This window comes from Persicimonas caeni (assembly GCF_006517175.1).
Lineage (GTDB): Bacteria > Myxococcota_A > Bradymonadia > Bradymonadales > Bradymonadaceae > Persicimonas > Persicimonas caeni.
In genome coordinates, this window is sequence record NZ_CP041186.1 from 7,985,515 (window position 1) to 8,043,185 (window position 57,671).

Annotated in this window: 42 protein-coding genes (2 of these 42 only partly in view); 15 read left to right on the plus strand and 27 right to left on the minus strand. The window is 63.6% G+C overall.

Annotated features, from left to right (window positions below; genetic code table 11):
- The 17 genes from ftsZ to FIV42_RS29760 all read right to left on the minus strand — a co-directional run.
- Window positions 1-839 carry the 5' portion of a cell division protein FtsZ gene (gene ftsZ, locus FIV42_RS29680; RefSeq protein ID WP_141201210.1) on the minus strand. 460 nt of this gene lie to the left of the window's left edge, so the window shows 839 of its 1,299 coding nt (coding positions 1-839); it begins with the start codon at window positions 837-839; its stop codon lies off the left edge, out of view.
- Between the two features lie 138 nt (window positions 840-977).
- Window positions 978-2,204, minus strand: a complete 1,227-nt coding sequence (gene ftsA / locus FIV42_RS29685) for a cell division protein FtsA (RefSeq protein WP_141201211.1) — start codon at window positions 2,202-2,204, stop codon at window positions 978-980.
- 72 nt (window positions 2,205-2,276) lie between these two features.
- On the minus strand, window positions 2,277-3,149 hold the full coding sequence (locus tag FIV42_RS29690; protein WP_168211034.1) for a cell division protein FtsQ/DivIB: 873 nt from the start codon (window positions 3,147-3,149) through the stop codon (window positions 2,277-2,279).
- 92 nt (window positions 3,150-3,241) lie between these two features.
- Window positions 3,242-4,237, minus strand: coding sequence for a D-alanine--D-alanine ligase (locus FIV42_RS29695; protein ID WP_141201213.1), 996 nt, complete (start codon window positions 4,235-4,237; stop codon window positions 3,242-3,244).
- Window positions 4,231-5,244, minus strand: a complete 1,014-nt coding sequence (murB, locus tag FIV42_RS29700) for a UDP-N-acetylmuramate dehydrogenase (protein WP_168211035.1) — start codon at window positions 5,242-5,244, stop codon at window positions 4,231-4,233. Before murB ends, FIV42_RS29695 begins: the two co-directional genes overlap by 7 nt.
- A gap of 325 nt (window positions 5,245-5,569) precedes the next feature.
- The gene (gene murG, locus FIV42_RS29705; RefSeq protein ID WP_141201215.1) at window positions 5,570-6,691 is read right to left on the minus strand and encodes an undecaprenyldiphospho-muramoylpentapeptide beta-N-acetylglucosaminyltransferase; all 1,122 of its coding nucleotides are present in this window, start codon (window positions 6,689-6,691) and stop codon (window positions 5,570-5,572) included.
- Window positions 6,691-7,959: a putative lipid II flippase FtsW gene (gene ftsW / locus FIV42_RS29710; protein ID WP_141201216.1), complete on the minus strand. Its 1,269-nt coding sequence runs from the start codon at window positions 7,957-7,959 to the stop codon at window positions 6,691-6,693. The genes murG and ftsW overlap by 1 nt, the downstream gene beginning before the upstream one ends.
- A gap of 39 nt (window positions 7,960-7,998) precedes the next feature.
- Window positions 7,999-9,138 carry a phospho-N-acetylmuramoyl-pentapeptide-transferase gene (gene mraY, locus FIV42_RS29715; protein ID WP_141201217.1) on the minus strand — a complete coding sequence of 380 codons (1,140 nt, stop codon included), beginning with the start codon at window positions 9,136-9,138 and terminating at the stop codon, window positions 7,999-8,001.
- A 75-nt stretch (window positions 9,139-9,213) separates the two neighbouring features.
- Window positions 9,214-10,683: a UDP-N-acetylmuramoyl-tripeptide--D-alanyl-D-alanine ligase gene (locus FIV42_RS29720; RefSeq protein WP_141201218.1), complete on the minus strand. Its 1,470-nt coding sequence runs from the start codon at window positions 10,681-10,683 to the stop codon at window positions 9,214-9,216.
- On the minus strand, window positions 10,683-12,221 hold the full coding sequence (locus FIV42_RS29725) for a UDP-N-acetylmuramoyl-L-alanyl-D-glutamate--2,6-diaminopimelate ligase (protein WP_168211036.1): 1,539 nt from the start codon (window positions 12,219-12,221) through the stop codon (window positions 10,683-10,685). Before FIV42_RS29725 ends, FIV42_RS29720 begins: the two co-directional genes overlap by 1 nt.
- A 102-nt stretch (window positions 12,222-12,323) precedes the next feature.
- Window positions 12,324-14,396, minus strand: a complete 2,073-nt coding sequence (locus FIV42_RS29730; RefSeq protein WP_141201220.1) for a penicillin-binding protein — start codon at window positions 14,394-14,396, stop codon at window positions 12,324-12,326.
- A 103-nt stretch (window positions 14,397-14,499) separates the two neighbouring features.
- Entirely contained in the window at window positions 14,500-14,856 is a 357-nt protein-coding gene (locus tag FIV42_RS29735) for a cell division protein FtsL (protein WP_141201221.1), read from the minus strand.
- Window positions 14,857-14,992: 136 nt separating this feature from the next.
- Window positions 14,993-15,970: a 16S rRNA (cytosine(1402)-N(4))-methyltransferase RsmH gene (rsmH, locus tag FIV42_RS29740; protein ID WP_222615344.1), complete on the minus strand. Its 978-nt coding sequence runs from the start codon at window positions 15,968-15,970 to the stop codon at window positions 14,993-14,995.
- Between the two features lie 380 nt (window positions 15,971-16,350).
- The gene (gene mraZ, locus FIV42_RS29745; RefSeq protein ID WP_141201222.1) at window positions 16,351-16,857 is read right to left on the minus strand and encodes a division/cell wall cluster transcriptional repressor MraZ; all 507 of its coding nucleotides are present in this window, start codon (window positions 16,855-16,857) and stop codon (window positions 16,351-16,353) included.
- A gap of 688 nt (window positions 16,858-17,545) precedes the next feature.
- The gene (locus tag FIV42_RS29750; RefSeq protein ID WP_141201223.1) at window positions 17,546-17,749 is read right to left on the minus strand and encodes a hypothetical protein; all 204 of its coding nucleotides are present in this window, start codon (window positions 17,747-17,749) and stop codon (window positions 17,546-17,548) included.
- Between the two features lie 156 nt (window positions 17,750-17,905).
- The gene (locus FIV42_RS29755) at window positions 17,906-19,630 is read right to left on the minus strand and encodes a Kelch repeat-containing protein (protein ID WP_168211037.1); all 1,725 of its coding nucleotides are present in this window, start codon (window positions 19,628-19,630) and stop codon (window positions 17,906-17,908) included.
- 32 nt (window positions 19,631-19,662) lie between these two features.
- Complete coding sequence (locus tag FIV42_RS29760; protein ID WP_141201225.1) at window positions 19,663-21,237, minus strand: PEGA domain-containing protein; 1,575 nt, start codon at window positions 21,235-21,237, stop codon at window positions 19,663-19,665.
- Window positions 21,238-21,594: 357 nt separating this feature from the next.
- On the opposite strand from FIV42_RS29760, the gene FIV42_RS29765 reads away from it, so the two are divergent.
- Together FIV42_RS29765 and FIV42_RS29770 are read left to right on the plus strand one after the other, a co-directional pair.
- Window positions 21,595-23,202 (plus strand): sensor histidine kinase, encoded by a 1,608-nt coding sequence (locus FIV42_RS29765; protein WP_141201226.1) that lies wholly within the window; start codon window positions 21,595-21,597, stop codon window positions 23,200-23,202.
- Between the two features lie 5 nt (window positions 23,203-23,207).
- Window positions 23,208-23,891, plus strand: a complete 684-nt coding sequence (locus FIV42_RS29770; RefSeq protein WP_246099117.1) for an endonuclease/exonuclease/phosphatase family protein — start codon at window positions 23,208-23,210, stop codon at window positions 23,889-23,891.
- Here the strand turns inward: FIV42_RS29770 and FIV42_RS29775 are convergent.
- Window positions 23,872-26,652: an FHA domain-containing protein gene (locus FIV42_RS29775; protein WP_168211038.1), complete on the minus strand. Its 2,781-nt coding sequence runs from the start codon at window positions 26,650-26,652 to the stop codon at window positions 23,872-23,874. The genes FIV42_RS29770 and FIV42_RS29775 overlap by 20 nt on opposite strands.
- 286 nt (window positions 26,653-26,938) lie before the next feature.
- On the opposite strand from FIV42_RS29775, the gene FIV42_RS29780 reads away from it, so the two are divergent.
- The 4 genes from FIV42_RS29780 to FIV42_RS29795 all read left to right on the plus strand — a co-directional run bounded on the left by FIV42_RS29780 (window position 26,939) and on the right by FIV42_RS29795 (window position 30,320).
- A complete protein-coding gene (locus tag FIV42_RS29780; protein ID WP_141201229.1) occupies window positions 26,939-28,537 on the plus strand; it encodes a helix-turn-helix domain-containing protein in 1,599 nt (532 codons plus the stop codon).
- Window positions 28,538-28,621: 84 nt separating this feature from the next.
- Complete coding sequence (locus tag FIV42_RS29785; protein WP_141201230.1) at window positions 28,622-28,894, plus strand: hypothetical protein; 273 nt, start codon at window positions 28,622-28,624, stop codon at window positions 28,892-28,894.
- Window positions 28,888-29,835 carry an RluA family pseudouridine synthase gene (locus FIV42_RS29790; RefSeq protein WP_222615345.1) on the plus strand — a complete coding sequence of 316 codons (948 nt, stop codon included), beginning with the start codon at window positions 28,888-28,890 and terminating at the stop codon, window positions 29,833-29,835. Before FIV42_RS29785 ends, FIV42_RS29790 begins: the two co-directional genes overlap by 7 nt.
- On the plus strand, window positions 29,832-30,320 hold the full coding sequence (locus tag FIV42_RS29795; protein ID WP_141201231.1) for a hypothetical protein: 489 nt from the start codon (window positions 29,832-29,834) through the stop codon (window positions 30,318-30,320). The genes FIV42_RS29790 and FIV42_RS29795 overlap by 4 nt, the downstream gene beginning before the upstream one ends.
- Window positions 30,321-30,447: 127 nt before the next feature.
- Here the strand turns inward: FIV42_RS29795 and FIV42_RS29800 are convergent, their stop codons facing one another.
- Together FIV42_RS29800 and FIV42_RS29805 are read right to left on the minus strand one after the other, a co-directional pair.
- Window positions 30,448-34,881, minus strand: a complete 4,434-nt coding sequence (locus tag FIV42_RS29800; RefSeq protein ID WP_141201232.1) for a serine/threonine-protein kinase — start codon at window positions 34,879-34,881, stop codon at window positions 30,448-30,450.
- 38 nt (window positions 34,882-34,919) lie between these two features.
- Window positions 34,920-35,447 (minus strand): tRNA (cytidine(34)-2'-O)-methyltransferase, encoded by a 528-nt coding sequence (locus FIV42_RS29805; protein ID WP_141201233.1) that lies wholly within the window; start codon window positions 35,445-35,447, stop codon window positions 34,920-34,922.
- A 237-nt stretch (window positions 35,448-35,684) separates the two neighbouring features.
- On the opposite strand from FIV42_RS29805, the gene FIV42_RS29810 reads away from it, so the two are divergent.
- The 4 genes from FIV42_RS29810 (at window position 35,685) to FIV42_RS29825 (ending at window position 38,490) form a co-directional block, all read left to right on the plus strand.
- The gene (locus FIV42_RS29810; protein WP_141201234.1) at window positions 35,685-36,437 is read left to right on the plus strand and encodes a M90 family metallopeptidase; all 753 of its coding nucleotides are present in this window, start codon (window positions 35,685-35,687) and stop codon (window positions 36,435-36,437) included.
- A gap of 445 nt (window positions 36,438-36,882) precedes the next feature.
- Window positions 36,883-37,407, plus strand: a complete 525-nt coding sequence (locus FIV42_RS29815) for a helix-turn-helix domain-containing protein (RefSeq protein WP_168210306.1) — start codon at window positions 36,883-36,885, stop codon at window positions 37,405-37,407.
- Window positions 37,408-37,418: 11 nt separating this feature from the next.
- Window positions 37,419-37,952 carry an IS630 family transposase gene (locus FIV42_RS29820; RefSeq protein WP_246099065.1) on the plus strand — a complete coding sequence of 178 codons (534 nt, stop codon included), beginning with the start codon at window positions 37,419-37,421 and terminating at the stop codon, window positions 37,950-37,952.
- 193 nt (window positions 37,953-38,145) lie between these two features.
- On the plus strand, window positions 38,146-38,490 hold the full coding sequence (locus tag FIV42_RS29825; protein ID WP_141201235.1) for a hypothetical protein: 345 nt from the start codon (window positions 38,146-38,148) through the stop codon (window positions 38,488-38,490).
- Window positions 38,491-38,986: 496 nt separating this feature from the next.
- Here FIV42_RS29825 and FIV42_RS29830 read toward each other — a convergent pair whose 3' ends face one another.
- Both FIV42_RS29830 and FIV42_RS29835 read right to left on the minus strand, forming a co-directional pair.
- Window positions 38,987-39,571 carry an endonuclease dU gene (locus FIV42_RS29830; protein WP_141201236.1) on the minus strand — a complete coding sequence of 195 codons (585 nt, stop codon included), beginning with the start codon at window positions 39,569-39,571 and terminating at the stop codon, window positions 38,987-38,989.
- A gap of 45 nt (window positions 39,572-39,616) precedes the next feature.
- On the minus strand, window positions 39,617-44,446 hold the full coding sequence (locus tag FIV42_RS29835; RefSeq protein WP_141201237.1) for a tetratricopeptide repeat protein: 4,830 nt from the start codon (window positions 44,444-44,446) through the stop codon (window positions 39,617-39,619).
- 204 nt (window positions 44,447-44,650) lie between these two features.
- Between FIV42_RS29835 and FIV42_RS29840 the strand changes: the two genes are divergently transcribed.
- Entirely contained in the window at window positions 44,651-46,255 is a 1,605-nt protein-coding gene (locus FIV42_RS29840; protein WP_168211039.1) for a HEAT repeat domain-containing protein, read from the plus strand.
- Window positions 46,256-46,346: 91 nt separating this feature from the next.
- On the opposite strand, the gene FIV42_RS29845 is transcribed toward FIV42_RS29840, so the two are convergent.
- The 3 genes from FIV42_RS29845 to FIV42_RS29855 all read right to left on the minus strand — a co-directional run bounded on the left by FIV42_RS29845 (window position 46,347) and on the right by FIV42_RS29855 (window position 49,814).
- Window positions 46,347-47,594, minus strand: coding sequence for a flotillin family protein (locus FIV42_RS29845; protein ID WP_141201239.1), 1,248 nt, complete (start codon window positions 47,592-47,594; stop codon window positions 46,347-46,349).
- Between the two features lie 87 nt (window positions 47,595-47,681).
- A complete protein-coding gene (locus FIV42_RS29850) occupies window positions 47,682-49,103 on the minus strand; it encodes a flotillin family protein (protein ID WP_141201240.1) in 1,422 nt (473 codons plus the stop codon).
- A 24-nt stretch (window positions 49,104-49,127) separates the two neighbouring features.
- A complete protein-coding gene (locus FIV42_RS29855) occupies window positions 49,128-49,814 on the minus strand; it encodes a hypothetical protein (RefSeq protein ID WP_141201241.1) in 687 nt (228 codons plus the stop codon).
- Window positions 49,815-50,873: 1,059 nt separating this feature from the next.
- On the opposite strand from FIV42_RS29855, the gene FIV42_RS29860 reads away from it, so the two are divergent.
- On the plus strand, window positions 50,874-51,323 hold the full coding sequence (locus FIV42_RS29860) for a hypothetical protein (RefSeq protein WP_141201242.1): 450 nt from the start codon (window positions 50,874-50,876) through the stop codon (window positions 51,321-51,323).
- Window positions 51,324-51,387: 64 nt separating this feature from the next.
- On the opposite strand, the gene FIV42_RS29865 is transcribed toward FIV42_RS29860, so the two are convergent.
- Window positions 51,388-52,107, minus strand: a complete 720-nt coding sequence (locus FIV42_RS29865) for a leucine-rich repeat domain-containing protein (RefSeq protein ID WP_141201243.1) — start codon at window positions 52,105-52,107, stop codon at window positions 51,388-51,390.
- Between the two features lie 131 nt (window positions 52,108-52,238).
- Window positions 52,239-52,577 carry a hypothetical protein gene (locus FIV42_RS29870; protein WP_141201244.1) on the minus strand — a complete coding sequence of 113 codons (339 nt, stop codon included), beginning with the start codon at window positions 52,575-52,577 and terminating at the stop codon, window positions 52,239-52,241.
- 232 nt (window positions 52,578-52,809) lie between these two features.
- Here FIV42_RS29870 and FIV42_RS29875 point away from each other — a divergent pair, with 232 nt between their 5' ends.
- From FIV42_RS29875 to FIV42_RS29885, 3 genes are all read left to right on the plus strand, one after another.
- Window positions 52,810-53,115, plus strand: coding sequence for a hypothetical protein (locus tag FIV42_RS29875; RefSeq protein WP_141201245.1), 306 nt, complete (start codon window positions 52,810-52,812; stop codon window positions 53,113-53,115).
- A 165-nt stretch (window positions 53,116-53,280) separates the two neighbouring features.
- Complete coding sequence (locus tag FIV42_RS29880) at window positions 53,281-54,996, plus strand: ribonuclease J (RefSeq protein ID WP_141201246.1); 1,716 nt, start codon at window positions 53,281-53,283, stop codon at window positions 54,994-54,996.
- 147 nt (window positions 54,997-55,143) lie between these two features.
- A protein-coding gene (locus tag FIV42_RS29885) for a peptidoglycan DD-metalloendopeptidase family protein (RefSeq protein ID WP_168211040.1) crosses the window boundary here: on the plus strand, window positions 55,144-57,671 show its 5' portion. It continues 586 nt past the right edge of the window; the window shows 2,528 of its 3,114 coding nt (coding positions 1-2,528); its start codon is at window positions 55,144-55,146; its stop codon lies beyond the right edge, outside the window.

Genomic DNA, 57,671 nt, shown 5'->3' on the forward strand with positions numbered 1-57,671 from the left:
GCGTCGTTGATCTCTTTGAGGGTCAGATCGTAGCCGCCGGTGATATTGATGAGAATACCGGTGGCGCCCTCGATGGAGACGTCTTCGAGAAGCGGCGAGGAGACGGCCATCTCGGCGGCCTCCAGGGCGCGGTCGGGTCCGCTGGCGCGGCCGGTGCCCATAAGCGCGAGGCCCTTGCTGTTCATGATCGTGCGCACGTCGGCGAAGTCGACGTTGACCAAGCCGCGCACGGTGATCAAATCGCTGATCCCTTGGACGGCATGCAGCAACACCTCGTCGGCCTTCTTGAACGCCTCCAAGATGGTGGTGTCCTCGCCGGAGATGGCCAGCAGACGCTGGTTGGGGATCGTGATCAGGGTGTCGACCGCCGAGGCCAGGTTCTGGATGCCCAGCTCGGCCTGCCGGCGGCGCCGCCGCCCTTCGAAGTGGAAGGGTTTGGTGACCACACCGACGGTCAACGCGCCGATCTCGCGACCGATATTCGCGATCACAGGCGCAGCGCCCGTGCCGGTTCCGCCGCCCATACCCGCCGTAACAAACACCATGTCTGCGCCGTGGAGCGCTTCCTCGATGCGCCCCTGATCCTCGAGCGCGGAGTTGCGTCCGATCTCGGGATCGGCTCCCGCGCCAAGCCCCTTGGTCAGGTTGCCTCCCAGCTGGACCTTGACCGGAGCGAGGTTGTTTTCGAGCGCCTGGAGATCGGTGTTGGCGGCGATAAACTCGACGCTGTCGATCCCCTCGGTGATCATGGTGTTGATGGCGTTACCCCCACCGCCGCCGACGCCGATCACTTTGATCTTGGCCGACTCTGGTAGCTGGTCGTCATCGAATTCGAGCATGGTGAGGTACCCCGATGTATCTACAACTCAAGACGTGCAACGGCTGATTTCGCGCCCATTTCGTGGCGTGGTGGGGAAGATAACACTGCCCCTCAAAGCCTTCAAGACTGCGCCGAAGTTTTGAGCCGATATCGGCCCTTAAAACATCTCGGCAAACCATTGACCTACGCGCGAGGCGAACCGGCGATAGAACCCGGGCTCCTCGGCGCTGAAGACGGCGCGCTCGGGCTGACACGAACCGTGCAGCACCAGACCCACGCCGGTGGCGAATTTCGGATTGCGCACCACGTCGACCAAGCCGCCCACGCCCTTGGGCACACCGCGGCGCACCGGCAGGCCGAGCACTTCTTCGGCCAGCTCGGGCATATTCTCTAAAATGGTCGTGCCGCCGGTGATCACCACGCCGCTGGCGATCAGATCTTCGTAGCCCGAGTTTTTGAGCTCGCGACCCACGTACGCAAAGATCTCTTCGACGCGCGGCTCGATGATCTCGCTCAAGATCTGCCGGCTCAACACGCGCGGCGGACGCCCGCCCACCGAGGGCACCTCGATGGTCTCTTCGGGGGAGATCTTGTCGGTCATCGCGCAGCCATATTTCTGCTTGATGCGCTCGGCCTCGGCCATCGGCGTGCGCAATCCCACGGCGATGTCGTTCGTCAGGTGGTTGCCCCCGATCGACAGCACGGCGGTGTGCACCAGGCTTCCCTGGCTGTAGATGGCGATGTCGGTGGTGCCGCCACCCACGTCGACCACGGCCACGCCCAGCTCCTTTTCGTCCTCGCTCAAGACCGCCTCCGAGCTTGCAAGCTGCTCGAGGACGATGTCGGCGACCTCCAGGCCGCAGGCGTTGGCGCACTTGACGATATTCTGCGCGCTGGTGACCGAGGCGGTCACGATGTGCACGTTGGCCTCCAAGCGCACGCCGGTCATGCCCAGCGGCTCTTTGATGCCGTCCTGATCGTCGATGATATATTCTTGGGGGATGACGTGGATGACCTTGCGATCCATCGGCATGGCCACCGCACGCGCCGCGTCGACCACGCGCGCCAGATCTTGGCGGCGCACCTCTTTGTCTTTGACCGCGACGATCCCGCGCGAGTTAAACCCTTTGACGTGCCCGCCGGCGATGCCGGCGTAGACTCGGTTGACCTCGCAGCCGGCCATCAACTCGGCCTCTTCGACCGCCTTGGCGATCGAGTTGATCGTGGCGTCGATATTGATGACCACACCTTTGCGCAGGCCCGTCGACGGATGACTGCCGATCCCGATGATGTCGAGGCCCTCATCGGTGACCTCACCGATGATGCACGCAATTTTGGTGGTCCCGATATCGAGGCCAACGATGATTTCGTCTCTGCGTCCCATTTAGCTCCCTTCCGTGGTTGCGACCTTCTGCAGCGGCTCCGTGCTGCAGGTGCCTATCTCTGGTTTAGGGGTTCAGTCGACCCGCGCGCCCTCACCAGGGCCCGTCCGTGGCCGGTGACGACGTCCGACTGCCACCCGACTCAAATCCGACTCCTGATCGATCAGAATATAATCGACCTCCATTGCCCGCTGGACAATGGACCGTTGAACGACCGCCAGTCGTTCGAGGCGCTCCCGGTAGCGCCCACGACCCAGCCGTATCTCGACGCCCGTATCGGCCGTGACCAAGGTCAGGCCGAGCACCGAGTCGACGTGGATCTCGCTGAGGGGTTCCCAATTGGTCAGCCCCAGCTCACCGTACATCTGCACCACATCCATCGCCTCGAGAAACAGCGCCCTTCCCTCGGGCTCCTCGAGTGAGGCGACCTCCATGCCGGTCACCAGCGGCAAAGCCATCAACTCGTCGACCGGGTCGCTGCTCTCGAGCGCCTTGAACGCCACCGCGTCGGTGTCGACCAGGTGATAACGCTCGTCGATGAGCAAAGCGATCGGCTCCTCTTCAGAGACTCGGACCGAGACCTGGTCGGGCAGACGACGCTCGACCTCGGCGCTCTTGATCCACGGATGGGCCTCGATGGCCCTATCCGCGCGCTCGAGATCGACGTCGAAGATATTTAACCCGATCAGAAGCCCCGCACTTTCGAGCAGAGCATCCTCGTCGACGTTATGCAGCCCTTCGACCTCCACCTCTTGGAGTTGGAAGTACGAGCCGCTGACGGTGCGAATGTAAGCGTGAAAAATGCCGTAGGGCAAGCCGATGGCCACCGCCACCAAAAACGCCACGGGCAGGGCCTTTCGACCCAGGGACCCGATCTTGGTGCCCAGCGATTTGAGTCGCTGGCCCAGGGCCCGACGTCTGCGGTTTTTGCGGCGATTACCAAACATCAACTTCATCCGTGAATCTACGGCCGGCTCTCATCCTTGAGAGCTCTTTTGTCAAACATGGGAGCGCCAGTGTGTGGCGCTGCTGCCCGGCGCTACCGCTGCATCTCGCAGCTGGCCGAGGCGAGCATGTACTCAGTGAAATCTTCGAAGCTAATCCCGTGGCTTCCTGCCAACTTAGGGACCAAGCTCGTGGCTGTCATGCCAGGAATCGTGTTGACCTCGAGCACGTACAGCTCGAGCTCATCCGGACCCCGATTGGCCTTGATATCGACCCGGGCAACACCTCGACAGCCGAGGGCGTTGTAGGCATCTCGGCCGATGCTTTCAAGCCTCGATTTTAGCCCCCCTTCCTCGACCGTTTCGTAGCGGGTTTCGGAGGACTCGTACTTGGCTTTGAAATCGTAAAACTGCTCGCCGGGGGTCACTTCGATCGACCCGAGACAGATCTCATCGAAAAAGCCGACGGTGTACTCGGCGCCGTCCAAGAATTGCTCGATCAAAATCGCCTGGGTGCCTTCGCCGACTTCGCGATTCCACAGCGACTCGATCGCCTCGGCCAACTCGGTCTCCTCGCGGCACAGATGCACGCCTACCGAACTGCCTTCGTCGTTGGGTTTGACTACCAGCGGAAGCTCCAACCCTTCGAGCTCGAGCTCCGCCTCGATCGCTTCGAAGTCGAGTTCGCCATGACCCGCCAGACGAAGTCCGGCCGGGGTGGGAACGTCCACGTCGCGAAGCACCGCCTTGGCCCGGCCTTTGTCCATCGCCAGCGCAGAGGCGAGCACGCCGCTGCCGGTATACGGAATCCCCAGCGCTTCCAGATAGCCCTGGAGCACGCCGTTTTCCCCGGCACCGCCGTGCAACCCCAAGATGACCGCCGCCGGCTTCTCCTGGGCCAGGCGAGCGAAGTCCCCCGGGACATCGTAAACTTCGGTGTCGTAACCGAGCGCGCGGAGCGCCTCGGCGAAACCGCGGCCGGTCTTCAGGCTGATCTCGCGCTCCGAAGATTGCCCTCCGGTCACGACTCCAACCTTCTGGCCACGAAACCGCGTCTTGTCGACATGTGTAAGGTCGATATCTGTCAGCATCCTTGCTCTTCCAATCGACGCTCGTACTCGAGCATACGCTTAAAACCGTCGAATCCGACGAACCTCACCTCCGGGCGAAGCTCCAGGCCAAACCTATGCCGAACTCGGCTGCGGGCCAGCGCCATCAACTCCAAAAAGTCGGCAGCGGTGGCCCCATTTTCATTGATGAAGAAGTTTGCGTGAAGCTCGCTGATCCGTGCGCCGCCGATGGCGTGTCCCTTCAGGCCTACTTCTTCGATGACCCGTCCAGCATAATCGCCTTTGGGGTTGGCGAACGTACTCCCGACACTGGCCAGCTTATACGGCTGGGTGCGGTTGCGCCGCGCCTTGTCTCGTCGGACTGCCTGCCGGGCCTCGTCGACATCACCGCGACGTATGCGAATGCGCCCGCCGAGCACCAACACGTCATCGGACACTTCCGAATGACGGTACGAGAGCCCTAACTTCGCGGGCTCCCAGGTGCTGCGTCGATATCCGCCGGCGCCGTCAGGCTCGAGCACGTCGACATCGAGCAAGACCTCGGAGAGCTCGGCCTCTTTGGTCCCGGCGTTCATCACCACGGCCCCGCCGAACGTGCCTGGAATCAGCGCCAAAAACTCGGCGCCGACCCAACCACCCTTGTGCAGGGCGCGAACGACGTGGGCGTTGACCGCGCCAGCTCCAATTCGCATCACCGCCGTATCATCGTCGGCCTCAGCCGCGATTTCGAAGGCGGCGAGCTCGCCGGTCAGTCGGGCGACAATGCCCCGAATCCCTTCGTCCGGAAACAACGTGTTGCTTCCCAGGCCTGCGATGGTGAGTTCGAGCCCTTCAGCCTCTCCTGCCCGAGCGAGCTCGACGAGCTCTTCGGCAGTTTCGACCTCGGCCCAGACCGCCGCCGGTCCTCCGATGCGCAGCGAGCAATGCTTCGCCAGCGGCTCGTTGAATACGACCCGCGCACCGAATCGGCTCTCCGCAGCAAGCGCGAGCAGGCCTTCGCCTGGCTCGAAATTGACAGTGTCTGTCATTTGCTGCGACGTCCGCTGGATTCCCGATAAACAACGCTTCTGTTCCGGCATATGTCCTCTAAGACAGGTGTCAGCATACAACAAAGCTATATGCCTGCAAGCGCCACCGAGGCCCTCCAAACGAAACCTCAAGCACCGCAATTTCAGGCATTTAACCGAACACACCTAAAGCTCCACTCGAACTCTCGTCCGTTTATTCATGTGGATTCTTGATATATTTTTTTGATCGTGAAGTGCCACGTCAAAAAGTAATCGGCGGGCCCAAACTTCTACTTAAAGGATGTGTCGACAGGGCTGGCGAATTCCAGCCCCCTGAAGTGGATGTTCAAGCGTCCATCATTGCCATGCAACGCTCGGCAACTTGCTCGGCAGCATGGGGCCGCCCGAGCTTGCGAGCTTGTTCGGCGATATTAGCCAACGAGATCGGATTGTGGATCAAGCCGCTGATCAGGCGGGTCGCCCGGCCCTGCCCGACATCGGCGTCGGCAATGGCGATACCCGCGCCCGATTCGGCGATCGCCTGGGCGTTTTTGGTCTGGTGGTCGTCCGCGGCGTGTGCGAAAGGCACATACAAGGCAGGGATGCCGAGGACGAGAACTTCGGCGATGGTCGAGGCGCCGGCGCGGCAGATCAACAGGTCGCACCAATCGTAGGCAGCGGCCATGTCGTCGATGAATTCGACGACTTCGGCCTGTCCGGCGAACTCGTCGTAGCCACCGTCGACCTCGCTCAGTCGGCCCTTTCCACATTGATGGCGAACCACCACGCGCTCGGCGAGATCGCCCAGAGCACAGAGGTCGGCGGGCAGATGGCTGTTGAAGCTGGCGGCCCCGCCGCTTCCACCGATGATCAGAATACGAAATTCGTCACGGTTGGTCGGCGGCTCGTACTCGAAGTCTTCGGCGAGTTCGAGCAGACTGGAGCGCACCGGGTTGCCAACGACTTCGCAGTCGACGTCGGGGAAATGGCGCTCGCTGGCATCGAAGGTCAGGAATGCGCGGTCGACGACTTTGCCCAGCAGCCGGTTCGTCATGCCCGGCACCGAGTTTTGCTCCATGAGCGCCGTGGGCACGCCGCGTACCGCCGCTAGCATCGTAAAGGGCCCGGCCGCATAACCACCGACGCTGACGACCAGCCCCGGGTTGAGTTTGGAGAAGACGCCCATCGATTGCATACCGCTGAACGGCAGCTTCGACAGGCCCTTCGCCCACCCCAGCGCCCCGCCCCCTTTGAGCATGGGCACGTCGACCAACTCGAGGCGATAGCCGAGCTCGGGAATCACACGCGCCTCGATGCCGCGCTCCGTACCGACAAAGGCGATATCGACCGTGGGATCGAGCTTTTGAATCGCCTCGGCGACGGCGACCCCCGGAAACAGATGGCCTCCAGTGCCCCCTCCAGCGATGACTACACGGCGGTCACGTTTTTTACTTCCAAACAGCGGCATTAGAGGTCCAGGTCGTTACGCAAGTCGTCTCGACGATCGAGAATCCGTCGCTTCTTTTTCTTCCAGCGCCGCTCGGCCTTCCTGGCTTCCCGCTCCTCGCGGTTGAGCTCCCAGTAATCGGGCTGGTTCTTCGAGATATTGAGCAGCACACCCACCGAGAAGAGCGCCACGATCATGGAGCTGCCGCCGAAGCTGACGAACGGAAGCGTCAGCCCTTTGTTGGGGAGCAGTCCGGTGACGACGCACAGGTTGGCGACCGCCTGCATACCAATGAGGGCGGTCAGACCAAAGGCGAGATAGCGTCCGAATTCATCGTTCGCCTCGAAGGCGATTTTGGTGCCGCGCCACAAGAAGGTCATGAAGAGCCCGACGAGGAGCACCACGCCCAGCAAGCCGAGCTCTTCGGCCACGATCGTGCCGATGAAGTCGTTCCAAAGCTCGGGCACGTAGCCCAGCTTGCCGGTGCCGTTCCCGAGGCCCACGCCGGTCAACCCGCCCGAGCCAATGGAGATGAGCGACTCGCTGATTTGGTAGCCGATTCCGGTGCGGTAGCTGAACGGGTCCAGATAGGCTTGGACACGCTCCATGCGGTACTCGCGGGCGGTGATGGCAAAGTAAGCGAGCACGCCACCGGCGACGACAAAGCCGCTCAGATAGCGGATCTTGGCGCCGCTCACGAACAGCAAGATCCCCATGATGGTCAACAGGATCACCGACGAACCGAAGTCGGGCTGCTGCATGAGCAGGCCGACAAACAGCCCCACCATGGCCACGTGCGGGACGAAAGCGACGCTGAATTTGTCCATCTTGTCGCCCTTTTTGCTCACGGAGTACGCCATGAACATCACCGTGGCGATCTTGGCGACCTCGGCAGGCTGGAAGCTCATCCCTCCGATACTAAACCAACGCTGCGCGCCGTTTTGGACCGCGCCGATGCCCGGGATCAGGACCAGAATGAGCATGATGAAGGTCCCCCCGAGGATGGGATAGACCAGCCGCTGGTACCAGCGATAGTCGAGGCGAAGCGCCCCGAAGAGCACCACCACGCCGAGCACGATCTTTTGGAGCTGATTTTTGACCAAGTAGAGGTGGTCGCCAAACTTGTCGGCCGCCATCACGGCGCTGGCCGAGTACAGCATCACCACACCAAAGCCGACGAGCAAGAACACCGAGGCCAGAAGCCACATGTCCCAGCTCGAGTCGGACTCGGCGTCGGCCGTCTTGACCGGCCGCTGATTGGCAAGGGTAGAGAGAAGGTCGGTACTCATCGTCGGCCCTCCGTGGCCTACGTCGTACTACTTCCTCACTCAGCGCAGTTTGAGCGAGGCTAATGCAATCAGACTCAACAATATCGCGATAATCCAAAAGCGCACGATAATCTTCGGCTCCGGCCACCCCTTCATCTCGAAGTGGTGGTGGATCGGCGCCATGCGAAACACCCGCTTGCCGGTCAGCTTATAGCTGGTGGTCTGGGTGATGACGCTGATCGCCTCGACCAAGAAGATACCGAAGATGATCGTCGACAACAGCTCGTGTTTGGTGACCACGGCCAGCGTGCCCAGCGCGCCGCCGAGCGACAAACTGCCCACATCACCCATGAAGACCTGTGCCGGAAACGCGTTGTACCACAAAAAGCCGACGCCCGCGCCAATGATCGAGGCGCAGAAGATGGCGAGTTCTTGGGCGCCCTCGACCTTGGGAATCATCAGGTATGCCGCCAGGTCGAATTTGCGAATTTCGGTGACGCCATCGACGACGACCTCGTAGCCGAGGACTGTGGCGGAGCTGTAGGCGAGGATCAAGAATGTCCCGGCCGCGACAATGACCGGCCCGATGGCGAGTCCGTCGAGGCCGTCGGTCAGGTTGACCGCGTTCGCCGTGCCGACGATGACGAGCAACGCAAAGGGCACGTACACCGCCAGCGGCAGCTGCAGCGAGAATTTCTCGGTACTCACGAACGGCAGATACAGCGTCGTCGAGTAGTCGAAGACCTCGAAGTTGAACATGATCATCATGGCGCCGGCAGCGACGCCGAATTCGATCAGAAGTCGCCACTTGCCCGACAATCCCGCCGAGGACTGACCGCTGAGTTTCATGTAATCGTCGAAGAACCCCACCACCCCGAAGAGCACGGTGATACCGAGCACCACGCCGACATAGGGGTTTTTGAGGTCGGCCCACATCAGCGTCGAAAAGACGACGGCAAACAAAATGAGCACCCCGCCCATCGTGGGCGTGCCCGCTTTGCTGAAGTGGCTCTCCGGCCCGTCCTCGCGGATCACTTGGCCGATCTGGCGCATCTGCAACTTGCGGATGAACCAGGGGTACAAAAACATGCTCAAGAGCAGCGACGTCATCATCGCCGCCACGGTCCGGAAGCTGACGTAGCGAAATACGTTCAGCGGTCCGAACTCATCTTTGAGCCAGAAGAACAGTTCAAAAAGCATGATCTCGTCCTGCCAGTCGACTAAAACGGGGCCAGAAACCGCCAAAACCCGAATCTTTTTCGGGCTTTGGACAAGTCAGGTTTGTTCGACGGGTCGTTTTTCGCCTTTTGCTTCGATCAGGTCAACCACTCTTTCGAGTCTTGCGCCTCGGCTCGCCTTCAAGAAGACGAACGCTGGCCCCTTGGACGCCAGCCAGCGGGCGGCGTGAGCGACCTCGGCAAATCCTTTGGCCTCGAGAGGTCCGGCAGCATTGGCGCGGGCAGCCTCGGCCATTTTGTCGGCGAACTCGCCGACGGCGATAAACGCATCGAGGCGCTTGTGCCCGGCGATCGCCGCGGCCACCTCGAGGTGCCACTCCTCGGCGTCGGCGCCCAACTCGAGCATCTCGCCGATGATCGCCACGCGCGGCCGTTCGTCGGGGTCGTTCGTCCCCATGAAGGCATCAAAAGAGGCTTTCATGCTCGACGGATTGGCGTTGTAGGCATCGTCGACAAAACACTTCTCGTCCACCTCGACCACCCGCCAACGGCCCTGCGGCAGCGCCAACTCGGCGAGTTGGGCGTTGCACATATCTTCGCGCAGGCTCAGTCCGCGGGCCAGAAGCGTCGCGATCGATGTGCCGACGTTGAGCGCGTGGTGCTCGCCGGGAATCGGCAAACAAATGGTCCACTCGTCGTCGCCGAAGCTGACCGAAACTCGAAGCGCCTCTCGCCCTGCCTCGTCCGGCTCGAGCAGTCTCACGGTCAGATCGGCCTCTTCTTCGAAGCCGACGGTGATGACGCGGCCGGGGAAATCGGCACCAATGAGGTTATCGACCTCGGTATACGGCACGATGGCCGTCGTCTCTTCGTCAGCCCCCTCGAAAATCTCGGACTTGCCGCGCCGAATGCCGTCGACCGAGCCGAACCCCTCGATATGGGCCACGCCGATCGAGGTGATAATCCGCTCGGTGCCCGGAGCGAGCGCCACCAGGTGAGAAATCTCGTCGGGACCGTTCGCTCCCATCTCGAGGACCAAATGGTCGCAATCGGCCGGAATGTCGCACAAGACGAGCGGCACGCCGATGTGGTTGTTCAGGTTGCCGGGGGTGGCGAAGACCGCGCCGCGCACGCCCCAGAGCAAGGCGAGCATCTCTTTGACGGTGGTCTTGCCGTTCGAACCGGTCACGTCGATGGTGTGCAACCCGGCCTCGCTCGCCTCCTGCCACACTGCCGTTCCAAGCGCCGTCAGCCCGTCGAGGGTATCGTCGACGATTACCAGCGGGAGGTCGGTGTCGAGGCCTTCGGTGCGATCGACCATCGCGGCGACCGCCCCGGCCTCCTCTGCCCGAGCCAAGAAGTCATGAGCGTCGAAGTTCTCGCCGCGAAGGGCCACGAACAGTTCGCCGCCTTTGAGGGAACGAGTATCCGAGGAGACTCGGCTAGGCCGGATATTCGCGGCGTCGGCGCCCTGCAGGTGCCCGCCAACCGCATCGGCAATCTTGGCGAGTGTCCAGCTGGCGATACGCCGCGGCTCTAGGGAGTTGTCGGGTAGGATTCCTGCCATCAGACTCTTTCCTTGGAGGTGTTCACGGAGGAGCGGACGTGCTCGACGTCATCGAACGCCACCCGCTCCCGTCCAATCTCTTGGTACGTCTCGTGGCCTTTGCCCGCGATCAGCACCACGTCGTCGCGGCCGGTGGCCGGCAGAATTCTGCGAATCGCCTCGGCGCGGTCGGGCTCGACCCAGACCCCAGTCGTTGCTCGGGCGAGGTCGCCAAGCTCGATCCTGGGGGCGTCGCCCACCCCTTCGAGGATCTGCGAAATGATCGTCTCGGGCTCTTCGGTACGCGGGTTGTCGGAGGTCACGACCACCAGGTCGGCGCCATCGACGGCATTTCGGCCCATGGGCGCACGCTTGTCGCGGTCACGATCGCCGCCGCAGCCAAAGACGACCATCAGCCGCCCGCGGCAAAGGGGTCGCAGAGTTGCCAAGGCACGCTCGAGGGCGTCGGGAGTGTGCGCATAGTCGACAAAGACCGTCGGTTGCCCGTCGTGCTCGACGCGCTGCATACGGCCGGGCACATGGCCGAGCGCCCCGAAGCCGGCTGTAATCTCGTCGGGAGTCAAGCCCACAGTACGCGCTGCAACCGCGGCGGCCAGCGCATTCGATACGTTGAAATCACCCAGCAGCGGGATTTCTACCGCAAACTGCTCGTGGGGCCCGCAGATTAAAAAACGCGAACCTTCCAAGCGCTGCTCGACCTCCCGAGCCTGCCAATCGACGCCATCCGAAAGTCCAAAGGTGACTGTCTGCACGCCCTGCTCACGCGACCTGTCGGCGAACCATTTCCCGTGCTCGTCGTCCATATTGACGATGGCCGTCGGGCTCTTGCCCGAGCGCGCGGAAGCCGGAAGAAGTTCGTCGAATAGGCGGACTTTCGCTCGCCGGTAGGCGTCCATGTCGCCGTGAAAGTCGAGGTGGTCTTGGGTCAGATTCGTAAAGATCGCGGCGTCGAAGCGCGTCCCGCGAAGCCGATGCGTCGACAGGCCGTGGCTCGACACCTCCATGGCCACGTGGGTGACGCGGGCCTCGCGCATGCGCGCCAGGAGCTTCTGGACGACCAAGCTTTCGGGAGTGGTGTTGACCGCCGGCTCCTCGTGCTCGCCCCATCGGTAGCCGATCGTGCCGATGAGCCCACTCCTTCGGCCGGCCGCCAAGAAGAGCGACTCGAGCATCCAGGTTGTGGTGGTCTTGCCGTTGGTCCCGGTGACACCCACGAGGCTCAACGCCGAGGAGGGGTGTTCGTAGAAGGCCGCGCCGACCGCACCGAGTGTGGCCCGGGTGTTGTTGGAGGTGAGCACGGGGCAGTCGACCTCGAACGGAAGCCGGTCGCGGTCGACGAGGACCCCGGCGGCGCCGGCATCAGCTGCTGCCTCGACAAAACGATGACCGTCGACGTTCGCGCCGCGAAGCGCCACAAAGAGCGTGCCCGGCCCGACCTCGCGCGAGTCGAATGCCACGTCGCACACGTCGACGTCGTCGGCTCGCCCGCTCGCGAGCTCGATCTCGTCGATCTGTTCGAGAAGTGAGGAGAGTTTCATCGAGTGCCCTAGCATGCGGCCGTGCGTTGACGTTCGCGTTTTACAACGGCGAACAAATCCGGATTTATTGCACCTCCTGCGCCAATTGCACAGGAATTGCACTTACTTGACCGAGCCGGCCGCCGGTTCGTCGGAGAAGAGCGCGCCGCGGGTGGCGGGCGACAGAACCAGCGTCAGCCGCGTCTGTTCACCGATGGGTTGGCCCGGGGCGGGCTCTTGGGAGACCACCCTGCCCCACCCGTCGATCTGGGGCAACACGCCGATGCGGCGAGCCTTGGCCAACGCCTGACGCAGGGTCAATCCGCGAAGGTCGGGAAGCGTGCCGTCCTGGGCGGCTTGGTCCGCATCGGGCGACTCGACGCGCACCGTCGGCAGCGTCACCACGTCTTCGGGCACAGTCGACTCGACGCTCTTGGCGCTTTCAGCAACCGCCTGGGCGTCTTCATCGTCGAAGTGAAAGCGCTCTTCTTCGGGCAGCGGCATCACGCCGCGCACCGACAGCGCCTCCTTCATGATCTTCTTGAAGGCCGGCGCGGCGACCACACCGCCGTAGTGGGTGTCTTGGGGTTCGTCGATCATGACGATCACGGCGACCTCGGGCTTTTCGGCCGGCGCGAAGCCCACAAAGCTACCCACCCACATGTCGGGGTCGTAGCGGCGCGTCTCCGGATTGACCTTTTGGGCGGTGCCCGTCTTACCAGCCACGGTGAAGTGCTCCATCGCGGCGTTGGTGCCCGTGCCGTCTTCGAGGGTGACCAAGCTCATCGCCCAAGCCGTCTTGCGGGCGGACTCGGGCGAGATGACACGCCGAACAAGCGTCGGGCGGGTCTGCTCGACCACCTCACCGTCTTTGTCACGGACTTCCTTGATGATGCGCGGCTTCATGAGCATACCGCCGTTCGCCAACGCGGCGATGCCCGTGGCCGTCTGGAGCGGCGTGGCTGTCAGCCCCTGCCCGAAGGCGATATTGGCAAAACTAACCTCTGCCCAACGATCCGGCGGCCAGATCAGGCCGGGCTGTTCGCCACGTAACCCGACGCCGGTGCGGCTGCCAAAACCGAAGTCACGAAGGGTCTGGTACAGCCCCTTTTTGCCCAGCGTCTGAGCAATTTTGTAGACGCCGATATTGCTCGAGACTTGGATGATCTCGGCCGCCGAGAGCATGTCGTGAGCGTGGCTATCGCGGATGGTGTAGCGACCGATCTTGATACGGCCCTTCTCGGTGTCGAACTGGGTGTTCAGGTTGACCGTGCCTTTCTCGAGGGCGGCCGCCAACACGAACGGCTTGAAGGTCGAGCCCGGCTCGAAAGTGTCGGTGATGTTGCGCATCCGCCAATCTTTGGACGAGAAGTCCCCGAAGCGATTGGGGTCGAAGTTCGGAGTATTGGCCAGGGCGAGCACCTCGCCGGTGTTCACGTCGATGGCGACGGCGTAGCCGCCTTTGGCGTCATGCTTTTCGACCTGCTCGGTGACAGCCTGCTCGGCCACGCGCTGGATGCGCTCGTCGATGGTCAAGACGACACTGTCGCCCTCGAATTTGCGAAATTGCGGGAGGTCGCGCGTCAAGAGCGTGCGACCGCGCGCGTCGCGCATGCCGGCGATACTAAATTCGCCGCCGGCCAGCGTCTCGTCGAGGGTACGCTCGAGTCCTTCGAGACCGTTTCCGTCGATGCCGACAAAGCCGAGAAGCTGCCCGGCGCGCTCTTGTAGCGGATAGTAGCGCTTGCTGCCGGTGGTGATGCCGATGCCGTCGATGTCGAGCTTTTTGATGGCCTTGGCCGAGCTCGGCTTGGCTTGCCGGTCGAGCCACACAAAGGGGCTGTCCGACTCGAGCTTTTTGACGAGCGTCTTGAAGCTGACGTCCATGTGCGGCATGAGCCGCCGGGCGGCGAGCCGCGGGTTTTCGATCTGTTTGGGGCGGGCGAAGATGCTGGGAACCTCGATGGTCACCGCCAGTTCGACGCCGCGACGATCGAGGATGCTTCCCCGCTTGGCTTTGACTTTGATCTTGCGAGCGGTCTGGTCGACCGACATCTCCTGCAGGTCAGCCGCTTGCACGGTCTGGAGGTAGTAGACGCGGCCGATGACGGCAGCCAACCCACACACCAGCAGTGTGATCACGAACGCCATGCGCACGCGCACCCACTTCTGCCGGTTTTTCGACTCGCTGCTCATTGCTCACAACCTGAGAACTCACCACGGAGAGCACGGGGGACACGGAGAGTTCGCTAAACTCCTCTCACCGTGGCCACCGTGGTCCCCGTGGTGAACAAATCGTTCATTCTCTCGTGCGAAGGTCGAGCGAGGCCTGCTCTTCGGAGGCGCCGCCGAAGGCGGTCTCGTCGATCTGGATGACCTGCTCGGGCTCGAGCGGCTCGAGGCCGAAGCGCTCCTTGGCCACGGTGAGCACGCGCTCGGAGCGGCCCTGGAAGGTCGCTTCGATACTCAGCTTGCGCCGCTCCTCGATCAACTCGCGGTGGTCGCGTGTCTGCTGAGCCACCTCGTAGCCGAGTTCGGTGATGCGGAATTGATTCCAGACGTGGAACAACAAAATGCATACCGGAATGGCGACCACGACGAGCACTTTGAGCACTCGAAATCCGTCTCCCATTCCCTCAGACAACCACTTCTTCATCGGACAACCTGTAGAGCTTCTTGCTTTCGGTTAATGAGACAATCCGTGTCGTTGGCGCCCCCAAGGCAAGCCTCGGGGCTGCACCGGCGAGAGCTACGCTTGCCTAGCGAAACATGCAGGCAAGCCCCCGCTCCGCCTAAAGCACTTCTACTGCGCGCAACCGCGCGCTGCGGGCGCGAGGGTTGCGCTCGACCTCTTCGTCGGAGGCGTAGACCGGCTTCGACGTGAGCACCTTAACCCGCTGGACGGCGTCGCATCCGCAGATGGGAAGCCCCGGCGGGCAGACGCAATCTTCGGCCAGGTCGCGAAAGCCGTGTTTGACGATACGGTCTTCGAGCGAGTGAAAGCTGATGAAGACCGCGCGGCCGCCCTTGCGGACGACGTCGGGTACGGCTTTGACCGCAGCCTCGAGGGTCTCGAGTTCGCGGTTGATGGCGATGCGCAGGCCCTGAAAGACCAGCGTCGCCGGGTGAATCGACGTACCGCGCCCACTGCCCGCACCGCGGCCGACCGTGTTCTCGACCACGTTGGCCAAGTCGACGGTCGTCTCGAGCTCTCCGGCGTCGAAGGCGTCGAGGATCGCGCGGGCGATGTAGTAGGCCTTGCGCACTTCGCCGTAGACCTTCAGGGCGCGCGTGAGCTCGTCGAGCTCGACGGCGGCCAGGTACTCTTCGAGCGTGGGCGCGTCGGTCCCCATGCGCATATCGAGCGGACCTGCTTGGCTGAAGCTGAAGCCCCGCTCGGCCTCATCGAGTTGGTGCGAGCTGACCCCGGCGTCGACGAGCAAACCGTCGACGTCGAGAAAATCGTGCTCGGCGCAGATTTGGTGCACGTCGCCATAGTTGCCCTGCACGAGCGTCAGACGCTCGCCAAAGCCTGCCAGACGCTCGCGCACCGTCTCGATGGCCTCCGGATCACGGTCAATGGAGAGCAAACGACCGTCGGGCGTGCTCGCCTCGAGGATCGCCTGGCTATGTCCGCCGCCCCCGGCCGTCCCGTCGACATAGCGCCGGCCAGGTGCCACCTGGAGGTATTCGAGCACCTCCGGCACCATCACCGGCACGTGATAGTCGGTGCCGTATGCGTGTGACTTGTGTGTGTCAGTTTGGGGCACAGAAACCCTCTCGTACTAGCGTAGAGCACAAAGCACCGCCGTGCGCGCAGAACATAAACGCGCTCACCGCGCGTGGTCAGAGAACCACGAGGTGGGCTGGCGGCGTCGCTCGTTCGAGACTGTGCGAAAGAAGTGGGTGGCCCATCCGTGGGCCGCGCGGTTCTAAACGCGCGCTTCATCCTTGAAGACTTCCTTCGGCGACTCGTCCTTGAGTCTCGTCCCGCGTGGAGGCGCAACGCCCTCTTCCATGAGTCAACTTGTTGAGACTTTGGGCTTTCGAACCCGCATTGCTCACAAATCTCCTGGCTACCTTGCCGAACATTTGTGACCAATCCGCATTCGAAGCCGCCCAAACAGCCTGCTTCTTGTCGCCCGACTCCTTATAGGCCGAACTCGGCGACCTTGGCCTGCAGCTCCTCGGCGTCTTCCAACGCCGCGTCGACCGCAGCATCCCAACGTGGCTTCGACCAAAGCTGAACCTTTTCGAGCTGGCCGACCCACACCACCTCGCGCTCGAGCCCGCCGAATTGCCGCATCGGCTGGGGAACGAGCAGGCGGCCGTGGCTATCGAGTGAGCATTCTACAGCTCCAGCAACGAACACTCGCAAGACGCGCTGAACGTTGGGGTCGAACTGCGGAAGTGAGCGCACCTTCTCTTCGAAGTTGAGCCACTTATCGAGCGGATAAAGCTCCAGGCTCTTCTCGAAGTTTCGCGTCAGGATAACCCGGTCAGCATTGCTACCCTCGACATCCATCTCGGCGAGTACTTCGCGGAACCTCGCCGGGAGGCTGACGCGGCCCTTGGCGTCCATCGTATGTTCGTACTGACCTCGAAACATGACGCCGAGCCGTCGAGTAACACCGCTGACCGGGATGCGTCCGTGCATCGCTGGCCATCCTGACGAATCGAACCGTCCTTGGCTCGACCGTGCCGTGGGTTATCACCCGCTACCACGTTATGGGAATCCGTCCCACTGCTCCCCACTATAGGGTTGGTAGATCCCCCCGTCAAGAAAGTTAATCAATAATTGAGGGCTGTCTTTGATCAACTGGAAACCAACGCGATCAACGCGCGCCCAAACACACCCAATTTTTCGTTAATTTCCAGCCACTTAAGGTTTTCCACAGGGTTTTCCACAGGCCAAAAAATTTTTCTGGACAGGCCTCAGAAACCGCCGACTCACCGCCCGCTATATTCGCGTGGATCGGAGTGGGATAAAAGTGGGATGAAGGTGGGAAACGGCGGTGGATCCAGGTGGAAAACTGGGCAACTCGAGGTCACAACCAACTGAAATGGGCGTCAGAGGGCGATGTGGGCCGAAGTGGAACGCCGGCGTGGATCAAAGTGTCAGGCGGCCGTGGGTGAAAGTGGAAGGCCCAAACACAGGGTGTGGATCGAAGTGGAGGGACGTGGTGGATCGAAGTGGAGGGACGTGGTGGATCGAAGTGGAGGGACGTGGTGGATCGAAGTGGAGGGACGTGGTGGATCGAAGTAGAACGCAAAAAGCGCGGGCCTCACGCCCATCGAAATGGCGTGAGGCCCGCGCTCTAATCTCTGCTGGCTGACAGCGACCCTTACAGGGCGCTCTCCTCCATGTCGTACTTCACGTACTTCGGCATGACCCGAACCTTCTTGCCGGCCGCGTACTCGAGCTCGACGGTCTGGTTAATGGGCACCATCTCTTTGGAGACGAAGCACATGATCTTCTGGCCGCCGCCGGCCTGCTGATTCTCACCGGCCTCTGCGGGCTGCTCGTTGCTCTTTTCTTCTTCGGCCATTTTTGACTCTCCTGTCGTTTATGGAACGTCTTGGTCTTAATTCTCTGGTCTGGCTCGAGCCGACACGTGCCGACTCGGGAGCAGTGTGAACTAGCAGGACGACTCCGCCTCGTCAACAGATGCGCGCCGAGCGCTGTTCCAAATCCGTGTCATCGCTCAGTTTGCCGGAGCCGTGCCCCGCGGGTCGAGCGGCGTGAAGTACTCGGCGCTGTCGAGCGTGGTGGTGGTGCCATCGAAGCGCCCCACCCCGCCGATGAGCAGGATCTTGCCGTTCGACAGCGGAGTCGCCGTGAAATCGGCCCGCTCGTTGTGCGAGGTGCCCTCGGTGGTTCGGGCTGTGTACGGCTTGGGATCGCCCAGGTCGCCAAACTCGAGCACCTCCGACGAGGTGAGACGAGCTTGCGAACCATCCCGACCGCCGAGCACGACGATATTGTTGGAGTTGGAAAGCTCGATGGCCTGCGGGTTGCCGCGGCCTTCTTCAAGACGCCAGTTGCCTTCTGCGAGAAACTCGTCGCGACCCAAGCTGCTGAATTCGAACGTATCGGTCACGTTGCCGTCGAGGTCGGTATAGCCACCGATGGCCATGACCAACGAGCCATTGTTCGGTGTAATGCGAAGCGCTGCGAAGGCATAGCGCGCCGTGTTCATCGAGGCCGCCGTGCTGATGCTCACCCCTCCGGCGTCACCGCTGACCGTCTCCGTCGAGCTGAGCGCACCGCTAGGCCCACGTCCGCCCAACAACCAAACGGTCTCTCCGTCTCCCATCAGCACCGCCTCGTGCTCGGCGCGCCCTTCGCCCATCTGGCCGACGGTTTGCACCGACGACTCGTCCAGGTCGATGAGCTCGACCGAGTCGAGCACGTCGTTTTCGCCGCCACGACCGATGCCGCCGGCGACGATGACCGTGTTGTCCGACGGGCGATAGGTGGCGGTGTGGAAAGCGCGCGGCGCCTCGAGGGTCAGCGGCGAGCCGCTGGCGTCGACGAGTTGCTGCACGCGCGTACCCGGCGCTGCGTTCAGGTCGATGAGTTCGATGGAGTTGAGGGCGCGAGCGTTCGGATCACCGGAGGTAAACCCACCGATGACCAGAAACTTGTCATTTCCAATCGGGGTGACCGTGTGGAAAGCGCGCCCTTCGAAGAGGCGGTCGGCCGAGTTTGCGCGCACGCCGCGCGTCTGCGGGTCATAAGAGAGGTCGGTAAAATAACCCGTGGCCGGGTCGAATTCCATCAGGTCGTCTTGGACGATCTTGATCTGCGGGAGCCCTGCCGGCCGGCGCACCGGGTCGACATGGGCGCCGCCGACGATGAGCGCCTTGTTGCCGCCATCGTAGGGCACGGTCACATGACCGACGCGACCGAGCCAGCGGTCGGCCTCGAAGTCACGCACGGCGCGATAGTCCATGCGGCTCTGGGTCAACTCGGAGCGTCCGGCCTTGTTGACCACCGAGCCCACCGGCGAGAAGGTATCGACCTCGTCGACTTGGATACGGTAGCCCTTGACCAACTCGTCGCCGTCGAAGTCGAACAACGGCGTGGCGCCGGTGGCGACAGGAACACCCTGCGTATCCACCACCTCGAACTCCATGCGCAGGTCGTTGCCAAACCGAAGTTTGGGGATGACTGCGCGTTGCTCCGAGGGGTTGAAGGCGGCCGTATTGACCAGCTGACCGGTGCCCGGATGGGTCAAATTGACTCGGACCTGTGCAGCGGTGTCGAACACCGGCAGCCGCGGCTGAAACCCGACGGTGCCATCTTGGCCCGAACCCCATCCGATAACCTGGATATTGAGCTTGGGGTCACGCTCGACCTCGTCGCCACAACCCACGGCAGCGGCCACCAGCGCCGAGAGCACCACCAGAACACTAATTCTCTTCATTCGACTCTTCGTCATAACTTGCATTGTGTGCATCACCAGGTCAGCTGGGCGTCGAAACTCTCGGGACCGTCCGAGCCGCTGTCAGCGGCGTAGACGATACCTCCGACGACCAGGGCCACGCCCAAGGCCGCGGCACCACCGCCTATCCAGAGCCACTTGTCGCTCTCCCCTTCCTTGTCCGACGGGTCCGGCTCGGGCAGCGGTTTGACCGACTGTCCTTCGTCCTTCTCCTCGTCGGCTGCAGCCACTTCGGTGGGCTTCTCCTCGCCAGCCTCGGCGCCCGCGCCTTCACTCTGCCCTTGCTCGGCGTCCTCGGTCTTCGACTCACCGGCACCGGCGGCGACCGTGGGCTTCTCCTCTTCTTCGGGAGCGCCCAGCTCGACGCTGGTAATCGCCTTGTCCTCGGGCATCGTCTCGACCGCCGTCACCATGCGGTTGGCGAGCTGGCTGACGCCGACGCGAAGGTTGGAAAGCTGGATGTTGAATTTGACGCTGTCAGCCTGAACCAACAGGCCGTCGGAGGCGCGGTAGACGAACGGCGCGGCCACATACTCGCGGCCCTGTCGAACCATCGCGACCCAGCCGACATACTGGGCGCCGGTGCGCGTGACGAGTTCGGACAGATACGGCTCGAGCTCTTTGGTGGCGAAGCTACCCGACTTAATGGCCTCTTGCAGCCCCGAGTAAAACGCCGGCGCGTCGGAGTCGTCCTCGCCTGCCTGCTGCTTTTTGCCGGCGCCGAGTTCGACTTTGAAATCCTGCTTCTTGCCGCGACCGCGCACCCGAATCTGCTCGGACCACACCCCGCCGCTGGGCGAGCGCACCACCATGTAGTGGTAGCCGTAGCCCACGTCCTCGACCGTCGCCGGCGTCTTGCCCTTCATGACCCCGTCGATATAGACGAGCGCCTCGTCGACGTCGGCCTCGATGATGAGTTTTCCGGGGCCGCCCTTTTTGACCTTCTTGGCCTCGTCCTCGAACACCTGGCGAAGCTCCTTGGGGAACTTCTCGGCGTCGAGCGTGGCTTCGGGGCGCAGGTGGGCGAACACCTTCATCTTCTTGCGGCCGTCGAAGTCGTAGCCGGCGTTGAAGTAGGCCAACGCCATATTCTTATACGCGTCGGCCAGCACGTCGAAGTTCGTCAGGTCGGCGATATTCTGCTCCATGATATCGACCGCCTTCTGGAAGGTCTTCGAGGCTTTTTCATCCTCGCCCGCCGTCAGAAGGCCGATTCCGGAGGTGTAGAGGCGCTCGGCCTCGGCCACCGCCGCGTTGGCACGCCCACCGCCCTGCTTCTGGAGCTTTTCGTACGAAGGCAGCAGCTCGATCTGGCTCTTGCCCTCGAGTTGGCCGCGCAACATCTCACCGACGCGCTCGGGGATAATGCTCGAGATTTCGTCGCGCACCCCTTGGGTCGGCACCACGAAAAGCTTCGGGGTCGGCCCCGCCGGCTTGGCAGGCTGGGCCTGCTCACCCTCGCCTTCTTTTTGTTGTTCTCCGTCGGCGCTTTGCTGCGCGAGCACCGCAAACGGTGAAAAAACAAACGCTAACGCGGCGAAAACGGCCACAAATGGCCGCATCACGCCCTGGTGTTGAGACTGTCTCATGTCTTTCGAAGCTCCTGACGCGTAACTGCGACTCGTCCCGCGGAGGCCCAACACCGACCAGCTTGCGCCCAAGCCGGGGCTGAGATAGGGACTGTCGAACCAATCTATCTAGAGACGCGTTCGAGTGTACCATTTCGGGGACTTCTGGATACCACGTGCCAATTTTCAGCGTCAACCGCGTGTCGCGGTGCGTCATGGTTTGAGCGAGCGACGAGGCTCGATCGCGAACCGATGGGCTCACGCCGGATTGATATGTGCTTGATTCTTGGTTCTTGGTTCTCGATGACTGTAAGATGACGCCGAGACTGCGCGGCAACGCATCTCAGACCGTCACAAGACTCCGCCAGGCAGCACTCCATGCGCCTCAGTATCGCCACCAAAATCTTTCTGGCCTTCACCGCGGTGGTCGTGATCTTCACCGGGGTGCTGATGTTCGGCACCTACCGCACCCAGACGCTGTACGAGCGCATCCAGCAACTCAACCACACGGTGGTGCCCATCTCACTGTTGTTGAGCGACGTGCAGACCGACCTGAAGAGCTTCAACGTGGTGCTCAATGAGCGCGACCCGCTGGTGCTTCGTCGCACCCTGCAGATGACGCGGCTCATCTACTTTCTGCCCGACCGGTTCACCCGTAAGCTTACGCGCGCCCGCGAGATGGCCGAGGAGGCCAACCTCGACGAGTTGACGGACGCCCAGCAAGCGTCGTTGGCCAACCTCGAGGAGCGGCTGCAGAGCCTGCGCAGCCGCGCCATCGGCTTCGCCGGGCGCTCTCGCCGGTTCAGCCAACTGGTGCTCGATGAAAAGCCGCGTGAAGACCCCGACGCCTACGCCCAGCAGCTCATCGACCTGCAGGCCGAACTGCGCACCGACGCGCGCCAGCTCGACGACCAGATCACGGCGCTCAGAAAGGACTTGCGCGCGGCCACCGACGTGGCGCTGGCGAACGCCAACGACAGCCAGCGCTCCAGCCTCTACGCGCTGGGCACGCTCAGCGCCGTGGCGCTGCTCATCGCCGTGGGCCTCCTGATCGCCGTGCTCATGACCATGCGCCGGTTGACCACGTTGACCGAAGCGACCAAGCGGATCGGTGAGGGTGACTACCGCCCCATCGAGGATATCGCCGAAAGCAAGCTGGGCCATGACGAGATCACGATGCTCACCCGCGAGTTCAACTCGATGGCCGAGAGCTTGGCCGAGCGCGACGCCAAACTGCGTGAGCAGCACGAGCAACTCCTCAAATCGGAGCGCCTGGCCACCGTCGGCCGCATGACCAGCCTGATCACCCACGAGCTTCGAAACCCGCTGTCGAGCATCAACCTGAACTCCGAGATGCTCCAAGAATCACTCATCGAACGAGGCATCTCGGCCGACGACGACGAGGTGATGCCGCTTCTGGAGACGATCATCGACGAGGTCGATCGCCTCCGCGACATCACCGAGGAGTATTTGGTCTACGCGCGGCTCCCCTCGCCGCAACTCGAGCCGAGGAACCTGCCCGACGTGGTCGAGAGCCTCATCGACTTCCACATGTTCGAGTGGTCGCAAACAGGTGTCGAGGTCGACCTGCAGGTCGACGACGCCACGCTTGGCGTGATGGCCGACGGAAACCAGCTTCGCCAGGCACTGCTCAACATCATCAAGAATGCCATCGAGGCCAGCCCGCCGGACAGCTGCGTCACCGTCGAGGTCACCCGACGAGACGGCCACGCCGTCGTTGCAGTTCACGACGAGGGTCAGGGCATCGATCGAGAAGCCCGAAAACGCATCTTCGACCCTTTCTTCACCACCAAGTCGAACGGCACCGGGCTGGGTCTTGCGATGACCCAACAAATCATTGAAGAGCACCATGGCAGCATCGCGGTCGAGTCCCGAGAGGGTCACGGCGCCACGTTTGTGATTAGGTTGCCCTTACAGGTGCAGAAGGCAGAGAGTACCGCCGCCGTCGCCAAGGAGTCTGCGTGAAAGTCATGACGTACAATATCCGCCTGGGCATCCAGCAAGGGGTCGAGGCGATCGCCCGTGTCATCCGTGAACAGCGCCCCGACATCGTGGCCTTGCAGGAGGTGGGACGTGGTTGGAGAATGGGTCCCGAAGGCGACACCGCCGCCGAACTGTGTACCCAGTGCGACCTACCGCACCACGTCTACGTGACCACCATCGACGACGACGGGCAACACTACGGCCACGCCATCTTGTCGCGCTGGCCGCTCCAAAACCCCGAAATCGTTCGATTCACCCAGAATATCGACGAGCCGCGCGCGGCGCTCATCACCCGCGTCGACGCCGACGGCCAACCGCTACGGATCATCTCGACGCACCTGTCGCACCGCGACCCGGAGCGCGCCGTGCACGGCACCGAGCTCGTCGAGCTGGTCGGCAAAGTCACCTCAGAAGACTGCCCCACCCTGTTGATGGGTGATTTGAACGAAGAAGACGACGCCGACTTCATCCATGCGCTCAAAGACCGCATGGCCGACGCCGGCGACCTGGTGGAGGGAAAGACCTACCCGAACCCCGCTCCGATGGTGCGCATCGATTACCTGATGGCCCACGGCGGGCGCTTCGAGGGGGCGCAGATACTCGACGAGCGGGAGGCTTCCGATCACCGCCCGCTCGTCGCCAGCTTAATCCTCAGCTCGCCTGACTCTTGAGCTGGTCCTCGAGCTTGTCACGCTCCAAGATGAGTTCCTCGAGGGTGGCCTCGCGGTCGGCGAGCTCCTTTTCGAGCTCTGCGATGCGCTCTTCGAGCTCGGCTTGAAGGTCCTCACCATCCTCGTCGGAGGCCTCGAGTTCCTCGATGCGTGCGGCGAGTTCTTCGACGCGCCCCTCGAGTTCGTCGCGCTCTTCGGTCAGTTCGGCGATTTGCTCGTCCTTTTCGGCCTCGAGCGCCTCGAGCTTCTCGGCGTGCTCGGCGCGAAGCTCTTCCATCTCGGCGCCCTGTGAACCTTCGATCTCCTCTTTGTCGGCGCGCAACGCCTCGAGTTTCTCTTCGTACTCCTCTTCGACCGACTCGATCCGCTCGGCAAGCGCGTCGCGCTCCTCGGCGATTTCTCCGAGTTCGCGGGTCAGCTCGGTCGAATCCTGCTCGAGCTCTTCGATCTTGGCCTGCGCCTCGACGAGGTCCTCTTCGAGCTGCTCCATCAACTCCTCGCGCTCGGCGAGGTCCTCGGCGGTCGGGCCGGCCTCGAGCGCCTCTTCGAGTTCGGCGACGCGCGCCTTGAACTCGTTGTTCTTCTTGACCAGCGCGCGCAGGTCGCCGGAAAGCTCGTCGAAGATGGCCTTTTTCTTCTTCTTGTCGGCCTTGAGTTCGTCGACGGTCGCCTCGAGTTCCTCGATCTGCTCGACCCACTTGCGCCGATTGCTCTGCAGGTAATCGGTCTCGCGGGCGAACGCCTCTTTCTCTTGCTTGTGCTCGTCGCGCTCCTTGCGGAACTGGTCACGCTCGGCGCTGACGGTGTCGAGACGATCCTGAAGGTCGTCGAGCAGCTCGCGGCTCTCGGCCAAATCGGCCTCGAGCGTGTCGCGGCGCTCGATGAGCTCGTCACGCTCTGCGGTGGTCGTCTCGAGGGCGTTTTTGGTCTCCTCGAGATCTTGCTGCAGCGCCACCACGTCGTCGTCGGTGGGCCGGGCATCCAAGGTCTGCTGGAGCACGTCGCGCTCGTCCTCGACCTGGGTGAGCTGAGCGCGCAAGGCGTCGGCCTCCTCGGTCAGCGTGTCGATCTGCGCGTTGGCGTCCTCGAGTTGGCCTTCGAGTTCGGCGATGCGCTCCTCTTGCGATTCGACGGTCGCGATACGCGCGTCGAGCTGCTCTTGTAGCTCGTCCCGCTCGGTCTCCAACTCGGCGATGCGCGTCTCCAGCTCGATGATCTTCTCTTCGGCCTGGTGGAAGCGCTCCTCGAAGCTCTGCAAGCTCTCTTGAGCCTCGCTGAGCTGCTCGCCGAGCTGCGAGCTCTCCTCGGCCACCTCGAACTTCTCCTTTTCGGTCTCGGCGAACTTGTCCTGAATCGCCTCGAGCTCCGCCTCGGCCTCGTCGAGCTGGGCGGTCAGGTTGTCGATGGTGTCGTCGCGCGTCTGGATATCGTTGTGGGCCGCTTCGAGCTCGTCGGTCAGCCCGTCGATCTCTTCGCGCGCCTCGGCCAACTGACCCTCGAGCGCGTCGAGCTCCTCGGGCTCGGGTGCGGCTTCGAGCTCGCTGCGCGTCTCCTTGAGCTGGCGCATCAAATTCCGGCGCTCATCCGAGAGGCGGTCGCGCTCTTTGCGGAGCCGCTCGATCTGCAGCTGTGCTGCTCCGCCGGGATCGGAGCCGGCGGCGTCGAGCTCGCGCTGCAGGTCGTCGTTATCGGCCTCGAGCCGGGCAAGACGCTCTTTGAGCTCCTCGTTTTCGGCGCGCAGCGCCTCGGCCTCGCCCGAATCGACAGCTGCTCCACCACCGCTGGGCGCGATCCCTGCAGCGGCGAGCCCCTGCGCGATCTCTTCGGGCGGGGCGTTGGTCGTATCGTCGTACAGGTCCTTGACGATGTCGCCCGACTCGGCGCGGGTGTCGAGATCGTCGTCGTCCTCCTCGCGGTACTCGTAGATGCCGTCATCGGCGCCTGTGGGCGCCGAGTCGGCCGGCTGCACGGGCTGGTCGGCGATCTCTTCGAAGTCACCGTCGCTCAGCATGACCGGCTCGGCATACTCCTCGTCGGCGTAGTCGTCACCGTAGGCATCGCCGTAGCCGTCTCCATACCCGTCGTCGTAGTTATCGCCGTAGTTTGCTCCGTAATCGTCACCGTAGGCGTCATCAGACGGCCCGAAGCGATTGCCGCCGCTCGGCGGCGGTGAGGGTGGCGCGCCTCCGGCCGGCCCCTGATTGATCGGCTCGGCGCTGATGGGCTCGGCGCTGATCGGCTCGGCGCCAAAGCCCGACGACTCGACGAGTCCCTCGGTATGCTCGGCGCCAAAGCCCGGCTGAGACTGGGACGGCTGCTGGAAACCCGGCGAAGACTGGGCGGGCTGCTGGAAGTTGGGCGATGATTGCGGTTGCTGCTGGAAGCCGCCGGCGCCGAATTGGCCACCCTGCGGCTCCTCGACCGGCTCGACATCGACCGACGCCGGCCCCACGCTCTCGACGCCCGCAGTCTCGACGAAGTCCAGCGGAAACTCGCCACACCGAATCCGATCGCCGTCGACCAAGACCTGGTTTTGAATCCGACTGCCGTTGACGTAGCTGCCGTTCGAGCTGTTCAGGTCGTACAGGGTGACCTGGCCGTTGTCGAAGACGAGCTTGGCGTGTTTGCGGGAGATCGACGGATTGTTGATCCGCACGATATTTCCCGGGTTACGCCCGATGGTCACTTCGGGAAAATTCGGGCCGATGTCGACCGAAACTTCCTGACCGGAATCTGGATCCTGATAGATCAGTTTTGCCACTGATGCACCTTCCTGAGTTTGACGTCTGGGCGCCATCTATACCGGAGCCAACTTGGCCCCAAAATGTATGAGTTCCAATTTGGCCTGTTTCCGACTACTTTGTGCGGGGGCACGACCACGCGCCGTTGTGAAGCCGCGGGCTCATAACCTATCGTGCGAGGGTGCCCTTGCCAAGTGCTTGAAGAGTTAAGAGGGAACCTTGAATCGTATCGGCCCAAAGCTGCACTCGGACCGACCCAAAGTCGTGGCCTTCGGAGGAGGAAAGGGAGGCACCGGACGGAGCACCATGTGCGCGGAAGTCGCGCGCTCGATTGCCCGTCAGAATCAGCGCGTGCTGTGCCTGGACGCCTCATGGTCGTGCCCGACGCTCAATGTCTTGCTGCACGCGGAGGAGCCGCGCTTCGATTTCCGCTCCGAGCCGATCCCGCCGATCGGCGAAGACGGATCGCACGTGGCCGACTTTATCGTGCCCACCGGCAGCAAGAATATCTGGTTGGCCAATATCGGCTCGGCTCGCCATTTTCCGTTCGTGCGCCCGCGCCTGGGCGCCGACGCCATCCTGGCGCAGTTGCACGAGCTCGACTTCGACTGGATTCTCATCGATCTTTCGCCGGGCCTCGACCCGTTCGACGTCGGCCTGTTCACCCTGAGCGACGTCCCCATCGTGGTCTGCTCGCCCGAGCCCGCCTCGGTGCGCATGTCCACCCAATACCTGCGCTCGGCCTTCTACCAGGCGATCGGCTACCACCCGCAGGCGCCTCAGGCGCGTGACGACGTGCTCGAGATGCTCTACGAGCAGCCGCTCAACATGAGCCTCGACAGCCTGATCGACAGCGCGCGCGACTCCGAGGAAGCACGCCACGTGGTGCTCGACACCGGCCGGCGCTTCGAGACGTATCTGGTGGTCAACCTGGTGCGTGAGGGCTCCGAGCGCGATCTGGGCTACGTGTTGTGTCACGCCTGGCACCAGGAACTGAACATCTTTCCGCGCGTGCTCGCCGCGGTCGACTACGAAGATCGGCGCTGGTTCTACAATCGGCGCACCACCGGGCTCGGCCCGGGGCGCGGCGACGAGGCGCTGTCCAAAGACACCGAGACGCTGGCCAAGAATCTGCTCGACATCTCGCTGGTCGACGCGCGCTTCCCACGCCCGGTCCCGCGCTCGTCGAACACTCACCCGGCGCTGCAGCTCGGCATCAGCCCCGAAACCGCCAAGAACGAGGTGCGCCAACACTGCCGGCGTCTGTGGGAGGGCTACCGTCGCGAGGAGAGCATCTCGCTGGTCTTCAGCAACCCCGCCGACCGAAAGAGCATCGCCGACGAGCTCGAGACGCTGTATCGACAGGTCCTGACCATGTCGAGCGACACGTTCAGCCCCGATCAGGTGCAGGCCGCGCGCCGCGACGCTGTGCGTCGTCGCCCTGCAGCCGAGGCATCCGAGGCGCCCCAAGGACGCCGTCGCAACGAGACGCCCCCGCTCCCCATGCAGGCCGCCCGACGAGAGCCGCCCCAGGCTAAATCGGACGCCTCCGAAGGCTCCACCAACGAGACGGCGCCCGACAACGTCGCCGACGAGGCTAAACAGGCAGGCCGAGAGGCCGAAGCCGACGAGGCGCCGACCCAACTCGACAAGCTCCGCGCCCGCACCGACTCCCCCGGCGAAATCGTCGCCTCGCTGCGCCGACAGGCCGACTTGAGCCTCCAGGAGCTCAGCCTGCGCACCCACATCGGCATCAAATACTTGGCCGCCATCGAGGACGCCGACCTCGAAGTGCTGCCGCGCCCGGTCTACCTGCGCGGCTACCTGCGCGAGATCGCGCGCATCTTCGACGTCGAGGCGCAGCCTCTCATCGACGAGTATTTTCGGTTTTTGGAGGAAGGGTGATCGATCACTCAAAACAAGTTGATGAATCCACGCTGCCGGTCTATCCTCACAAGCGGTCACTCAACCAACCACCGATAAAACGACATGGCTAAAGTTTCTGATCCCAAGAAGGCAGCTCGGCGCGCACGCGTCATCGCCTCGGATATCGCCATCTACCCCGACATTCAGAAGAAGATCGAGCGGGGCATCAAGAACGACAACCTCTTCGAAGAGCTCGCCGACGTGCTCCGCGAGGCGCGCAGCCACTTCGAAGCGTACGTGGACGCCGACCTGGTCGAGAACACGAATATCTTCGAGAAGGCGTTCATCGACACCGTCTTTGCCAACACCGCTCACATCGATAGCGAGATTTGGTAGGCGAACCGACCACATTTAGCTTCATCGTCGAACCCGACGACGAGGGGATGCGTCTGGATGTCTTTCTGGCAGACCAGGACGATCCCCCCATTTCACGTTCCCAAGTCAAGAAGCGGATGAACGCCGGCGAGATCACCGTCAACGGTGAGCACGTCAAGGCGGGCTATTCGCTTCGTGAAGACGACGTGATCCGTTGGGAGTTCCAGCCGCCCAAGAAGCCCTCGCTCGAGGCGCAGCCCATCCCCATCGACCTGCTGTACGACGACGGCTACCTGGCCGTGGTCGACAAACCGGCAGGCATGGTCGTGCACCCGGCTCCGGGCCACCCCGACGGCACGCTGGTCAACGCCCTGCTCTACCACTTCGACGACCTGGCCGGCATCGGCGGCGAGCTTCGCCCCGGCATCGTCCACCGCCTCGACAAAGACACCAGCGGCGCGCTCGCCGTGACCAAATGCGACGAGGCGCACCGCTTCTTGGCGCGCCAGTTTCGCGACCACTCCATCGAGCGCAAGTACCACGCGCTCGTCTTCGGCCCGGGCCTCGACGACGAGGGCACCTTCGAGAGCTGGCACAAGCGCGACCCGAACAATCGCTTTCGGTTCACCGGACGCATCGAGGCCAAGCGCCGCGCGATTACCCACTACAAGGTCAAAGAGCGCTACGATTCGGGCGTATGCCTGGTCGAGTGCTGGCTCGAGACCGGCCGCACCCACCAAATTCGCATGCACTTCTTCGAGGCGAACGCCCCGCTGTTGGGCGACGACGTCTACGGCGGCAAGAACACCTCGAGCACCAAGCTCATCGACCGCCAGGCGCTGCACGCCCGCGAACTCGGCTTCGACCACCCCGAAGGCCACCACGTCCACTGCGAAGCGCCCTACCCCGACGACTTCGCCCAGGCCCTCGAGGCGCTGCGCGCCGGTAAGGACTGGCGTTGAACACCATCGCTGAACTCATCGGCATAAGCGAAGCCCACTTGGGCTGGCTGCTGTCGGCGGCCTTCGCCGCCATCCTCATCCTCATCGTCATCGCCCGCGCCGTGCGCCGAAGCTTTCGCTCCTGGCGCGCCCAACGGCGCGGCAAGGCCGCCTCGCGCAGCGAGAAAGCCGCCGCGCAGCTATTGGAGCGAGAGGGCTACCGGGTGCTCGATTCACAGGTCAGGGCGTATTGGACGGTGACCATCGACGGCGAGCCCCACGACATCGAGATTCGCGCCGACCACCTGGTGGAGAGCGCTGGGCGGCGTTATATCGCCGAGGTAAAGATGGGCGCCGAGGCGCCCCAGATCACGACGGCAGCGACGCGCCGGCAGCTTCTCGAGTACCGCTGCGCCTACGACGTCGACGGCATCCTGCTGGTCGACATGCAGAAACTGGTGATTCGATTGGTGGAGTTCGACCTGAACGACACGATTGATGCCTGAGTGCATTCACGGAAGACTTTCGCGAAGTGTTCGGTGCGTGGGCATCTTGCCTTCGTCGGCGAGCGCTGGAAGCACTCGCACCGAAAGACAAAAGTCCTCCGTGATTGCTCTTAGCCCTCGCAGCGAATCAGTTCAGCAACAGCTTCGACACGTTCATGATCCTGCGGTTGATGTCCCGGTTCATGAACGAGGCGCGAAGCTCGTCGTCTTCGATGCGGTCGCGACGGTGGACGACGAAGTCGCGGGCGCGGGCAATGGCCTGCTTTTTGTCGTCCTGGAATTCGTCTTCGTCGGGCAAGATCTGGGTGTGGAAGTACAGGATGGCGTCCATCGAGTAGATCTCGCCGTCGTCGACCGTGTCGACGGCCGCCTGGGACTTCTCGATCGCCTCGTCGCGACGCCCGAGGATGCGCAAGGCGCGGGCCATCAGAGAATTGGCGTAGGCGGTGCCCCAGGTCATCTCGGCGGCCTCGCTTCGCTCGAGGCCGTCCTCGGCCTGCATCAGCGCCACGCGGGCGTCGTCGGAGGTGCCTGCGGCCAAGCGCACCTCGGCGAGCGCGAGGGTGGCGTGGATGCTCAGGTAGACGTTCGGGATGGAGTCGGCGATGCGCAGGCCCTCGTGCAGCGCTTGGTCGGCGGCCTTCAGCTCGCCCTGGTCCAGGTAGCACAGGCCCAGCGAAATCTGGCCGTCGGCGATCACGCCGTTGACCCCTGCTTTGCGCGCCAGATAGATGCCGCGCTGGATCTTCGAGATGGCCCGGTCGACTTCGCCGAGCAGGTAGTAGGCGTGGCCCAGGTTGATCAATACGCTCGCCTCGTCGCGGCGATGGCCAAGACGGCGGCACTGCTCGAGCGCACGCTCGTAGCGCTCCAGCGCTTCGGTGAACTGACCGTTGTAGACCAGCGCCACGCCCGTGTTGATCAAGAGCAGACGCGTCTGCTTGCCGATTTCGCCGCGCTCGGCGTGCTCGAGCGCTTCTTCGTAGGCGTCGAGCGCCTCGCGGTGGCGGCCCGACTGGCGCAAAATGATGCCGCGCAGGTTGTGGCAAGTCGCCAGGCCCTCGGCCGTCTCGTCGTCCTCGTCCTCGTAGACCGCGATCGCCTTCTGGAGCAGCTCGTAGGCTTGATCGCGCTTGCCCTCGTTCATCAGGCACATGACCTCGAGCTGCCAGCTCTTGGCCAGACCGATTGGACAATCATGCTCGCGAGCCACCGCGCGCGCCTCGTCGAGGTGGGCGCGGGCGGCGCCAAAGTCGCCCTCGTCGAAGTGGAACCTCGCCTCGCGCAGCAGCACGTCGACCTGCTCGTCGGGCTCGCCGATGCGCATGACCAGTTCGTGCAGGTCGGCCAAGGTTCGGCGGCGATTGCCGACCTGGCCGAGCTCGTGAAGCGCCTGCTCGCGCAGCAACAGCGCCTCGAAGCGGCTCTTGCTGTCCTCGTCGGCGCGCTCGAGCACCTTGGTGCACAGCCGAAGGCACTCGGCGGCGCCGAAGTCGCGAAACGCCTCTTCGGCAGCCATCTTGTAGTACTCGACGGCCTTCTCGGCCTCGCCGGCGCCGTCGAAATGCTTGGCGATGAGCGCGTTGTCGGCGATGCCGTGCTCGCCGGAGCTCGCCACGAGGTGCTCGGCGATTTGCAGGTGTAGCGACTCCGCCTCTTCGGGGAGCAGGCTTCGCGAGGCGACCTCCTGAGTCAGCGCATTGCTGAAGCGATAGCGGCGCTGCGCGTCGGGAATCGCCAACGGGTCGTAGGTGTCGTTGGGCGCCGGCTCGTGGCTGTCGGTGCGCTCGAGCAGGTCGAGCTCGACGAGCTGCTCGAGCTCCTCGACCGGCTTGCGTCCCAGGACGAGCTCGGCGTCGGCCACCGAAAATGGCGTCCACAACAACGAGACCTTCTGCAACACGATCTTCACCGGCAGCTCGAGCCGGTCGATACGCGCGCCGATGAGGCCCTCGACGCTTGCGGGCAGCCACTGCGGACTCTCGTCGCTCGTCTCTAGCTTTTGCAGCTCCTCGGCATCGTCGAGCAGCCCGCGGTCGCGCAGGACCTCGACGACCTCCTTGATGAAGAGCGGGTTGCCGCCCGAGCGATGCAGCACCTCGTCGACCAGACGCTTGTCGAAGACGCCGTGGACCCGAAGCAGGTCGCGCACCAGCGCCCGCGCCTCGTCGGGGTTGAGCTCGCCGAGTTGCTCGACGGTCACGTGCTGCGCGTTGGCGAACGCCTCGAAGGCGCTGTCGCCCTCGGGCACCCGCGAGGGGTTGGCCGTGGCGACCATGAACGCCGGCGCGTCGCGCCGCGAGTTGAAGAACTGCGTGGAGAACTCGAGCGTCGACTCGTCGAGGTTTTGCGCGTCCTCGACGGCCAGCACGATCGGCTTTCGCTCCGCAAAGCGAAGCAACACCTTCGAGATCGACAGGTATTTACGCGCGCGGCGCTCCTCTCCGTCGAGGTCGCGAAAGCGACTGCCGGGGTATTTGACGCTGAAAATCGAGCCGAGCGAGTGCAGCAGAAGCTCGCGCTCCTCGGCATCCTCGTCGGGAAAGAGCGCCTCGACGCGGGTGCGCAGCGTGTCGCGCAGCTGACGCAGGTCGTCTCGGGGCCCCAGGCGCATCACCTCGGTCAGAAAGTCGGCCACCGCGCCCAGGGGCACGTCGCGCTCGAAGGGCGTGATCATCGCCCGCACGATGCGCACGTTTCTGGGGGCGAGCCCTGCCAAAAACTCCTCGACGAGTGTCGACTTTCCGATGCCCTGCTCGCCGGTGATGAGCATCGCGCCGGCCTGGCCGCGAAGCAGCGTCTGGCGGTAGGCCGTGCGCAGCACGCGCAGCGGAATCTCACGTCCACGAAACGCGCGGTAGCTTCGTCGCAACTCGTCGAGCTGGGCGCGCTGGCTCTTGCGGCCTACCAGCCGGTGCGGCCTGAGCGAGCGCTCGTTGCCCTGGGCGTCCTCGAAGCGAATCTCGTCGACCGTCTCGCACTCGTACTCGCGGCGCACGCGACGGTAGACCTGCCCGCCCAGCAACACCTCTTTGGCCATCGCCGCTTGCGCCAGACGCACCGCGACCTCGTGAGCGGAGCCGAAAAAGCCCCACTGGTAGTCCCCGGGGCTCGTGTTCGTGCCGCGCTCGATGAGCGCCTCGGCCACCCCGGCGCCGATGGCCAGTTGCAGCGGGCTGTCGAGGCTGAAGCTCATGCCCGCGATCGCCTCGTGCAGGTCCATCGCCACGCGCACGGCGCGCTCGGCGTCGTTCTCGCTCGACACCGGGATGCCCAGCACGATGACAAAGTCGTTCTCGTTGACCCGGTGGACCACGCCCTCGTTTTTGAACGCGATGGAGTCGACGATGCGGGTGTACTCCTGCAAGACCTGCAGCCAGCGCGACTGGTCGGAGGTGCTCGAGCGTAGCTCCAACAAGCCGATGACCTCGCCTGCGATGACCACGACCTCTTTGCGCTCGCGCGCCAAAAGCTCGACCTTGCTCGGCTCGCCCTGCCCGTCGGCGACGAGCGTGTCGTCGGTGACCGGGGTCTTCTCGTTGATCACCTGCGTGCCCGCGCCGGCGGTCGTCGGCCCGCCTAAAGTTAGCACGTCGGTCATGGCGGTATTCGAGCGGTCCTCGGCGCTGTCCAGCTCGGCGTCGTCGGTGTGCTTTTCGACTTCGCGAAGGTGGCTCGCCAGGGTCATCGCGTCGTGGATGTCGCCCAAGCCGTAGAGCACGCGCGTGAGCTCGACCTGCAGCTCGCGCGCCGACTGGAAGCGCTCGTCGGGGTCGCGCGCCAGGACCTTGTAGAGCAGGTGCTCGAGCTGCGGGGGCACGTCGGCGTTCAGGCTCGAGATGTCAGGGACGACCGCCGACTTGACCAGGCTGAGCGTCTCCTCCTGGGTCGTCTGCTTGAACAGCGGCCGGCCGCACACCAGCTCGAACAACACCACGCCCAGACTGAACAGGTCGCTTCGGTGGTCGACGTCCTTGCCGCTGGCCTGCTCGGGGCTCATGTAGCTGAACTTGCCCTTGACCACCTGCGGGCTCTCCTCGGCCACGCTCGTCGCCTTGGCGATGCCGAAGTCGACGATCTTGACGGTGCCGTCGCGCGAGATGAGCAGGTTCTGCGGGCTGATGTCGCGGTGGACGATCGACAGGTCCTCGCCGTACTCGTCCTTGCGCTGGTGGGCGTAGTGCAGCCCCTTGGCGACCTCGATGGCAATATAGACCGCCTCGCCGATCGACAGGGGCCTCGAGGCGCGGTTGCACGCCGACAGGATCTGGGCCAGGTCGAACCCCTCGACGTACTCCATGGCCAGGTAGAAGTCGTCGTCGACTTTACCGAAATCGTAGATCTGGACGATATTCGGGTGGTTCAGGTGCACGGCGATCTTCGCCTCCGAGATGAACATCTCGATAAAGCGCTCGCTCTCGGAGTACTCCGGCAAGATCCGCTTGATGACGAGGGTCTTTTGCAGCCCCTCGGCCCCATAGCTTCGCGCCAGGTACACCTCGGCCATGCCCCCCGTGCCGATCTTGTCGACCAGCTCGTATTTGCCGAAATAGGAGTTCACGTTCTCGCCAATGTCCTGCGTCCCGGGCCCGGCGCCGGCTAATTGCCCAACGGCGCCCACTCCAACTGCCTGAGCGCCTCGTACACTGCGACGGCACACGCGTTGGAAAGATTCAAGCTGCGCACTTTGTCGGTGATCGGAATGCGAATGAGCCGATCGTCGAAGCGCTGCATGATGTCGTCACTCAAGCCGGTGGTCTCGCGCCCAAACACGAACACCGATCCCGGCGAGTAGCTGACGTCGGCGTAGTTTTGCGTGGCCTTCTTGGAGAAAAACCACATCCGCTCGCGCGGAAACGTGCGCTCGATCGCCTCGAAATTCGGGTGCACGCAAAGCTTGACGTGCGGCCAATAGTCGAGACCAGCGCGCCGCAGGTGCTTGTTGTCGAGCTCGTAACCCAACGGCTCGACCAGGTGCAGCCACACATCGGCCCCGGCGCACAGCCGGCCGATATTACCGGTATTGCCCGGTATCTGTGGCTCGAAGAGCACTACGTGCAGACTCTCGTCCTCGGCAGTGCCCCACCAATCCTGCGGCTCCCGTACAACAAAACCTTCCGTCGACATCTTAATTATGCGTGCAAAGTACCGTGAGTTGGCTGTGTTTCCAAGGACCACTAGCCCTCACGGCAGAATAACGCAATCTGAATGGTTATTCATCCGTCATCGCGCGCACCTAACCACCCAAACGTTTGCCTTGCGAGGTTGACCACCCCTATTTTAGGAGACAGCTAAGGATTTGAGTGCGGCGAGGCGTACGTATTTTAGAGTTAAGACGTCTCTTTGCTCGAAACGGGTCGAACCATGTTCGAAATCTTCAAAAGCCATCGCCGCAAAAAGCTCTACGAGCGCCCCCTGCCCGAGGCTTGGGACGAGCTGCTGCACGACCACTTCTCGTTCATCGCGGAGCTGCCCGACGACGAGCGCGAGCTGTTCTACCGGCACTTGAAGATCTTTTTGTGGGAGAAGGACTGGTTCGGCACCCACGGGCTCGAGGTGACCGACGAGATGAAGCTCGTCATCAGCGCCTCGGCGGCGCGCCTGGCCCGCAAGCTGCCCGTGGAGGTCTACGACCGCGTCAAAGAAATCGGCGTGTACCCCAAGGGCTTCAAGCCCCCGCACGACGACGAATTCCACGCCGCCGGCATGGCCCACGACTTCGGCACGGTCGTGTTCAGCTGGGACGCGGTCAAAGAGGGCATCGCCATCCCCAACGACGGCCAGGACACCGCGCTGCACGAGTTCGCCCACATGCTCGACCTGAACGACGGCGTCTTCGACGGCACCCCCAAGCTGCACACCTACCGCGACTACGCCCCCTGGGTCGACGTCCTCTCCGACCACTTCGACCGCCTGCAAGACAACCCCGACCGCTACGACATCATCGACGAATACGGCGCCACCAACGAGGCCGAGTTTTTTGCCGTGGCCACCGAGTTCTTCTTCGAGAAACCCGAGACCCTGAAGCGCGACGCGCCCGATTTGTACGAGGAGCTGCGCAAGTACTACAAGGTCGACCCGATACGGCGGGAGCCGACGATCTTTCGGGAGGATTGAGCATATGCGACCGTCACTACGGGCAACGCTCGGCGCGAACAGCAGCGCCTCGCTCGCCCGCAGCTAAAGATTCCACTAACGCCCACAAGGGGCTCGGTGGTTGGGAAGCCCAGCTCGATCGGCCTTGATTCCAAGCTAAGCAAATGGCTCCGCACGGCTCATCGTGACCGGGAATGCTCGACCTACAACCTCTAAGTAACTGCACGGAGATTGTGCGGGAAAGCTCGGCGAGCAATCGGCGGCAAGCACAAGGAGACAGCCCGCAGGCGATGCCAGCGGCATCGTCGAGGGATGGCGACGCAGTGATTGGCGTCGAGAGCCGCCGAGATGACCGACAGAATCTTCGTGTAGTTACTTAAGTGCAATCACATAATTTTTGGCAGAAACGGTGTCTAGATTCGGGTCTTGCTGGGGAATGAGCCCCACCTTGACCGGAGACGAAATCATGGGACGTCCTGCCAAACATATCCAGCTCGCAAAAGAGCAAATCAACGAGTTGCACGAGTTCTATCACCACGCCAAGGTCGCCAGGGAGCGAACGCGAGCCCAAATAGTGTTGCTCGCTGGCGAGCAAGGCCTGTCTGCCCCTGAAATTGCACGCCTCGTGAACATGAGCCAGCAGACCGTGGGTAGATGGATTGCTCGATATCTCGATGAAGGCATTGATGGGTTTGCAGATCGGCCTCGAACCGGTGCTCCATCGAAAGTAACTGAGGAGTTTGTCGAGCGGCTCATCGAGGTGGTGCGCCACCGCCCGCGTGCCCTGGACCAGTCTGTTTCGACCTGGACGCTCGAGCATCTTGCCGAGTTCATGGCCGAAGAGTTCGATATCGAGGTCAGTGGCGAGACCATTCGCCGGCATCTCGCCGACAATGGAATCGTTTTGCGCCGTCCACAGCACAAGATCACAAGCCCCGATCCGTTGTACCGCGTAAAAAAGCGCAGATTGAAGCCACCCGAGAAAACTTAGGCGACGACGAGGTGCTCTACTACGCAGACGAATTCAACATCAGCTGGCTGCCCACGCTTCGAGCCATGTGGTCGCCCGTCGGCCAACAGGTCATGATTCCGACGCCTGGCATCACCACCCGACGCTACGGACTCGGCGCGGTCAACTGGCAGACCGGCGACTGCATCGTTCTGGTGCGAAGGCGCAAACGACGCATCGAGGCATGTGAGCTGCTCGAAGCCTTACTTACCAAGCACCCCGACAAGACCGTTTACGTCGTCTGGGACAACGCTGCGATGCACTCAAAAAAGGAAATCGATCACGTCGTCGACCAGAGCAATGGTAGACTCAAGCTGCTGTATCTGCCGACCTACTCACCATGGCTCAATCCGATCGAGATGCTGTGGAGGCACTGGCGCCGGGAAGTGACTCACTGCGAACTGTTTGAAACCATCGACGCGCTTGTCGATGCCACCAATGACTTTTTCGATCGCTGTAATCGACTGCGCCATAAGGTGCTATCGATCATTGGCTCAAAGCACCAAGACTTCTGTGTTTGCACTTAACCTCTTTGGGAGCCTCAGGATTGAACAGTGGGCCGGGGATCCGTTAGGCTCGGGCTATTCGACGGTGTTTGGAAATCGGTTGGGTTGCCACGAAGCCCTAGCCTCATTCGGTCAACCTTTACCCACTGCGCTTATGACATCAGACTCCCGAGCGCCGGCCACTTCCCTGAAGGACTGGTACGGGTGGCAAGTGATGCTGGCCGACGTTGCCGCACTGATCTTGTTGATCATGGCAGCCGCTTTGCTCCCCTCCTTCAGCTTCGTCATGATAGCAGCATTCTTGCTGGGCCCGGCTCTTGTTCACCACTACTTAGGCGGTGGGGTCGGCAAAGCGGCTGGCAGTTTGGTACTTCGCGGTTTAATGCCCTGTGCCGTTGCCTTGATTGGCTTGCTGCTGTCCGATGGCAGCTCGAGCATACCCGGGTTAGCCGTCCTAGACGTGGTTCCCGCGTTCGCATTGGCAACAGTTGCAGGCGTTGTCATAGATTGGTTCATCTTGTCGTGGCGAAGCTTGGATGCATTGCCTGAAGACTCGTGAACTCCTTTGGCGACTATGGCACCTGAGTCGACGTCCTCACCAATCACTTCCACGCGCTGCGAGACAACTCCGAACGGCTCATCGTGACCGGGAATGCTCGACCTACAACCTCTAACCCCTTGTGGGTGATACGGAGCTAGTAGCTGCGGGCGAGCACGGAGGCGAAGCCGACGTGTGTTGCCCGTAGCGGCGTTCCGACCCCTCGATCACCCTCCGGAAAGCCTCTGCGTGGCATTTCCGACCCCTCGAGCATCCTCCGGAAAGCCTCTGCGTGGCATTTCCGACCCCTCGAGCATCCTCCCGAAAGCCTCTGCGTGGCATTTCCGACCCCTCGAGCACGCTCTGAAATGCCTCTGTGTGCGATTTTCGAGGGCGCGCGTCGCTCGCGACTGCCTCTGCGTGGCGTTTCCGACCTCTCGGACACCCTCGCGGCTGCCTCGGTGTGGCATTTACGACCTCTCGGACACGCTCGAAGATCGCGTGCGGAGCGTCCTGGTCAGGCGCGTCGCCCGCTCTCGCCGGTCTTGACGGCGGCGCCGATGAGGTGGGCGATGCGGATGGGTTCGGGGATGTGTCCGGTGTAGGTGAGCCGGGCGAGCGCGTGGCGCACGGGGTCGGGCTGGGCGCCCTGGACTTGGAAGAAGATGGAGTCGGCCTCGTGGATGGGGCCGGCGCGCCCGATGAGCTCGAGGCGGCGTTCGGGTTCGGGGAGCTTGGTGAGCGCGTTTTCGACGGCGTCGAAGTCGGGGTAGTCGCGCATCACCGCCACGCACGGCAGCCCCAGGCGCCGATGCAACTCGGGCAGGTCGACCACGTTGAAGCCGCCCAGCGCGATGCCGTCCAACAAGAGCAGGTGGAGCTGCGGCAGGAATTTGCCGTCGACCAACAGCTCGCAGATGACGTCGGTGGCGTCCCAGCCGTCCTGGCGCACCTCCCCCCAGACCATCCCCTCGAATTTGGTGTCGGCGCAGACCACGCCGGCGACCGAGACCGGCCCGCCGCTTCCGCGCACGAACGGCGCGTCGTCGAAGCCGATGGCGCGAATGGTGCGTTTTCGTTGGATGACGCGTTCGAGTTTCATTGGTTTTTGGTTCTTGGTTCGACCCCGCCGCCACTCTCCGACCCGTTACCCCTGCGCGACCCCAACGCGGCGTCGCATCTTGGTGGCGGTATTCGAGAATACGAAGGTCCAGGGCTGCTGGAGCATGCCGTGCTCGCTGCCCAGGTACTTCGTGTGGGGAAAGTAGCGACACGGGTCGTCGAGGACCAGGCTGGCGGCGCGCTCCAGGGCGAGCTCGACCATGCGGAACTGGGGCTCGACGGCCTGGGTGCTCAGCCGGCCGGAGAGATCCTGGGCGTGCTGGGCGAGTTCGCCGGTGTCGACGCCGGCGAGCCAGCCTTCGACGACGGGCCAGTCGAGGCCGTCGAGGGGCTGGCTGGCGGCCGCGCCGCCCCAGCCGGGGGCGAGGTGGCTGACGAGCTTGGCGAAGGCGATGAAGCGTGTGCGGGTGTCGAGGTACTGCCAGGCGCCGATGCCCATCGCCCACCCGGCGAGTTGCTTGCCCAGGTGGACGAGCAGCTCGGTGGGGTCGGCGACGCTGCGCCAGCGTCGGTCGACGATCAGGCGCAGGGTGCCGTCGTCGCACACGAGGCTGCCCCCGTCGACCTCGGCGGTCTCGAGCACTTCGTGCAGCTCCAGGCCGTAGAGGCCGGGCCAGCGCGTCGCCAGCTCCAGGTCGGCTTGTTCGGGGCCGCGAAGCGTGGTCGCGCCGTCGAGCGTCGGGCGGACCAACGTGGCGTCGAGCGCGCGCCGAATCACCGGCTCACTCTGGCGCAGGAGCGCGAGGAATGACGACAGGATGGGCCGCGGTATCAGGTCGTCGAGCACATCGCCGGGGAGCGCGCGGCTCGGCCAGTGTCGCGTCTGCGACTGGTGCGCATAGAACTCCTCCATCTCCGAGGTGCTGTAGCCGAGCGCCTTGGCGACCGCCGCCAGGCAAAACGCCCGGTCGGTCTGCCCCAAGCGCTGGGCGATGGCGAAGTGCGGCGCAAACGGCCGGCCGCCCTGCATCTCCTCGAACGCCTGGTGGGCGAGCGCCCGGAAGAACTCGTCGAGCTCCGAGGCGTTGTTGCGCTCGCCCATGTACTCGCACAGCGCGTCGACCGACGCCTCGTCGTCCGGATGGTGCAGCAACAGGTCGCGGAAGGCCGACAACACCTGGCGCTCGTCGCGGCCGAGCTCGACCAGGTAGCGCGCCTTGCGCGCCCTCCCCTCGCGCAAAACCTCGGGTTTCGACGCAGTCGACTCGAGGCGCTGCAGGTGGATGAGCGCCGTCTCCAGGTCGCCGTTCTCCGCCTCCAGCCGGGCGATGTCCAAGATGATGTCGGTCTGCGACGGGTTGCTTCTGAGCGCGCACTCGTAGGCGTCGAGCGCCTCGAAGCCGCGCCCGTCTTCTTCGAGCAGCCGGCCGATATGCACCCACAACCGCTCGTTGAGCGTGTCGTTGTCGGTCAACTCGGCGGCCTGGCGGTAGCAGCGCAGCGCCGCGTCGATCTGGTCGTTTTCGTGGTAGAGCTCGGCCAAGATCCGCAGGCTGCGAAGCTGGCCCGGGTTGTGCTCGAGCGCGCGCTCGAAATACTCCATGGCCGCCTGCGGATTCTTGCCGCGATGCAACGCGATATCGGCCATCTCGTTGAGCATCTCGCATTTGCGCTCGACCTCCGGCGTGTGGGCGAGGCGACGCTCGTAGAGGGCGAGCAACTCGCCGACCTCGCCGCGCTGCAACAAGAGCGGCTTGAGCTTGTCGAACGCCTCGGCATGACCGGGGTTGGCGTCCAAGACGGTGCGGAATTGCTGACACGCCGCGTCGAAGTCGCCCAGATACTTGCGCTGGACCTCGGAGGCGGCGGTGCGGTTTTCGAACGCCACCTGGGCGACCTCGGTGCGCTCGGCCTCCCGCTCGCACCAACGCACCAGCTCCGCCCAGCGGGCCACCCGCCGGCTGGCGAGCTTGGCGAGCTTGAGGGCCGGCAAAAAGTCGGGGAACCGGTCCAACACGTGCTCGCAGACGCGGAGCGCCTTCTTCTCTTGGCCCCGCCACATCAAGGTAACCGCCATCCACGTCAGGTCGGTCGCGCGGCTGACCACACCCGGGGTGCGCCGCGAGCCGATGGCGGCGAGCATCCCCAGAAGCTCGACGTCGTTGAGGTAGCGCGCCTCGTACAGCGCGCGCACCAGGCGGCCCTCGGCGAGCGGCGACGACTTGATCTCGTCGAGCTGCTCGTACAACTCGGCGCGCGAGGGGCGCGTCGAGCCGCGAAAGCGCCGGCGGAACACGGCCAACAGCGGCAGCACAGCGGGGTGGGCCCACATGCGCCGCAGGCTCTCGAGGGCGTTGATCTCGTCGACCGCGCCCCCCTCTTCGACGGCGAGGCACATGCGCACGAAGAGCCACACCGGATGGTCCGGGAAACGCTCGCTCAGCGCCCGGGTCGCCTCGGGCGTCTCGTCGACGCGCAGCAGAAGCTCCAGGGCGAGCTCTTCGCCCTCGCGCACGGCCACGCCGCGCTGCAGGCGCTCGACGATGCCGTCGACGGCGCTCTCGCTCGAGGCGACGTCGGTTCGCAGCAGGCCGAAGAAGGCGTCGACGTTGTCCGGCTCGGCGCGAAGCGCCTCTTCGAAGCAGTCGAAGGCCCAGTCGGGCGTGCCCAGATAATGCTCGACGAGCACACCCAACTCGGTCAGCCACGAGGCCTCGTCGGCCGGCTCGACCGCCAGCTCGACGAGGCGCTCGGTCACCTCGGCGGCCTCCGAATATTCGCGGCGAGCCAGACGCACGTCGAGGATCTCGACCAGCGCCGGGATGTGGCTCGGGTTGGCGATGAGGACCTGCTCGAGAAACTCGGCGCGCAGGCGATTGTCCCCGTTCGGCGACAGATACCAGCCGTGCAGATGCGCCAGGCGGAAGGTCAACCGCTGCCAATCGTCGGGCTCGACGGCCGACTCGAGCTTCGTCTCGAGCAGTTGCGCGAGCTCGGCCCACTGCTCGCTCGCGATGAGCGCGCGCTCGTCGTCGGGAAAATCGAGGTCGATGGCCCAGTCGTCGCCCGAGGCCGCCAGCGCGTCGAAGTCGTCGTATTTTCTCCAGGCGAGCAGCCGGTACGCCTTGGCGAGCCTCGCCGGCGCACAGTTCGCGTCGGCGGCGAGGGCCTCGTCGAGGTATTGGTCGACGAGACCGGCGCGTCCACCGCCGATATGGATCGTGCGGGCGAGCTCGGCGCTCGCCAGCGCCCTGAGGCGCCGGTCGGCGTAGGCGGAGGCGAGTGTTCCCAGGGATTTCGCGCAGTTGTTGAGGTCGCCGCGGGCGCGCGACCAGCGTGCCAGACGCCGCAGGTACAGCGGCCGGCGAGGCGCGAGCGCCACGGCGTCGCGCACGACTTTGTGAGGCTCCAAGCTGGCCAGCGTCGAGTCGGTCTTGCGCACTCGGCCCAGACCGTTGAGCAGCGTCGCCAGGCGCATGAAGCGCGCGGCGGCGACGTCTTTGAGGCGGTCGCGACGCGGGGCGTTGTCGGCCCTGAGCCGACGGCCGAGCGCGACGTCGGCGGCCACGAGCTGGCGAAGCGCGACCGCCTCGCGCAGGTGGTCGCCGACCGCGGCGGCCTCGCGCTGCATCATCACGAGCAAGGTGCGCGAGGGACTCCCCGAGTCGAGGCGCTGCTGCACGTAGTCGAAAAAGCCGGGCGTACCGCGCAGGAAAAACGCCGAGGCGTCGACGAGCACCACACGCGGCTCGTCGCGCAGGTGGCGCGAGACCTGCCGCCAGATCTGGGCGGCGCGCCCACGGTGGCCCGACTGATGGGCGCGAATGCCGCGCAACACCAGCCCGGGGAGCGTCTCGGGGGGCGACAACTGCTGTTCCAGGCGCCGCTCGACCTCGCCGTCGAGCCCACCGGCGAGCAGCCGCTCGGCCACGATGGAGGCGCGTCGCACCCCGGCGGCCTCCAACTCCTCTCTTGCATCCCACGCCTCGAGGCGCTCGAGGGCGTCGAAGAAGCGCTCGTCGGGCTCTTCCCAATGCTTGACGACCAGGTCGACGAGCAACGAGCGCACGGGCTGCGAAGTCTGCGTCCCCGCCTCCTCGAGGCGCGCGGCGGCCTGGCGGCCCAGCCCGCCGAAGAGTCGAAGCGTGTTGGCCAAAAGGTAGATGTAGCTCGAGCGCAGCTCGGCGTCGCCCTCGGCGCTCGTCTCCTGGCGAAGCTCCTCGACCCACTGAGCCCACGGGGCGCGCAAAAGAAGCTCACCGTCGTGACCGTCGAGGCCCACCGACACCGTGCCGCTCCAGTCGCGAGGCGGCTGCAGCGCCTCGGCGCGGTCGTCTGGGGCCGATCCGCCCTGGGAAGGCCTGGCGAAGCGCCCAGTCGACGGACTCTCGTCGACGAAAGCCTCGCTGGAGGCATCGCCGTCGACCGCAATTCGCAGCCCGGTCACCTCGAACGGGTCGAGCGCGTCGGCCGCGTCGGCCCCGCCCGTCTGTCGCGCCGCCCGGCGGAGACGAGCGCGTGCGTAGACCGAGTCGATTTCGAGGGTCTGCTCGTCGTCGACGTGTTGGGAGCCGTAGCCCGTAGAGAGGGCTCGCTCCAACTCGTCGAGCGGCTCCCATCCCTGGGGCTTGGCGAGGTTGTCGGTGACGCGTCTTTCAGCGGTGGTGGAATCGCTGGAGGGTACGGCAGGCAGGACGTCGGTGTCGTCGTCATCGTCGCGCGAGGTGGGCAGCACGTCGGTGTCGGCGAGGTCCTCGTTATCCGACGGCTGCGCGCCGACCGGTTCGGTGATCGGATCAGACGTCTCCCCGACGGCCGACGCGCGCTTTGCGTCGTCAATCGCGGTGGAAATCTCGTCGGTACTGGTTGTCTCTGAGGCGGCGAACTGGCCGCCCTCTCCCGACGTGTCAGACATACTCGTCCCTGCCAATTAGCTTCAGTGCATGGAGAGTATCTGCGCGGGGCCGAGGTTGCAAGCAGGGGCTCTGGCCCCAGCCAGAGAAGTGCGACGGGATGAAAGAATTCGGGCAGTGATTATTTTCACAGTTAGCCCTGTTTCAAAACAAGGAACCACTTCCGCCCGACAGCCGAACCACTTTCCGAGGCTTGCGACGTGTCCATGGATCGCGCCGAAATAGCTCGCCTGATCGACCAACTCGACCACCCCGACGCGGTGCGCCAACGCGAGGTGCGAGATCGCCTGGTGGCGCTGGGCCCCGAGGCAGTCGAGGTGATCAACGCCAACCTGCGCTGCGTGAGCACGCGGGTGCGCACCGGCCTGGTGCAGGTGCTCGCCGACATCGGCGACGAGCGCGCGCTCTTGCCGCTGATGCGCTACGTGTTCGACGAGCGCAACAACGTCACCGAGAGCAACGCGCGCGGGCTGGCCATGCAGTCGATCATGCGCATCGCCCAACCCCGACACGCCACCAAGCTATTCGACTTCTTGGTCGACATGCGCGATGATCCCGATGCATTTGTGCGCACTTACGTCATCGAGGCCTTCGGCAAATTGGGCGACGCGACCGCCACCCCTTATGTGCGCGAGGCCCTCGACGACGCGAGCGAATTTGTGCGCGAGCGCGCTCAAAAGACCCTCGACGAGTTGGAGATGAGCCAGACGAAGAACGCCCAGAAGCTGTCGGGCGAGGAGTTGCTCCGCGAGATCCGCAGCGCCACCGGAGCGCGGCTGACCTACTGCGTCAAGTTGCTCAGCGAGCACGACGACGCCTTCGCGCTGGCCAGCCAACTGGTGCGCGAGGATGGAAACCGCTCGATGGTCGGCCTGCAGGTGCTCCAAGGCCTCGACGACCCGGCCGCCCGGCGCGTGGCCGTGCGCCACTTCCAGCTGACCCGCTCCGACGCCGACCGCGCCGCCAGCCTGCGGCTTCTGGCCGAGCACCTCGACTGCGACGCCGAGGCATCCGAGCTCAACGCCATCAAACGCGCGCTCGACTGGGACGACAAGTTCATCGAGCTGGCCGCGCTGGCCGCCGCCGCCCGCTCGGGCCACCCCGAGCTGACCCAACGCGCCGTCGAGGCGACCCGCTCGGGCGACTATAACGCCGCGGCCACCGCCTCCGAGGCCCTCTCGAAAGCCGCCGACAAGCTGCCAGCCAACCTGGCCGACGCGCTCTTTGGAAGCATCCAGATGGTCAACGGCCACCGGCGCCACAACCCGCACGAGGATCTCGTGCGCACCGAGGCGTACCTGCTGCGCGCGCTGAGCAAGATGCTCCAGCCGAATGACGCGCGCTCGCACCAGGCCCAGCAGGCCGCCCTGGCCTCGCTTCGGCGCTCGCACGAGCAACAGCCCATCGTCATCACCGCCCTGGAGGTGCTGATGCGGCTGACGCCCAAAGATGGCTACAAGCTAAAAGATCGCTGGCACCCGGCCGACGCCGCCTCGTTGGTGCCGCTGCTTCGCCACGCCAACCCGAGCGTGCGCCGACGCGCCCTCGAGGTCATCCGCCGCGGCGCCCCGGGCGACGCGCCCAACCTGTCCCGTGAATTCGAGCGTTTGATGCGCGACGACCCCGCCCTGGTCAGCGAAGCGGTCATCCCGGCCATCCTCGAGACCTCCGGGCCCAACGCCAAGAAACAGCTAGCCCAGCTCGCCGTGGCCAATGAGCCCACGGTCCGCCGGGCTGCTGAAAGCGCGCTTCGACGCCTCAGAAATCGCCAACCCCACATCGACGTCCAGTTTAAGCGCGCGCGAGAATAAAAAATCACCACAGGGGGCACCGAGAACACGGGGGACTACTTTTTCGAGCATTTCTCCGTGTTCGCCGTGCACCCCGTGGTGATTTTCGACCTCAGCTCTCCTTTGTATTCATCGCTGCGAGGCCCTGCAGCACGCGTGGCAGGTCGAGGCCGAGCGTCTGCTTGACCTGCTCGGAGCCGCTGGCCGCCTTCATCGGCAGCGAGCCCTGGCGGTCGAGCTTGTCGAGGTTGGAGTCGATGACCGTGATCTTGTCGATGTCGATGTCCTGAATCGTCGACATCATCGAATCCATGATGGCGTCGAACTGCTGGAGCATGAAGATCGGGCGCGCAGCGTCGCCGGCGTCACGCCATGTGTCCAGAAGCGCCTGCAGCGCGGCCACGTTCGCTTTACCGTCCTCGATAATCTTCGCGGCGTTACCCTTCGCCTCCGCCTCGAGCTCGGCCTTGCGGGCCTGCGCGGGCTGGATGACGTCGGCGGCGAGCTGGCGTTTGACCTGCTCGAGGCGCGCGCGCTGCACGTCGAGGCTCGCCTGGGCCTTGGCCACGGCCGCGCCGATGCGCGACTGCTCCTCGGCGACCATCGCCTCGGCGCGCGTCTTCGCGTCGAGGATACGACGCTCGGCGTCGGCCTTGGCGATGTCCTTCTGGGCGTTGATCTTGGCGGTCGCCTTCTTGAGCTGGTTGTCGGCGTCGCGAATCGCGGCTTCGGCGCGGTTCTCGGCCTCGGCGATGCGGCTGTTCATGATCAGCGTGGCCGACTGCTTGCGACCGATGCTGTCGAGGTAGCCCTTGTCGTCGGTCACGCTCTGGATCTTGAGCGTGTCGAGCGAAAGTCCCAGCTTCGACAGGTCGTGCTCGGCCTCTTCGGAGAGCTCTTCGGCGAACATCTGGCGGTCGTTGTTGACCTGCTCGGGGGTCAGCCGGGCGAGCACGCCGCGAAGGTTACCTTCGAGCGTCTCCTTGGCCACGCGCGAGATCTGCTCGCGGGTCATCCCCAGAAAACGCTCCACGGCGTTGTTGATGAGCGGCTGGTGGCTGGCGATTTTGACGTTCGCCACGCCCTTGATGCTCAAGGGGATACCGCCCTTCGAGTAAGCGTTCGACACGTTCAAGTCGATGACCATGTTGGTCACGTCGAGGCGGTCGACCTTGTGAAATAGCGGGATGCGAAGCTTCTTTCCCGAGTGAACGATCTCGTAGCCCTTGCCGGACTTCTTTCCGCTGAAGACGAGCACTTCGCTCGGCTCGCAAATCTCGAGAAGGTTCGACACGGCAATTGCACCGGCTCCGGCAGCGATGCCGAAAACGATGATGATGCCAATGATTCCTCCAAACATACCGTCTCTCCCGATGTATATGCCGGCGGGTTCGACCGCCGACGGTGGCCGCCCTGCCCCGAACGGGACAGAGGCCGTGAAATCGTATTACACCTGATCCGAATCGCTGGGCTTCGACAGCCCCTCGAGCGAGCGCGACTTGCGCTTCTGCGCGAGGTTCTTGCGAGCCGCCTTCTCCAGACTCTTGCGCCGCTCCTTCGCTCCGTCGGACGAATCGCCAGACGAGGACTCGCCGGACAAGGCGGCGCGAGCCTCCTTGTTGCCGGTGAGCGCGCCGCCGATGTCCAGACCGACGGTGTCGCGCATCTCGCCGAAGATATTGCCGACGATGCTGGGGAACGAGCTGACGTAGTTGGGAAGCGCCTTGCCGTCGCCGCTGTCGATAAGCGCGACCTCGCGCACCGACACCTGACGGGCCGCAGCGCTGACCTTCTCCATGATCGACTCGAGGCGGTGGATGATGAAGACGTCCATCGCGTCGTCGCCGGCCTCGGTCCACACGTCGGTCATCATGCGCAGCACTTCGGCCATCGCCCGGCCCTTCTCGGCGATCTCGGCGGCCTGACCGGCAGCCTCGAGCTCACGGGAGACCTTCTCGGCCTCGGCGGGGATGACGACGTCGGCCTGCAGACGAATCTTCTCGAGCTCGGTACGCACCTGCTGGAGCTCCTGCTCGGCCTCGGCGCGGGCGGCCAGGGCACGCGCCTCGGCGCGCTCCTCTTCGGACTTCGCCTCTTTCTCGAGCTGTGCTTGAAGCTCACGCAGGGCGTTCTGCGCCTTTTGAATCTGCGCCTGCGCGTTGCGACGGGCGACCTCGCCCTCACCCTGAGCGGCGGCCTCGGCCTCCTCGGCGGTCTTCATCGAGTCCGACTCGGCGACCTCGGCGACCTTGATGATCTCGGCGATACGTTTGCGGCCGATCGAGTCGAGATAGTCGCGCTCGTCGCTGACGTTCTGGATCTTGAGGATATCGAGGTGCAAACCGAGCTTCTCGAAATCCGGGGTGGCTTCCTCTTGGAGGCCCTCGGCGAACTTGAGCCGGTTTTCGTTGACCTCTTCAGGGGTCATCGACGCCAGGACGCCGCGCACGTGACCCTCGAGGGTCTCCTGAGCGACGCGCAAGACCTCGCGGCGGTCGCGGCCCAGGAAGCGCTCGATGGCGTTTCCGATGAGCCGCGGGTTGCTCGAGATCTTGACGTTGGCGATCGCGTGGACGTTCAAGGGAATGCCGCCCTTCGAGTAGGCGCCCTCGATATGCACGTTGACCGACATCAGCGTCAGGTCGAGGCGCTCGACCTTCTCGATGATCGGCCAGCGAAAGCGCCGGCCGCCGAACATCGGATGCCAGCCGCGCGTGGAGCCGTCCGAGGCGGTGTAATTACCACCCGAGAAGATGACGACCTCGTTGGGACGTCCCACGATCAGGAAGGACTTGGCCACTGCGAAGAGCAGTAGGAGTCCGACGACGACCGCCAGCCCGAGAGCGACGACCAAGATGAGTGATTCCATGACTAATTCCTCGTTTGCCCCACCCTATTCGGCGCCCTTCTTTTCGAGCGCAGACCGATGGACCACTTTTGCGATGCCGTCTTTGACACCCAGAACAAAAACTTCCTCGTTGAAATCCAGAACGACCTCATCGTCGACCGATTCGGCCAACATTTCAATGGTGCGGTCTTTGAGATGCATCTGGATCTTGCCGCGCTTGCCCGCGCGCAGGGGGAGGACGACCTTGCCGGCCGCCCCGCGATAATCGTCTTCGGTGATGCCTTCGCCGCCGGTGCCCGAGTTGACCACGTGCATCGCGTAAGCGACACCCAGCCCCGACACCAGCCCCATGACCAGCGACAGGCCGAACACGCCCATCGCGCTCTCCCACAGGCCGAGCCCCTCGAAAATCACGCCCGTCAACCCGAAGAAGGCGAGCGCGAATGTCCAGAACTTGAAGCTCGTGAAGGGATTGAAGCGCTTGGAGACGTTGACCTCGATCTCACTGTCGTGGCCGTGGTCGGCGTCGAGGTCGAAGTCGCCATCGGCGTCGAAGTCACCGTCGAGGTCGAAGTCGCCGTCGAAGTCCGCATCAAAATCGGCGTCCATATCGACGTCGAAGTCCCCGTCGACATCGGCGTCCGCCTCGAAGAGGCCGCCGAACACCGACAGCGCCACAAACGCACCACCGACGATCAAGCAGAAGATGTAGGTGAGGAAAAGTGCGGACATTGCATGCTCCGAAGCGCCAAGTCGTCCCGAGACTTTTTAACGGGACTTATAGATACTACGTCCCGTCCGGTGCAATCAAGGTGCCTGCGCCTACTGGATGTGTTCATCGTCCGTCGATTAACTCGTTGTAAGTCCAAACGGCGATGGGGTCGATGATGGCCCGTGAACGTGACCGTCTAATCATCATATACAAATCGCACCGCACACGACCCCTGCGGGCTCGCCCTCATTCTTACCTACAAATCTCAAGTCTTTTGGATAAGCGGAGGCGTAAGCCGGAGCGCCACCCCTCGTAGCGTAGCGGAGAGGGGTCTTTGTAGCCGCATGTGACCGAGACGAAGTCGAGGGAACGTGGGGGGAAGGGTCAACGCTCGACACACGTTCGGCATTCGAGGATGCACGTTGCGAAAGTGGTCGGTTATTGGAAAAGACAAAAAGCAACCACTTGTCGAGGATGTCCGCGGCGCCCCGGGCGCTCCCTTCGGTCACACCCGGCTACAAAAACCCGGCGGACAGCGCCGGGTGGCGCTTCGCCTGCGGCTACGCTTTTCAGGTAGCCAAGAGCGAAATGAGCTGGGTCGAGATGTGGGTAAGGATAAGGACAAGCCCTCCCGGGTCTATCGGCAACAATTTGTGGGATCATCAGACGGTGCCCCCCGCTTGCTCATGCTTGGAAGCTTCGAGTAGGCTCCAACGAATAGTCGAATAAACCTGCAACACCAGCGTGGGGAAGATATGAGGCGCCTCTTGCTACTACCGGTCTTAGCATCTTGTTTGAGTTGCATGGGCATCAACCACGATCCCCCCCGCGACGGATGGGAGGTTTCCGAGTCGAATGAAACGCGCGGCACTCAGGAGTCGGATGATGGAGTCGACGCCTCAGCGCAACACAACGGCGTGGTGGTACATCCGGATTCTGAGCGGCAGCCCACATTGTCCTCCGAGGTTCGACGTTCTTGTGGAAGTGCCCTAGAAACTCCCCAACGGGCGCGGCTTCTTGCGTACGTCTATTTGCAATTGGTCGCGGCGTACGACGCAGACAGAAACGACGACTGCACCATGCCGGCTGAATACGAGCCAGTGTACGAGCATGCTCCCGTCGATCTCTACCTACGATTCCCAGACCACAACCCGACATGGCACAAATTCGAGGTCGAGCGAGGAGTACTCGGGCAAGAGCGACGGGGGGAGACGGCCTGGTTTGTAAGTGTAGAGGACTCGGAAGGCGGCACATTCATCTGGGAAGTCCCGTTCTATCTTGGTGAGAATGCCCGAATCTCTATCTACGGCCCGGAGTGCTTCCCGCTCGATCCGTATCCACCCGCACAATGGGATGCCGCCAAGCTACGCGAGCGCTTTGGAAGAATTGAGCTGCGAGTCGAACAGGCTGAGAGCGGCATTTCCAAAGAGATCTCATCGCCTTACTTCGACATAGTCGGTGTAGGGGTTCCGCAATTGCGCCATTCAGGAACCCTCGCTGTGTGGGCTAGGTGTTATATCCGCACTTAGCCCCAAGGTGCCCCCTCAAAAACTCGAAATTCTTGAACCGCCTCGGACTAACACAATGAGGCTCTCAATTGTCACAGGTCCCAGACCCGTTGTTGGCGATGGCTACATCGTCACCCGAGAGGCCGTGCTTGTCTGCAAGCGCTTCGGCCTGACAGCGCGGTAGCTTCGGGTTGTCCTCAACACCTAGTCCAGAGAGCTCTTCGAGGCCGGACAGTGCTTCGATGCTGCGAAGTTCGTCGTTGTATTCGAGTATCATCGCAGAAATCTTTTTCAGGGATTCGAGACCCGCCAAACTCTGCAGGTTGTCGGAGTCGATCAGTTCCATATTCGACCCGATCTCGCGAAGCGAACTCAGAGCCTCGATACTGGTGAGTGAATCACAGTAGCGAATGTAGAACACATCGTTGATCCGCTCGAGACTCTCGAGCCCATGCAGACTCTCCAGAGTATTTGCGTCATCAAGGTCGATGCTGTTCACGGCCTTCAACCCTTTGAGAACAGCCAAATCCTTGGGACGAATATCGTCGCCCGCCGCGAATGGACCCGTGAGACTTACTCCTGTACCGAGTTTGTCGCAGGTGGACTCGCAGAAAGCTTCGACGCTGTCTCGGTCGTCAAGAAATAGGCCATTTTGCTCCTCGTAGGTGCAGTCGTCGAATGTATCGAGTTGTAAGCGGGGACAATCGATTGAGGACCAGGAGGTCGTCTCGACCTCTCCCCCATTCTCTTCGCCGCCGCACCCGGAGGCAATTCCAACGAGAATGGTGAACAGCAGGATGGTCACAGCAGGGTATCTTTGGTTTGTCATGATAGATTCGGTGTGTGCGAAGCGTTGTTCTCTTATGCGTTGACGGTAAAGTACTACGCCGGAACTCGGTTGCCGCGTCAGAAACGCGTTCAGCTCGCACGAAATCTTCAAGCCCGCTCCTCTTCCACTTCCTGCAACACCCCGTGAAACTGCTGTTCGGTCAGCCCGAGCTGGGCGCGCAGCCGCTCGAGGAGTTCGACCTCCTCAAATTGGACCGTCTCGTCGGCCGCCGCCATGTATGCGGCCTGGCGCACCAGCGCGATGGCCGTCTCCTCGTCGCGGTAGCCCTCCCAATTGAGTTCGGGGGGCGGCTCGGAGAACCAGCCGGTGACCTCGGGGGCCGATTCACTGCGCTGGACCAGGTCCATCAAAAAGGTGCGCTCGCGATCGCGCAACTCGCCGTCGGCCCAGGCCACGGCGAACAAAGTTTGGAATACGTCCTTCATGTCGATTGATCCCATCGGTGAGCCCTCGCGCTCGTTGAAGTCATATAGAAAATTTCCAGTCCCCTTGAATCGCGGGACCGGTTTGAGGCATCATAAGGGTAGCCCGAACATGCGCCAACCACGGTGGGCCTGAAAAGATTAAATCTTTTTGACCCGCCGCGCGTATGTTTAGGATGTAGATAAGGCTTCCATGCAAGCAGTCACTCACGCGCACCGCGCTGAAACCGGTCTCATGAATGTTTGGCGAGACAAATGGTTGCGGATCTTCACCGCCTCGGCCGTCTTCTGGATGGCTCTGGTGCTGACTCCGCGTGCCTGGGTCGACGACGTGCAGACCCAGGAGAGCGCCGAGGTGCCCGTGCGCCTTCTCGACCAGCCCGACGACTGCCTGTGGTGCGAGCCGTACCACGCCGTCGAGCCGGTCAACTGCACCGACGAGGAGCAGGACAAGCCCGTCTGGCTCAATCCCGACGAGCTCCAACAGCCGCAATCGGCGCCCTGCTTGGACAAAAAAGCCGACGAGAAGCCCAGCGCGTAGCCCATCGAATTGCCCGGGCCACTGGACATTCCCCGCCGTCTGCACCATATCTATAAGCAACTCAAGCTATCTTCTTGGGGATTTCCCCGGAAATCTCTGCTCCTATATTGAAAAATTGAGATTCACAGATCGGGTCCGTACGACCCACGAACACGGTTTTGTAACATGACTGAAGAACAAAGCACCCGCTCCCACGGCCGAAAGGGCTCGAACGTCCCGGCGCCGCCGGAGCACGATTATGTACGTTTTATCCCGCTGGGCGGCCTCGACGAGGTCGGCATGAACTGCGCCATCATCGAGTGCAACGGCTCGATGCTCTTGGTCGATTGCGGGCTGACCTTCCCGGAGGACGAATTCGGCGTCGACATCATCCTGCCGGATTGGACCTACGTGATGGACAACCTGGACCGCCTCGACGCGGTCTTGCTCACCCACGGCCACGAAGACCACATCGGCGCCCTGCCCTTCTTTTTGCAGGAGGTCGACGTGCCGGTCTACAGCGGCCGGCTGACCCTGTCGATGCTCTACAGCAAGCTGCAGTCGCATAACCTGGCCGGCGAGGTCGATCTGTTTCCGGTCGAGCCCGGCGAGCTTATCGAGCTCGGCCCCTTCGTCATCGAGTTTGTCCACATCAACCACTCGGTGCCCAACGCGATGAGCATCGCGCTGAAGACCCCGCTGGGGAACTTCATCTTCACCGGCGACTGGAAGCTCGACCAGACGCCCATCTACGAGCCGCCGATGGATATCCAGCGCTTCGCCGCGCTGGGCACCGAAGGCGTCGTGGGTCTGTTCGGCGACAGCACCAACTCGGAAGTCCCGGGCATGTCCACCAGCGAAGCGGTGGTCCACCAGGGGCTTCGCGACGTGCTCGAGGCGGCCGAAGGCCGCGTCATCGTCGCGCAATTCTCGTCGAATATCTTCCGCGTGCGCGGCATGCTCGAGTTGGCCAAGGAGCAAGGCCGCAAGGTGGCGCTCTTGGGCCGCAGCCTCAACCGGAACTTCAACCTCGCCCGCGAGGAAGGCTTCATGAAGCTTCCCGGCGAGGACGTGCTCATCGACGCACGCGACATCGAAGATTACCCGGACAAGGAACTCCTGGTCATCTCGACCGGCAGCCAGGCCGAGCCGCGCGCCAGCCTCACCCGCATGGGCCTCGGCGACCACTACCAAATCTCGGTCAAAAAGAGCGACACTATCGTGGTGAGCGCGCGTAAGATTCCGGGCAACGAGCGCGGCATCTACAACATGCTCAACAACCTGGCGAAGTTCGGCGCGACCATCATCACCGCCAACGACGCGCCCATCCACTCGACGGGCCACGCCAAGCAGGAAGAGATCAAGTTGATGCTCAACCTGACCACGCCCGAGTATCTGGTGCCGGTGCACGGCGAGTATCGCATGCGCAAGCGCCACGCCGAGCTCGGCAAGGCCGTGGGCATCGAGAACCAGCAGCTCATCGAGAACGGCGACGTGCTCGAGTTCGACCACACCGGCGCTCGCGTCGTCGGTCACGTGCACACCGGACGCCTGCTCGTCGACGGCAAGTACACCGGCGACCTCGAGGAGATGGTCCTGCGCGACCGCGCCAAGCTGGCCAACTCGGGGATCATCGTGGCGTTCGTGGTCATGGACCGCGATACCGGTGGCGTAACCGCGGCGCCCAACTTGATGCAAAAAGGCTTTATCGGTGAGACCGAGATCGATCACCTGATGGACGAGGCGTCCGACTACGCCCTCGACGCCATCCGCCAGCTCTCCGAGCAGGCTCGCCGCGACACCAACGAGGTGCGCGAGGCGGTCAGAAGCTCGATCCGACGCTTCTTCCGAAAGAGCATCGACCGCAAGCCGGTCGTCATCCCGGTGGTGCACGAGGTGTAAGACACCCACGCACACCCGAGCACAGTTGCATCTGTACCCGCGGCCGCGCGTCTGCTACCAATTTATCCGACATCTTTGTTGGATATGATTGGCACGGACCGCGGCCGCGCGTCGTTGTCCGGCCCCCTGGCGCTGGTGACAATGATGATGCCCCGCTCGTTCGCATTCGCCGCTGCATATTTGGCACTGCTGCTCACCCACTTCCCCGCCTCGACCGCACAGGCGACGGAGCTGCGCCGCCCCTTCGCCGAGAGCATCGCGCTGGGCTACGGCTTCGACAACAACTACTCGCGAAGCGGCTGCACCGACTACAATTGCGGCAGCATCTGCTACGACGGCCACACGGGCGCGGACTTCCCGCTCGTGGTGGGCACGGACGTACTGGCGTCCGCTCCGGGTACGGTCGTCGCCACCTACAACGGCTGCTCGAACTACGGTTATGTGGGCAACACCTGCGGCGGGCGCTGCGGCAACTACGTCAAGATTCGCCACCCCGACGGCGAATACACCCTCTACTGCCACATGAAGAAGGGCTCGCTTGTCGTCTCCAACGGAGACTCGGTCGACTGCGGCGAAAAAATCGGCGAGTCCGCGAGCTCCGGAAGCTCGAGCGGGCCGCACCTGCACCTGGCATGGCGAACGAGCAGCAACGTCGGTCAAGACCCTTATGCAGGCGCTTGCACGAACTCGCCAGGCGCCTGGCGTGACCAGAATGGCTATCGCGACCCCGTGGGTGCCTCCTGCGGCTGCTCGCCGAGCACCGAGGTCTGCGACGGCTCGGACAACGACTGCGACGGCGAGGCCGACGAAGACGAGGTCTGCGAGGTCGACCTGCTGGTCGAGGCGCCCATGAGCTACGCGCCGCCCAAAACGACGGACGTCAACGGCGACGGCCTCCAAGACGTCTGCGCGCGCTTCGGCGCCGGCTGGGGCTGCTATCTGGCCACGGGCGACGGCTGGGGCGAGCGCGTCACGTCGAACAAAATGAGCGACGACGGCGGCTGGGGAAGCCGGCACTACTACGCCACGATTCGCACCGGCGACGTCGACGGCGACGGCTTGGCCGACGTGTGCGGCCGCCACTCGCGAAACGGCTACCAGTGCTGGCGCTCGACCGGCTCGGGCTTCGAGCACTACGCCGACGCCCCCGGCTACACCAACGACGACGGCTGGACCGACCCGGGCTACTACACCACCTTCCGCCTGGCCGACGTCAACGGCGACGGCAAGGACGACGTGTGCGCCCGCGGCCCCGACGGCTGGAGTTGCCAACTGTCGACCGGCTCGGGCTTCGGCGACACCGTCGACGGGCCGGATTGGACCGACGACGTCGGCTACAACCACGCCTGGTATTACGGCACGATTCGCACCGGCGACATCAACGCCGACGGCAAAGACGACGTGTGCATCCGCCACTCGCGCGGCTATCGCTGCTACACGTCCAACGGCCAGGGCTTCGACCATTTCGCCGACATCGCCGACCTGTCGAACGACGGCGGCTGGACCGACGCCAAATACTGGTCGACGATTCGCCTGGCCGACTACGACGGCGACGGCAAAGACGACGTCTGCGCGCGCTTCTACGGCGGCTACCGCTGCATGCGCACAACCGACTCGGGCTTCGAAGCCCCCGAGCATCTGCGCAGCTTGAGCGACGACAGCGGCTGGGGCGACCGCGACAACTACTCGACCTTCCGCGTCGGGGACCTGAACCTCGACGGCGCCGACGACTTCTGCGTGCGCGCCAACGCCAACATGACCTGCTTCGGCAAGGAGGTCGGCGGCGACGTCTTCCGCTTCGGCGGGCCGACCTGGTCCGACGACAACGGCTGGGACGAGGCGCGCTACTACCAAACGATCGCCATGACCGACCTCGACAACGACCGGCGCCGCGACCTGTGCGCGCGCAGCAAAGACGGCCTCAACTGCGTGCTGCGCACCGACGACGGCTTCGAGCCCATCGCACGCCTGGACGACTTTACGAACGACAGCGGCTGGGGCGTCATCGAGCACTGGAGCACGCTGCGGCTGGGCAGCGGCGAGTGCCGCGCGGAGTTGTGTAACGGCTTCGACGATGATTGCGACGGCGAGGTCGACGAGGGCGGCGTCTGCAGCACGGGCGAAGACGCCGGCAATGGTGGAAACGCCGACGCGGGCTCGCCCGACGGCGGCTCGGCAGATGCCGGCGCACCGGACACCGGCCGGACCGACTCGGACGCCTCCGGCGGCGACGTCGCCTACGACGACGCCGCGTCCACCGGCGGTGCGTCGACTTACGCCGGCAAGGCCGCCTGCTCGACGGGCACCGGCTCGGCGCGATCCACGCCGCTTCTGCTCGCGCTCCTGCTCCCACTGCTCCTCATCTGGCGCCGCCGACGCAAAGCAGTCCCTGCCCTGCTCGCCGTCGGCTTGCTGACCCTCGTCGGTTGCGACAAGGGTGAGCCGACGCCCGATGATTCAGCCAACGCCAACACCCAGACACAGTCGTCCGCGCTGACCTCAGCCGAGGCGCCCGCCGCATCGAAGCTCCTCGCCGTCTATGGCGACTGGAGCCTGCGCGGCACACTCCAACCCGTACCCGAGAACTCCGACGCCGCCCCGCGCTACGCGACCACGCTGCTGCGCGACGGCAAACCCCAGAGCTGGCCGCTCGACGACGCGTTCATCACCAACGC

Coding starts and splice junctions, on each gene's coding strand:
- ftsA (WP_141201211.1), bottom strand. CDS start 2,204: ATGGGACGCAGAGACGAAATCATCGTTGGCCTCGATATCGGGACCACC.
- FIV42_RS29690 (WP_168211034.1), bottom strand. CDS start 3,149: ATGTTTGGTAATCGCCGCAAAAACCGCAGACGTCGGGCCCTGGGCCAG.
- FIV42_RS29695 (WP_141201213.1), bottom strand. CDS start 4,237: ATGCTGACAGATATCGACCTTACACATGTCGACAAGACGCGGTTTCGT.
- murB (WP_168211035.1), bottom strand. CDS start 5,244: ATGACAGACACTGTCAATTTCGAGCCAGGCGAAGGCCTGCTCGCGCTT.
- murG (WP_141201215.1), bottom strand. CDS start 6,691: ATGCCGCTGTTTGGAAGTAAAAAACGTGACCGCCGTGTAGTCATCGCT.
- ftsW (WP_141201216.1), bottom strand. CDS start 7,959: ATGAGTACCGACCTTCTCTCTACCCTTGCCAATCAGCGGCCGGTCAAG.
- mraY (WP_141201217.1), bottom strand. CDS start 9,138: ATGCTTTTTGAACTGTTCTTCTGGCTCAAAGATGAGTTCGGACCGCTG.
- FIV42_RS29720 (WP_141201218.1), bottom strand. CDS start 10,683: ATGGCAGGAATCCTACCCGACAACTCCCTAGAGCCGCGGCGTATCGCC.
- FIV42_RS29725 (WP_168211036.1), bottom strand. CDS start 12,221: ATGAAACTCTCCTCACTTCTCGAACAGATCGACGAGATCGAGCTCGCG.
- FIV42_RS29730 (WP_141201220.1), bottom strand. CDS start 14,396: ATGAGCAGCGAGTCGAAAAACCGGCAGAAGTGGGTGCGCGTGCGCATG.
- FIV42_RS29735 (WP_141201221.1), bottom strand. CDS start 14,856: ATGAAGAAGTGGTTGTCTGAGGGAATGGGAGACGGATTTCGAGTGCTC.
- mraZ (WP_141201222.1), bottom strand. CDS start 16,857: ATGCACGGACGCATCCCGGTCAGCGGTGTTACTCGACGGCTCGGCGTC.
- FIV42_RS29750 (WP_141201223.1), bottom strand. CDS start 17,749: ATGGCCGAAGAAGAAAAGAGCAACGAGCAGCCCGCAGAGGCCGGTGAG.
- FIV42_RS29755 (WP_168211037.1), bottom strand. CDS start 19,630: ATGAAGAGAATTAGTGTTCTGGTGGTGCTCTCGGCGCTGGTGGCCGCT.
- FIV42_RS29760 (WP_141201225.1), bottom strand. CDS start 21,237: ATGAGACAGTCTCAACACCAGGGCGTGATGCGGCCATTTGTGGCCGTT.
- FIV42_RS29765 (WP_141201226.1), top strand. CDS start 21,595: ATGCGCCTCAGTATCGCCACCAAAATCTTTCTGGCCTTCACCGCGGTG.
- FIV42_RS29770 (WP_246099117.1), top strand. CDS start 23,208: ATGACGTACAATATCCGCCTGGGCATCCAGCAAGGGGTCGAGGCGATC.
- FIV42_RS29780 (WP_141201229.1), top strand. CDS start 26,939: ATGTGCGCGGAAGTCGCGCGCTCGATTGCCCGTCAGAATCAGCGCGTG.
- FIV42_RS29785 (WP_141201230.1), top strand. CDS start 28,622: ATGGCTAAAGTTTCTGATCCCAAGAAGGCAGCTCGGCGCGCACGCGTC.
- FIV42_RS29805 (WP_141201233.1), bottom strand. CDS start 35,447: ATGTCGACGGAAGGTTTTGTTGTACGGGAGCCGCAGGATTGGTGGGGC.
- FIV42_RS29810 (WP_141201234.1), top strand. CDS start 35,685: ATGTTCGAAATCTTCAAAAGCCATCGCCGCAAAAAGCTCTACGAGCGC.
- FIV42_RS29815 (WP_168210306.1), top strand. CDS start 36,883: ATGGGACGTCCTGCCAAACATATCCAGCTCGCAAAAGAGCAAATCAAC.
- FIV42_RS29825 (WP_141201235.1), top strand. CDS start 38,146: ATGCTGGCCGACGTTGCCGCACTGATCTTGTTGATCATGGCAGCCGCT.
- FIV42_RS29830 (WP_141201236.1), bottom strand. CDS start 39,571: ATGAAACTCGAACGCGTCATCCAACGAAAACGCACCATTCGCGCCATC.
- FIV42_RS29835 (WP_141201237.1), bottom strand. CDS start 44,446: ATGTCTGACACGTCGGGAGAGGGCGGCCAGTTCGCCGCCTCAGAGACA.
- FIV42_RS29840 (WP_168211039.1), top strand. CDS start 44,651: ATGGATCGCGCCGAAATAGCTCGCCTGATCGACCAACTCGACCACCCC.
- FIV42_RS29845 (WP_141201239.1), bottom strand. CDS start 47,594: ATGTTTGGAGGAATCATTGGCATCATCATCGTTTTCGGCATCGCTGCC.
- FIV42_RS29850 (WP_141201240.1), bottom strand. CDS start 49,103: ATGGAATCACTCATCTTGGTCGTCGCTCTCGGGCTGGCGGTCGTCGTC.
- FIV42_RS29855 (WP_141201241.1), bottom strand. CDS start 49,814: ATGTCCGCACTTTTCCTCACCTACATCTTCTGCTTGATCGTCGGTGGT.
- FIV42_RS29860 (WP_141201242.1), top strand. CDS start 50,874: ATGCCGGCTGAATACGAGCCAGTGTACGAGCATGCTCCCGTCGATCTC.
- FIV42_RS29870 (WP_141201244.1), bottom strand. CDS start 52,577: ATGAAGGACGTATTCCAAACTTTGTTCGCCGTGGCCTGGGCCGACGGC.
- FIV42_RS29875 (WP_141201245.1), top strand. CDS start 52,810: ATGAATGTTTGGCGAGACAAATGGTTGCGGATCTTCACCGCCTCGGCC.
- FIV42_RS29880 (WP_141201246.1), top strand. CDS start 53,281: ATGACTGAAGAACAAAGCACCCGCTCCCACGGCCGAAAGGGCTCGAAC.